General features: G+C 72.9%; 55 protein-coding genes and 1 pseudogene (1 of these 56 cut by a window edge). 37 read left to right on the forward strand and 19 right to left on the reverse strand.

Annotated features, from left to right (window positions below; all coding sequences use genetic code 11):
• The 4 genes from BT341_RS30780 to BT341_RS30795 form a co-directional block, all read left to right on the forward strand.
• Positions 1–789, forward strand: partial view of a beta-N-acetylhexosaminidase gene (locus tag BT341_RS30780; protein WP_072479597.1) — the 3' portion only. The gene continues 705 nt to the left of window position 1, outside the view; the window shows 789 of its 1494 coding nt (coding positions 706–1494); the start codon falls outside the window, past its left edge; its stop codon occupies positions 787–789.
• Between the two features lie 68 nt (positions 790–857).
• Complete coding sequence (locus tag BT341_RS30785) at positions 858–1643, forward strand: GntR family transcriptional regulator (RefSeq protein WP_245805164.1); 786 nt, start codon at positions 858–860, stop codon at positions 1641–1643.
• A gap of 280 nt (positions 1644–1923) precedes the next feature.
• Positions 1924–4326, forward strand: a complete 2403-nt coding sequence (locus tag BT341_RS30790; protein WP_072479599.1) for a DUF7617 domain-containing protein — start codon at positions 1924–1926, stop codon at positions 4324–4326.
• 114 nt (positions 4327–4440) lie between these two features.
• Positions 4441–5709 carry a low temperature requirement protein A gene (locus BT341_RS30795; RefSeq protein ID WP_072479600.1) on the forward strand — a complete coding sequence of 423 codons (1269 nt, stop codon included), beginning with the start codon at positions 4441–4443 and terminating at the stop codon, positions 5707–5709.
• A gap of 9 nt (positions 5710–5718) precedes the next feature.
• Here BT341_RS30795 and BT341_RS30800 read toward each other — a convergent pair whose 3' ends face one another.
• The 4 genes from BT341_RS30800 to BT341_RS30815 form a co-directional block, all read right to left on the reverse strand.
• A complete protein-coding gene (locus tag BT341_RS30800) occupies positions 5719–6165 on the reverse strand; it encodes a DUF6098 family protein (RefSeq protein WP_072482274.1) in 447 nt (148 codons plus the stop codon).
• Positions 6166–6198: 33 nt separating this feature from the next.
• Positions 6199–6678 carry a hypothetical protein gene (locus BT341_RS30805; RefSeq protein WP_072479601.1) on the reverse strand — a complete coding sequence of 160 codons (480 nt, stop codon included), beginning with the start codon at positions 6676–6678 and terminating at the stop codon, positions 6199–6201.
• The gene (locus tag BT341_RS30810) at positions 6675–9062 is read right to left on the reverse strand and encodes a molybdopterin oxidoreductase family protein (protein WP_072479602.1); all 2388 of its coding nucleotides are present in this window, start codon (positions 9060–9062) and stop codon (positions 6675–6677) included. Before BT341_RS30810 ends, BT341_RS30805 begins: the two co-directional genes overlap by 4 nt.
• 69 nt (positions 9063–9131) lie before the next feature.
• The gene (locus BT341_RS30815; protein ID WP_245805367.1) at positions 9132–9599 is read right to left on the reverse strand and encodes a MarR family winged helix-turn-helix transcriptional regulator; all 468 of its coding nucleotides are present in this window, start codon (positions 9597–9599) and stop codon (positions 9132–9134) included.
• Between the two features lie 89 nt (positions 9600–9688).
• Here BT341_RS30815 and BT341_RS30820 point away from each other — a divergent pair, with 89 nt between their 5' ends.
• The 8 genes from BT341_RS30820 to BT341_RS30855 all read left to right on the forward strand — a co-directional run bounded on the left by BT341_RS30820 (position 9689) and on the right by BT341_RS30855 (position 20241).
• The gene (locus tag BT341_RS30820; RefSeq protein WP_072479604.1) at positions 9689–10057 is read left to right on the forward strand and encodes a DUF6292 family protein; all 369 of its coding nucleotides are present in this window, start codon (positions 9689–9691) and stop codon (positions 10055–10057) included.
• Positions 10058–10097: 40 nt separating this feature from the next.
• On the forward strand, positions 10098–11891 hold the full coding sequence (locus tag BT341_RS30825; protein ID WP_072479605.1) for a thiamine pyrophosphate-requiring protein: 1794 nt from the start codon (positions 10098–10100) through the stop codon (positions 11889–11891).
• Positions 11891–12991, forward strand: coding sequence for an enolase C-terminal domain-like protein (locus BT341_RS30830; RefSeq protein ID WP_072479606.1), 1101 nt, complete (start codon positions 11891–11893; stop codon positions 12989–12991). The genes BT341_RS30825 and BT341_RS30830 overlap by 1 nt, the downstream gene beginning before the upstream one ends.
• Before the next feature lie 12 nt (positions 12992–13003).
• The gene (locus BT341_RS30835) at positions 13004–16069 is read left to right on the forward strand and encodes an FAD-binding and (Fe-S)-binding domain-containing protein (protein WP_072479607.1); all 3066 of its coding nucleotides are present in this window, start codon (positions 13004–13006) and stop codon (positions 16067–16069) included.
• A 170-nt stretch (positions 16070–16239) separates the two neighbouring features.
• Positions 16240–16491 carry a hypothetical protein gene (locus tag BT341_RS30840; protein ID WP_143168681.1) on the forward strand — a complete coding sequence of 84 codons (252 nt, stop codon included), beginning with the start codon at positions 16240–16242 and terminating at the stop codon, positions 16489–16491.
• An 11-nt stretch (positions 16492–16502) separates the two neighbouring features.
• Positions 16503–17513: an SDR family oxidoreductase gene (locus tag BT341_RS30845; protein WP_072479609.1), complete on the forward strand. Its 1011-nt coding sequence runs from the start codon at positions 16503–16505 to the stop codon at positions 17511–17513.
• The gene (locus tag BT341_RS30850; protein ID WP_072482275.1) at positions 17510–19231 is read left to right on the forward strand and encodes a glycoside hydrolase family 15 protein; all 1722 of its coding nucleotides are present in this window, start codon (positions 17510–17512) and stop codon (positions 19229–19231) included. Before BT341_RS30845 ends, BT341_RS30850 begins: the two co-directional genes overlap by 4 nt.
• Positions 19232–19311: 80 nt before the next feature.
• A complete protein-coding gene (locus BT341_RS30855) occupies positions 19312–20241 on the forward strand; it encodes a sensor histidine kinase (protein ID WP_072479610.1) in 930 nt (309 codons plus the stop codon).
• A 178-nt stretch (positions 20242–20419) separates the two neighbouring features.
• Here the strand turns inward: BT341_RS30855 and BT341_RS30860 are convergent, their stop codons facing one another.
• A complete protein-coding gene (locus BT341_RS30860; RefSeq protein WP_084743039.1) occupies positions 20420–20962 on the reverse strand; it encodes a phosphatase PAP2 family protein in 543 nt (180 codons plus the stop codon).
• Between the two features lie 146 nt (positions 20963–21108).
• On the opposite strand from BT341_RS30860, the gene BT341_RS30865 reads away from it, so the two are divergent.
• From BT341_RS30865 to BT341_RS30880, 4 genes are read left to right on the forward strand one after another with little or no spacing between them, the layout of a single operon-like run.
• The gene (locus BT341_RS30865; RefSeq protein ID WP_245805165.1) at positions 21109–21483 is read left to right on the forward strand and encodes a hypothetical protein; all 375 of its coding nucleotides are present in this window, start codon (positions 21109–21111) and stop codon (positions 21481–21483) included.
• Positions 21480–22712 carry an NRAMP family divalent metal transporter gene (locus BT341_RS30870; protein ID WP_072479612.1) on the forward strand — a complete coding sequence of 411 codons (1233 nt, stop codon included), beginning with the start codon at positions 21480–21482 and terminating at the stop codon, positions 22710–22712. The genes BT341_RS30865 and BT341_RS30870 overlap by 4 nt, the downstream gene beginning before the upstream one ends.
• The gene (locus BT341_RS30875; protein WP_072479613.1) at positions 22709–23098 is read left to right on the forward strand and encodes a PRC-barrel domain-containing protein; all 390 of its coding nucleotides are present in this window, start codon (positions 22709–22711) and stop codon (positions 23096–23098) included. Before BT341_RS30870 ends, BT341_RS30875 begins: the two co-directional genes overlap by 4 nt.
• Positions 23085–23411 carry a hypothetical protein gene (locus tag BT341_RS30880; RefSeq protein WP_072479614.1) on the forward strand — a complete coding sequence of 109 codons (327 nt, stop codon included), beginning with the start codon at positions 23085–23087 and terminating at the stop codon, positions 23409–23411. The genes BT341_RS30875 and BT341_RS30880 overlap by 14 nt, the downstream gene beginning before the upstream one ends.
• Before the next feature lie 100 nt (positions 23412–23511).
• On the opposite strand, the gene BT341_RS30885 is transcribed toward BT341_RS30880, so the two are convergent.
• The gene (locus BT341_RS30885; RefSeq protein ID WP_072482276.1) at positions 23512–23934 is read right to left on the reverse strand and encodes an STAS domain-containing protein; all 423 of its coding nucleotides are present in this window, start codon (positions 23932–23934) and stop codon (positions 23512–23514) included.
• Positions 23935–24235: 301 nt separating this feature from the next.
• Between BT341_RS30885 and BT341_RS30890 the strand changes: the two genes are divergently transcribed.
• The 6 genes from BT341_RS30890 to BT341_RS30915 all read left to right on the forward strand — a co-directional run bounded on the left by BT341_RS30890 (position 24236) and on the right by BT341_RS30915 (position 30635).
• Positions 24236–25780 carry an acyl-CoA synthetase gene (locus BT341_RS30890; RefSeq protein WP_072479615.1) on the forward strand — a complete coding sequence of 515 codons (1545 nt, stop codon included), beginning with the start codon at positions 24236–24238 and terminating at the stop codon, positions 25778–25780.
• Positions 25777–26553: a crotonase/enoyl-CoA hydratase family protein gene (locus BT341_RS30895; RefSeq protein ID WP_072479616.1), complete on the forward strand. Its 777-nt coding sequence runs from the start codon at positions 25777–25779 to the stop codon at positions 26551–26553. Before BT341_RS30890 ends, BT341_RS30895 begins: the two co-directional genes overlap by 4 nt.
• Positions 26550–28538 (forward strand): acetoacetate--CoA ligase, encoded by a 1989-nt coding sequence (locus BT341_RS30900; RefSeq protein ID WP_072479617.1) that lies wholly within the window; start codon positions 26550–26552, stop codon positions 28536–28538. The genes BT341_RS30895 and BT341_RS30900 overlap by 4 nt, the downstream gene beginning before the upstream one ends.
• A complete protein-coding gene (locus BT341_RS30905; protein WP_072479618.1) occupies positions 28535–29467 on the forward strand; it encodes a 3-hydroxyacyl-CoA dehydrogenase NAD-binding domain-containing protein in 933 nt (310 codons plus the stop codon). The genes BT341_RS30900 and BT341_RS30905 overlap by 4 nt, the downstream gene beginning before the upstream one ends.
• Before the next feature lie 15 nt (positions 29468–29482).
• Entirely contained in the window at positions 29483–30349 is an 867-nt protein-coding gene (couO, locus tag BT341_RS30910) for a 4-hydroxyphenyl-beta-ketoacyl-CoA hydrolase (RefSeq protein ID WP_072479619.1), read from the forward strand.
• A 64-nt stretch (positions 30350–30413) separates the two neighbouring features.
• Positions 30414–30635 carry a DUF2188 domain-containing protein gene (locus BT341_RS30915; RefSeq protein ID WP_072479620.1) on the forward strand — a complete coding sequence of 74 codons (222 nt, stop codon included), beginning with the start codon at positions 30414–30416 and terminating at the stop codon, positions 30633–30635.
• Between the two features lie 15 nt (positions 30636–30650).
• On the opposite strand, the gene BT341_RS30920 is transcribed toward BT341_RS30915, so the two are convergent.
• Positions 30651–31388, reverse strand: coding sequence for an ATP-binding protein (locus tag BT341_RS30920; RefSeq protein WP_072482277.1), 738 nt, complete (start codon positions 31386–31388; stop codon positions 30651–30653).
• A gap of 121 nt (positions 31389–31509) precedes the next feature.
• Here BT341_RS30920 and BT341_RS30925 point away from each other — a divergent pair.
• Positions 31510–32298 (forward strand): annotated as a pseudogene (locus BT341_RS30925) (manganese catalase); the annotation flags it as partial.
• Positions 32299–32367: 69 nt separating this feature from the next.
• Entirely contained in the window at positions 32368–32541 is a 174-nt protein-coding gene (locus BT341_RS46805) for a DUF2188 domain-containing protein (RefSeq protein ID WP_245805368.1), read from the forward strand.
• A 5-nt stretch (positions 32542–32546) separates the two neighbouring features.
• Here the strand turns inward: BT341_RS46805 and BT341_RS45565 are convergent, their stop codons facing one another.
• Genes BT341_RS45565 through BT341_RS47445 form a run of 3 tightly spaced genes read right to left on the reverse strand, consistent with a single transcriptional unit; the run spans position 32547 to position 33639 of the window.
• Positions 32547–32705 (reverse strand): hypothetical protein, encoded by a 159-nt coding sequence (locus BT341_RS45565; RefSeq protein WP_177328929.1) that lies wholly within the window; start codon positions 32703–32705, stop codon positions 32547–32549.
• Positions 32706–32764: 59 nt separating this feature from the next.
• Complete coding sequence (locus BT341_RS30930; RefSeq protein ID WP_072479622.1) at positions 32765–33520, reverse strand: hypothetical protein; 756 nt, start codon at positions 33518–33520, stop codon at positions 32765–32767.
• Positions 33517–33639, reverse strand: coding sequence for a hypothetical protein (locus BT341_RS47445; protein ID WP_281256017.1), 123 nt, complete (start codon positions 33637–33639; stop codon positions 33517–33519). The genes BT341_RS30930 and BT341_RS47445 overlap by 4 nt, the downstream gene beginning before the upstream one ends.
• Positions 33640–33641: 2 nt before the next feature.
• Here BT341_RS47445 and BT341_RS30935 point away from each other — a divergent pair, with 2 nt between their 5' ends.
• A complete protein-coding gene (locus tag BT341_RS30935) occupies positions 33642–34394 on the forward strand; it encodes an HAD family hydrolase (protein ID WP_084743040.1) in 753 nt (250 codons plus the stop codon).
• A gap of 111 nt (positions 34395–34505) precedes the next feature.
• On the opposite strand, the gene BT341_RS30940 is transcribed toward BT341_RS30935, so the two are convergent.
• Together BT341_RS30940 and BT341_RS30945 are read right to left on the reverse strand one after the other, a co-directional pair.
• On the reverse strand, positions 34506–35123 hold the full coding sequence (locus BT341_RS30940) for a class I SAM-dependent methyltransferase (protein WP_072479623.1): 618 nt from the start codon (positions 35121–35123) through the stop codon (positions 34506–34508).
• Between the two features lie 57 nt (positions 35124–35180).
• Positions 35181–35885 carry an alpha/beta fold hydrolase gene (locus BT341_RS30945; protein WP_072479624.1) on the reverse strand — a complete coding sequence of 235 codons (705 nt, stop codon included), beginning with the start codon at positions 35883–35885 and terminating at the stop codon, positions 35181–35183.
• 122 nt (positions 35886–36007) lie between these two features.
• Between BT341_RS30945 and BT341_RS30950 the strand changes: the two genes are divergently transcribed.
• The 3 genes from BT341_RS30950 (at position 36008) to ligD (ending at position 40418) form a co-directional block, all read left to right on the forward strand.
• The gene (locus BT341_RS30950; protein ID WP_072479625.1) at positions 36008–36565 is read left to right on the forward strand and encodes a TetR/AcrR family transcriptional regulator; all 558 of its coding nucleotides are present in this window, start codon (positions 36008–36010) and stop codon (positions 36563–36565) included.
• Between the two features lie 235 nt (positions 36566–36800).
• On the forward strand, positions 36801–38390 hold the full coding sequence (locus tag BT341_RS47450; RefSeq protein WP_072482279.1) for an FUSC family protein: 1590 nt from the start codon (positions 36801–36803) through the stop codon (positions 38388–38390).
• Positions 38391–38438: 48 nt separating this feature from the next.
• A complete protein-coding gene (ligD, locus tag BT341_RS30960; RefSeq protein WP_084743041.1) occupies positions 38439–40418 on the forward strand; it encodes a DNA ligase D in 1980 nt (659 codons plus the stop codon).
• On the opposite strand, the gene BT341_RS45570 is transcribed toward ligD, so the two are convergent.
• Both BT341_RS45570 and BT341_RS30970 read right to left on the reverse strand, forming a co-directional pair.
• Positions 40415–41239, reverse strand: a complete 825-nt coding sequence (locus tag BT341_RS45570) for a hypothetical protein (protein WP_177328930.1) — start codon at positions 41237–41239, stop codon at positions 40415–40417. The genes ligD and BT341_RS45570 overlap by 4 nt on opposite strands.
• Before the next feature lie 376 nt (positions 41240–41615).
• Complete coding sequence (locus BT341_RS30970) at positions 41616–42557, reverse strand: glycoside hydrolase family 43 protein (RefSeq protein ID WP_072479627.1); 942 nt, start codon at positions 42555–42557, stop codon at positions 41616–41618.
• A 216-nt stretch (positions 42558–42773) separates the two neighbouring features.
• Between BT341_RS30970 and BT341_RS30975 the strand changes: the two genes are divergently transcribed.
• Entirely contained in the window at positions 42774–43784 is a 1011-nt protein-coding gene (locus tag BT341_RS30975) for an AI-2E family transporter (RefSeq protein ID WP_072482281.1), read from the forward strand.
• Positions 43785–43833: 49 nt separating this feature from the next.
• Here the strand turns inward: BT341_RS30975 and BT341_RS30980 are convergent, their stop codons facing one another.
• The 3 genes from BT341_RS30980 to BT341_RS30990 form a co-directional block, all read right to left on the reverse strand.
• Positions 43834–44184: a hypothetical protein gene (locus tag BT341_RS30980; protein WP_072479628.1), complete on the reverse strand. Its 351-nt coding sequence runs from the start codon at positions 44182–44184 to the stop codon at positions 43834–43836.
• Between the two features lie 324 nt (positions 44185–44508).
• Positions 44509–44868, reverse strand: a complete 360-nt coding sequence (locus BT341_RS30985) for a hypothetical protein (RefSeq protein ID WP_072479629.1) — start codon at positions 44866–44868, stop codon at positions 44509–44511.
• A 308-nt stretch (positions 44869–45176) separates the two neighbouring features.
• A complete protein-coding gene (locus BT341_RS30990) occupies positions 45177–45518 on the reverse strand; it encodes a hypothetical protein (RefSeq protein ID WP_072479630.1) in 342 nt (113 codons plus the stop codon).
• Between the two features lie 261 nt (positions 45519–45779).
• Between BT341_RS30990 and BT341_RS30995 the strand changes: the two genes are divergently transcribed.
• Together BT341_RS30995 and BT341_RS31000 are read left to right on the forward strand one after the other, a co-directional pair.
• Entirely contained in the window at positions 45780–46154 is a 375-nt protein-coding gene (locus BT341_RS30995; RefSeq protein ID WP_072479631.1) for a WGxxGxxG family protein, read from the forward strand.
• Positions 46155–47226: 1072 nt separating this feature from the next.
• Positions 47227–47697, forward strand: a complete 471-nt coding sequence (locus BT341_RS31000) for a hypothetical protein (protein WP_072479632.1) — start codon at positions 47227–47229, stop codon at positions 47695–47697.
• Between the two features lie 155 nt (positions 47698–47852).
• Here BT341_RS31000 and BT341_RS31005 read toward each other — a convergent pair whose 3' ends face one another.
• Positions 47853–48617, reverse strand: a complete 765-nt coding sequence (locus tag BT341_RS31005) for a hypothetical protein (RefSeq protein ID WP_245805166.1) — start codon at positions 48615–48617, stop codon at positions 47853–47855.
• Positions 48618–48982: 365 nt separating this feature from the next.
• On the opposite strand from BT341_RS31005, the gene BT341_RS31010 reads away from it, so the two are divergent.
• On the forward strand, positions 48983–49981 hold the full coding sequence (locus BT341_RS31010) for a polysaccharide deacetylase family protein (RefSeq protein WP_072479634.1): 999 nt from the start codon (positions 48983–48985) through the stop codon (positions 49979–49981).
• A 254-nt stretch (positions 49982–50235) separates the two neighbouring features.
• Here the strand turns inward: BT341_RS31010 and BT341_RS45575 are convergent, their stop codons facing one another.
• Entirely contained in the window at positions 50236–50394 is a 159-nt protein-coding gene (locus BT341_RS45575; protein WP_177328931.1) for a hypothetical protein, read from the reverse strand.
• 623 nt (positions 50395–51017) lie between these two features.
• On the opposite strand from BT341_RS45575, the gene BT341_RS31020 reads away from it, so the two are divergent.
• The 5 genes from BT341_RS31020 (at position 51018) to BT341_RS31040 (ending at position 56085) form a co-directional block, all read left to right on the forward strand.
• Positions 51018–51863: a DUF3152 domain-containing protein gene (locus BT341_RS31020; protein ID WP_084743043.1), complete on the forward strand. Its 846-nt coding sequence runs from the start codon at positions 51018–51020 to the stop codon at positions 51861–51863.
• A gap of 65 nt (positions 51864–51928) precedes the next feature.
• A complete protein-coding gene (locus BT341_RS31025; RefSeq protein ID WP_072479636.1) occupies positions 51929–53266 on the forward strand; it encodes an extracellular solute-binding protein in 1338 nt (445 codons plus the stop codon).
• Entirely contained in the window at positions 53263–54168 is a 906-nt protein-coding gene (locus tag BT341_RS31030; protein ID WP_072479637.1) for a carbohydrate ABC transporter permease, read from the forward strand. The genes BT341_RS31025 and BT341_RS31030 overlap by 4 nt, the downstream gene beginning before the upstream one ends.
• Before the next feature lie 23 nt (positions 54169–54191).
• Complete coding sequence (locus tag BT341_RS31035; RefSeq protein ID WP_245805167.1) at positions 54192–54989, forward strand: carbohydrate ABC transporter permease; 798 nt, start codon at positions 54192–54194, stop codon at positions 54987–54989.
• A gap of 244 nt (positions 54990–55233) precedes the next feature.
• Positions 55234–56085, forward strand: coding sequence for a geranyl diphosphate 2-C-methyltransferase (locus BT341_RS31040; RefSeq protein ID WP_072479639.1), 852 nt, complete (start codon positions 55234–55236; stop codon positions 56083–56085).
• The last annotated feature ends 15 nt before the right edge of the window (positions 56086–56100 follow it).

Here is a 56100-nt window from a genome sequence, read left to right on the forward strand (position 1 = left end):
CTGCCGGTGTGGACCGAATGGGGCATCAGCCCGGACATCCTCGGCGTCCACGACGAGGCGCTCGCGTTCTGCCGCGACGTCTTCACCCAGGTCGCGGACATCTTCCCGGCCCGGCACCTGCACATCGGCGGCGACGAATGCCCGGCCGCGCAGTGGGCGGCGAACCCGCTGGCGCGCGACAAGGCGGCGCGGCTCGGCCTGCGCGACACCGCCGAGCTGCACCCGTGGTTCCTCGGCGAGCTGCACCGCTTCCTGGCGGGCCTGGGACGTCAGGCCGTGTGCTGGGACGAAACCGGCCACGCCGCCGGCCGGCTGCCCCCGGACATGGTCGTCACGGCCTGGCGCGACGCCGCCCACGGCGCGCTCGCCGTCGCCCGCGGCCACCGGGTCGTCATGGCGCCGCACACGTCGACGTACTTCGACTACCGGCAGAGCGACGAACCCGGCGAGCCACCGCGCACGGACGTCACGACCCTGGAAGACGTCTACCGCTTCGACCCCCTCGAAGGCGGCTTGCCGGTCAGCGACGGCACCCGGCCCGGCGTCCTGGGCACCCAGGCCCAGCTGTGGACCGAGCACGCGCCGACCCCCGGCCACGTCCGGCGCCTGGCATTCCCCCGGCTGTGCGCGCTGGCCGAGCGCGCGTGGTCGCCACCGGGGCGCAGTTATGCTGACTTCCGGGAGCGCCTGACCGGTCACCTCGAGCGGCTGCGCGCCCTGGACGCCCTGCCGAAGGAGCGCATCCGGTTCGCCGGCGCGCTCGGAGTACCCGGGAAGACGGTGCCTTGACCCCTGTGACATCCGGGGCGTCGCCCCAGGCCGGGGGCTCCGCCACCCGGAACCCCCGAAAAGAAACAGTGACATCCGGGGCGTCACCCCAGCCCGGGGGCCCCGCCACCCGCAACCCCCGCAGCGAAGGCGACCCGGCCGACCGCCCGCCCACCGTGAAGCGCGACCGCGTCCGGCGGCACCTGCTCAAGGTGATCGAGAACGCCGGTCCCGGCACCGGGCTGGCCTCCGAACGGGACCTGGCCGCGGAGCTGGGCGTGTCCCGCCCGACCGTCCGGGCGGCCATCGACGAGCTGACCCGCACCGGGCTGCTGGTCCGCCAGCGCGGCCGCGGCACGTTCACCAGCCCGCAGAAAGTCACCCAGGAGCTGGCGACCGGGCTCGCCGTCCCGCCCGCGGAGGGCCACTGGACCAGCCGGGTCGTCGCGTTCGCGGTGTCGCCCGCCCCGCGGTCGCTGGCGGCCGAGCTGGAACGCGAGCCGGGAACGCCGGTGCTGCGCGTCACGCGGGTCCGGCACGTGGACGACGAGCCGATCGCGATCGAACGGCTCGCGCTGCCCGCCGCGCTCGTGCCCGGGCTGGCCCCCGCCGACCTGGAGGCGGGCAACTTCTACCGGCTGCTGCGCGAACGGTTCGGGATCGCCGTGCAGGACGCCGTGCAGACGATCGAGCCGTCCGTGACCAACCCCGAGCAGGCCGAGCTGCTGGACATCGCCGTCTACGCGCCGATCCTGCACATCGAGCGGCTGACCCGCGACACGACGGGCCAAGTCGTCGAACTGACCCGGTCGGTCTACCGCGGCGACCGGTACCGCATCACGTCGAAACTGCGTTTCGACGCCGAATCGGGCTGAGCGCGCTTTCGGAAACAGATCTTCACCGGCCCGGAAATGCGCTACCGGCCGCTACCCGAACGGGTGATAGCGGACGGCATCCGGGTGAGGATCCGACGTGAAAGCCCTTGTCCGGACAGGAACGACCGGGGCCGAGCCGGTCCGAAACTGCGCTGTTGGCGTCGCCTTTTCGGCGCCCGAGTGAGAGCACTTCAACCACACCGCCGGTTCGGCATACGATTTCTCTTCGGCCGGGAAACGATTCCCGGAATCCACCGTGTGAAAGAATCGAGGACCGTTCATGCGAAGACGCATGCTGGTAGCGGCCGTGCCGCTGGTGCTCGTCGCGGCCACCGCGGCCGCCCTGCCCGCGGCCGCCGATCCGGCGCCCGCCGTCGTCTCGGCGCTGACGAAGTCGGTGCAGGGCACCGGTTCCCCGGCGAGCCACGGCGCCACCGCCAACTGGGTCATCGGCTACGACGACCAGGCCACCGGCGCCGGCACCGCCACCATCACCGACCCCGTCGGCCCCGGCCAGGCCTTCCAGTCCGGCTCGCTGCACGCGCCACCCGGCTGGACGCCGTCGTGGTCCACCGACGGCAGCACCTTCGGCGGCGTCGAACCGGCGTCCGGCGTGACCGCCCTGCGGGCCACCGACCCCGACGCCGGCCCGGACGCGACGTCGTTGTCCGGCGCGCTCACCCCGCCCGTGCAGGCGGTGACGACCGCGACCGGCGGCGACGGCTTCAGCCCGATCCTGTACCGCACGCCGAACGGCACGCTGCAGGCCTGGAACATCTACCACCACCTCGGCGCCACTGCGCCGAAGGTGGTGTGCACCGATCTCGCCACCGGGCAGCGCTGCCCGGGCGGCTCCTGGCCGAAGGTCCTCAACACCACGCCGGGCCCGCTGGGCACCCTGGGGGCCGGGGACGTCGCCAGCACCATGGTGGAGCAGTACGTGCGCGACCCCGCCGCGCCGGCGCAGGTCTACTACCCCGCGGTCACCGCGGGGTCGGTGGGCGTCGGCTGTCTCGACCTGGCCGCCGCGGCCAATTGCGGGTACTGGCCGCTGGCCGCCACCGGCGGGTCGCCGTCGGTCAACAGCGTCACCGGGTTCGCGGAAAGCGCCGGGAACCTCTACGGCGTGGTCAGCAGCGGCGCGGTCGTCTGCTGGACCATCGCCACGAAGAGCGCCTGCGGCGGCCAGCCGTACGCGCCGATCCTGCCGGCCGCGAGCAACCAGCCGTACGTGTACGGCGCGCTGACCGTGGTGGCGGGCAAGGTCTTCGCGTCGACGTCGAACCCGAACACTGCGCAGCAGCCCGCGCTGGGCTGCTTCGACCCGGCGACGGCCACGGCGTGCGCGGGCTGGGCGTCGTCACGGCCGACGGCGCCCGCGGGCAATTACACCTACAACGCCTACACGGCGTTCAGCACGGCCGGCGCGCCGGTCGGCGCGTGTTCGACGACGACCGGCGGCACGGACGTCACGACGTGCTACGCGCTCGACGGGTCGGCCCTGCCGGCTCCGCCGATCACCGCGTCGCTGCCGTCCGGCGTGATCGCCTTCGACCCGGAAGTCGTCACCGACCCGAACGGCCACGTCCGCAGCTACCTGCCGATCTGGGGTGGCCCGTACGCGGGCGCGGCGCTGTGCCACGACTGGACGACGGCGGCCGCGTGCGCCGGATTGCCCGGCCCGGTCACGCACCCGTCGGCGAACGGCGGGGCCACGCGGGACTACGGCTACGCGTACGACCCGCCGTCGGGCTGCCTGATCGGGCTGGGTGACGCGGGCGTGCTGTTCTCGATGGACCCGGCGACGGGCTCGACGCCGTGCGTGCGCTCCGGCGGCCAGGTGACGCTGAAGCCGGCCGATTTCTACTGCGACGGCGGCACTTCGCACGTCCAGGGCTACACGGCGGCGCGGCTGACGGGCGTCGACCCGGCCAACGTCGACTTTGCCGCGTCGCGGGTCACGGTGGTGGACCAGGACGGCGCGGTGGTGCCGGCCCCGGGCTTCGCCCCGGACGGCTCGGTCGACCTCACCGGGGTGTCCGTGACCGCCCACCCGTCGATCACGGTGACCACGACGCTGGTCCTGCACAGCGGAGCCGGCTTCGGCGGCCGGCTGGTGGTCGGCTTCGCGGGCGACGCGCCGCAGCTGTGCTTCCGCACGACGATCGCGGCGGACTGCGCGGTGACGTCGGTGACGAACACGGCTTCGGGCACCGACTCGACGGGTTCGTTCACGTCGAACACGGTGACGCTCCCGGTCGCCCCCGGTGCGTCGTGCACCCCGAAGGTGAGCGTGGAGAAGGAGATCTGCACGTCCTCGTCGGCGGCGAAGTGCGGGCCGGGTAGCGCGGGCCCGTGGGCGAAACAGGCCGGCGTCGGGCTGCTGGGCCTGCTGAACGCGACGGCGTACTGGCGGATCACGGTGACGAACGCCGGTCCGGTCGGCATCACGTCCGCGCACGTCGTGGACAGCGTGGAGCCGTCCTGCCAGACGGATCCGTTCACTTTGGACGCCGGGCAGTCGAAGCAGGTCTACTGCTCGACGTACGCGTTGCTGAGCCTGTTCCCGATCACCAACCAGGCGAAGGTGAGCTACCTGCCGGTGAACGCGCCGCCGGGGACGCCGCCGTCCCACACGGCGTGGTCGTCGGCGAAGGCCTGTTCGCTGCTGTGCATCCTCTAGCGAGCTGACGTGACGGCCTGCGGGGAACGTTCCGGCGTTGCCCGCAGGCCGTCCGGCGGTTCCCGTGCCGTCCGGGCGGAGGCGCACCGGCCGGGAGACGGCAGAATCGGCGACGTGACCGATGCGGACAGCAGCAGCGAGCGGCGCGCGCCCGGCAAGCACGTCGGGTGGGTCGAGCTGTACTTCGACCTCGTCTTCGTGTTCGCGGTGGGCCAGGTGGCGCACGGCATGGTGGCCGACCCGCGCTGGGCGCGCGTCGCCGCGGCGCTCGGCCTGTTCGCGACACTGTGGTGGACGTGGATCGGCTTCGCCGTGCTCTACAACCGCCGCGGCGACGACAGCCGCGCCGCCGACCGGCTGTTCGTGCTGGCCGGCACCATTCCCTGCGCGATCGCCGCCACGCAGGCCCACCGCGTCTTCGACGGGCATCCGGCGGGCTTCGCGGCGGCCATGGCCGGGGTGCGCGTGATCCTGGCGGCCGCGCACCGCTGGCCGGCCCGCGCCGGGCTCGACCAGAGCCGCATCAGCTGGGGCTATGCGGTTTCGGCGGTCCTGTTCGGCGTTTCGGCGGTCGTCCCGCACGCGGGCGCCGTGTGGGCGCTCGCGCTGCTGCAGGAGGCGGGGTTCCTGCTGCTGGGCGACCGCCCGCCACGGCGCCGCGGCGAACGCCCGACGCGCGCGGCCCGGTGGCGGACGCTCCTGGCGCCGCCGCGCGACCCGAACCTCGCGGTCGACTCGGCGCACCTCGCCGAGCGGTTCGGGCTGTTCATGATCCTCCTGCTCGGCGAGCTGGTGATCACGGTCGGCACCGCGGCGCTGGCGCGCCCGGCCGACGACTTCGCCTACTGGGCGGCCCTGGCCGGCGGCCTGGTGATGGCGGGCGCGTTGTGGTGGCTGTACTTTTCGTCGGCGGCACGGTTCTCCGAGCGCATGCTCGGCCTCTCCGGCGGCAATCCGGCACTGGCGTATTCGCTGTACGCCGGCGGCCACCTGTTCCCCGCGTTCGCGCTGCTGCTGATCGCGGCAGGGCTGAACCTGTCGCTGCACGAATCCCCGCCGCAGGCGGCGGCGTGGTTCACGACCGCAGGCCTGACGCTGTACCTGGCGGGCACGCGGGTCTTCTCGACGGGCCCCGGGAAGCGCTGGTACGGCGGCGTGGCCCGCGTCGGGGCGCTCGCCGCGACGGTGTGCCTGGCGTTCCTGGGCCGCGTGCTGCCGGCCCCGGCGGTGGTCGTGGTGATCGCGGCGTGGGCGGTGGCGGTGGCGGCGACGGCGGTGGCGGCGGGCATCCGCCACCGCGCCCTGGAACGCCTGGGCGACGATCCGGTCGCGTTCCTGCGCACCCTCCAGGAAGACCGCGGTCCGGCACGCCGTCGTGAGTGACACACGGGCTCAGCGGTGCGCGCGCCGGTCCATCGGCCCCCACTCCCGGGATCCCTGCTCGTCGACCAGGCGGCGGGCTTCCCGCAGCACCTCGTCGGCCACCCAGGCCAGCGGCTCCGCGTCCACGACCAGCGGCTCGTTGTCCGGGCCGCGGGCGATCTCGCGGCCGCGCAGGACCCACGGGCGGACGCCCGGGCCACGCAGGTCGCGCAGGTGCTCGTAGTCGTACAGCCGCCGCGCCAGCCACAGCCGCAGGGAACGATCGCCCCACCACGGCTCGCGGCGCAGGGAGTTCGCCGACAGGCCCGGCAGCGCGATGCCCGTCAGCCCGTCGCGGCTCGACGCCGAATCCGCCAGATCGACATCCGGTCCCCGCGACCAGCGGACGTACACGTCGTCGCCTTCGGCCTCGAACAACTGGACCAGGTCCGCCAGGTCCTTCACCGTGGGCAGCATGATCACGCAGTACCCCGGCCGCGGCCGGCTAACCTAGCTGGTCAGGATCTGCGGCGAAAGCACCTTCAGCATCGCGTTCGCCCACTTGAGCTGCCGTAGCGTCTGCGGGTGACACCGGCTCGCCAGCTCCAGCAGCTCCGTGTCCTTCGCGGCCTGCGCGCCCTGGGCGAGCAGTTCCCAGTCGAGCGACACCCCGGCCGCCCGGCGGTGCAGGCGGCGCAGGTCGGCCAGCAGCAGGACTCCCGGTTCCGGGCGGCGGCCGGCCAGGTCGGCCAGCGCCGTCCGCAGCGGGGCCAGCGGACCCGGCCCCGGGACGTCCTCGCCGAGGTCCAGGCCGTGGGCCCGGCCGGCACGGGCGATCTCGCGGACGTGCACCACCGACCAGGCCGCCAGGTCGCGGGCGAGGTGGTGGATCTCGTGCTCCGCGTGGTGGCGGTCGGCGGTGTGCAGCAGGTCCTTCGCCATCGCCGTCTCGGCGCGGTGCAGCTCGCGCAGGACGAGATCCAGCTTCATCGGACGACCTCCTCCTCGACCGGCGCGGGCAGCGGCGCGGATTCGGGTGCCGGCGCCGCGCCGGCCTTGCGCAGCGCGGCCGCCGCCGTCTTGAACAGCGGCTGCTTCGACACCGGGTCCCAGTCGGTGCAGGTCAGCTCGTTCGCCGCGCGGTCGCCGTCCTTGCCCGCCGGGTGGTCGACGTCCCAGTAGCCGTAGTGGAACGGCAGGAACAGCACGCCGTCGCGGACGCCGCCGACGCGGACGCGCGCGTGGACCCGGCCGCGCGGGGTCGAGACCTCCGCCAGGTCCCCTTCGGCGAGCCCGGCGGCGGCCGCGTCCCGTTCGGACACCTGCAGCCACACCTCCGGCGCGGCCGCCTGCAGCTCCGGCGCCCGGCCGGTCTTGGTGCGCGTGTGGAAGTGGTGGATCGTCCGGCCGTTGATCAGGTGGAACGGGTGGTCGTCGCCGGGCACCTCGTGCGGCGGGACGAACTCGGCGGCCTTGAGCATCGCCTTCCCGCCGGGGTTCATCGCGCGGTACTCCACCGGTTCCAGCGGCGCGCCGGTGACGAGGTCACGGCCGTAGCTCTCGCAGTAGTCGGGCTGCGCGAAGAACTCCCCGTCGGTGTACAGCCGCTCGGTCCCGTCCGGGCTCTCGGCGGTGCACGGCCACTGGATGCCGCTCACCTCGCGCAGCTTGGCGTAGCTCAGCCCGCTGTAGTCGCACGGCCGCCCGGCCGACGCGCGTTTCCAGGCCTCGAACGCCGTTTCGGCGTCGTGCCACTGCGGGAACGGCTCGCCGTCGTTGCCGCGGAAGTTCATCCGCCGCGCGTAGTCGAGGAAGATGTCGAGGTCCGCGCGGGCCTGGCCGGGCGGCTCGACGGCCTTCTCCGACAGGTGCACCGTGCGGTCGGCGTTGGTGAACGTGCCGGTCTTCTCCCCCCACATCGCCGCGGGCAGCACGACGTCGGCCAGTTCGGCGGTCTCCGTGCGGAACGCGTCCTGCACCACCAGGAACAGCCGCGGGGAGTCCAGGATGGACCGGATCCGGTGCAGTTCCGGCAGCGAGACGGCCGGGTTGGTGGCCGAGACCCAGAGGAACCGCAGGGTGCCGGTCTCGGCGTAGCGCAGCATCTGCATGAGGTGCGTCGGCGGCCCGTAGTGCGGGATCTTGCTCACGTCGACGTTCCACAGCGAAGCGAGTTCTTCGACGTGCGAGTCGTTGGCCCAGTTGCGGAAGCCGGTCAGGTCGCCGTCGGCGCCGCATTCGCGGGTGTTCTCCGCCGTCGGCTGGCCGTTCATCTGCAGGACGCCGGCCCCGGGCTTGCCGAGCATGCCGCGCAGCAGGACGAGGTTGTTGACCTGCACGGCGGCCGCCGTGGCCTGGTGGGACTGGTAGAAGCCCTGCAGGACCGTGCAGAGCAGCCGCTCGGCGGACCCCAGCAGCCGCGCGGCCTCGCGGATCTGCCCGGCGTCGAGGCCGCAGATCTCCGCGGCGCGCTCGGGCGGGTAGGCCGCGACCATCGCCGCGAGGTCGTCGTAGCCGACCGTGCAGCGCTCGACGTACTCGCGGTCGACCCAGCCGTGCTCGACGATCTCGTGCAGGAGGCCGTTCATCAGGGCGACGTTGGTCCCGGGCAGCGGCGCCAGGTGCAGCGTCGCGGCCCGGGCGACCGGGGTTTCGCGCGGGTCGACGCACAGCAGCGCCGGCGGGTTCGGCCCGGCGAGCCGGTCGAGCATGCGCGACCACAGCACGGCCTGCGTCTCGGCGACGTTGTGCCCGAAGAGCGCGATGACGTCGGCGTGGTCGACGTCGGTGTAGGACGACGGCTGGCCGTCGCAGCCGAAGGACTCCTTGAGGGCGGCGGCCGCGGTCGCCGTGCAGAGCCGCGTGTTGCCGTCGAGGTGGTGGGTGCCGAGGCCGCCGCGCGCGATCGCGGCGAGCGTGTAGTACTCCTCGGCGAACAGCTGGCCGCTGGTGTAGAAGCCGAGCGCGCCGGGCCCCTGCTCGCCGAGCAGCTCCTCGCTGCGCCGGACGATCAGGTCCATCGCCTCGTCCCAGCTCGCCTCGGCCAGCTCGCCGTGCCGGCGCACCAGCGGCGTCGTCAGCCGGTCCGGCGCGGAGTTGGCCTGCCAGCCGAACAGGTCCTTCGGATCGAGGCGCCCGTGGTTGACACGGTCGTCGGCGCGGCCGCGGACGCCGGCGATCCGGCCGTCCTTCACCGCGATGTCGAGCCCGTCGCCGTTGGAGTGCAGCACGGCGGCGCTGCGGACCCAGCGGTCGACGTCGCCGGGACGCAGGCCCTCGGCCAGCCGGGTGTCCACGCGTACCGGCCACGGATCCCCGCGTCCGTAGGGTGTCCTCGTCCCCCACGGTTCGGTGATGCCGTCGCGCTGTGCCACCGCAGACCTCCTGGAACTCGGCTGCGGCCGGGATACCCTCGGACCGGGGGCGCAAACGCCGGACGCTCGTTAGTTTGCGTCACGCAACAGTGCGCCGGAATCCGCTTCGTACGCTTTGACCGCTCCGGCGAACCGCTCGAAAGCGGCGATCGCGGCATCACGGGCGGCCGGGGCGAGCTGGGCCAGCACCGCCGCCAGCACGGCCCGCCGGTCGTGGTCGACCCGCTCGACGAGCTGACGGCCCGCCGCGGTCGGCGCGAGCAGCGTCTCCCGCCGGTTCAGCGGGTTGGGGGCCTTTTCCAGCAGATTCAGCCCGACCAGCCGATCACACGCCCGGGTGACCGACGACGGGTTCAGCGCCAGTTCGCGCGCCACCTTGCCCATGGTGACCGGCGTCCGGTCGGCCACCACCCGCAGCGCGCGGAACTGGGTGAGAGTCAGCTGCTCGGTGTTCCGGCCGACGGTCGAGTCGGCGATCGTCACCATCGCCCGGAGGACGGACAGGGCCGCGTCGGTCCCGTCGTCCGCCTGCCACATTTGCGTCACGCAAGTATGGTAGGGGCGGAAAGCGGGTACAGCGAATTCGTGGGCGCCGCCGGCGACCACGGAAGGAGGCATCCGCACCGGTGAAACCGGATCCCGGGCACGCCGACACCGCCGCCCTGCGCGACTACGTCGAGGCCGTCGCCGAACTGCTGCGCGTCGAACCGGCCGCTTCGTGGAGCGAGCACGGCAGTCCGTCGACCGCCTACATCGCGCTGGCCGACCGGTCGCCGCGGCACGCGGGCCGGCTCCTGATGCTGCAGTGGGCCGCCGACGCGGGATGGTGCCTGGCGCTGGAGCCCGAGGCGGCGGAAGAACCGACGGTGCTGGTCCGCTGGCCGGAACCGCGGCGGCCGCGGCCCGCCGTCGTGGCCCGGCGGGTCCGCGCGGCGCTCACCGAACTGGCACGGCCCGAGAAGAACACCGCGCGGTGCGGCCACCCGTCCGGGTGAAGCCCGCCGCGGAGGTTCCGGAACGGCAAAGGGAGTACTCATGGCTCAGACGGTCGGCGACTACCTGCTCCAGCGCTTGCGCGAGTGGGGGGTCGAGCAGGTCTTCGCCTACCCGGGCGACGGGATCAACGGCATCGTCGCCTCGTTCGGCAAGGCGGACAACCAGCCGCGGTTCGTGCAAGCGCGGCACGAGGAGATGGCCGCCTTTTCGGCGGTCGGCTACGCGAAGTTCAGCGGCAAGGTCGGCGTCTGCATGGCCACCTCCGGCCCGGGCGCGATCCACCTGCTCAACGGGCTCTACGACGCGAAGCTCGACCACGTCCCGGTGGTGGCGATCGTCGGGCAGACCGCGCGCAGCGCGATGGGCGGCAGCTACCAGCAGGAAATCGACCTGCAGGCGCTCTACAAGGACGTCGCGAGCGAATACCTCGTCGAGGTCAACGTCGCCGAGCAGCTGCCGAACGCGCTCGACCGCGCCATCCGCACGGCCGAGTCCTCCCGCTGCCCGACCGCGCTGATCATCCCCGCCGACCTGCAGGAGGAGCCGTATTCGGCACCCCAGCACGCGTTCAAGCAGGTGCCCTCGAGCAAGCCGAGCACGTCGTGGCCGAACCCGGTCCCGCCCGAGCCGGACCTCGACGCGGCGGCCGAGGTGCTCAACGCCGGCGAGAAGGTCGCCATCCTGGTCGGCCAGGGCGCGCGCGGCGCCGCCGAAGAGGTCCGGCAGGTCGCCGAGGTCACCGGCGCCGGCGTCGCGAAGGCGCTGCTCGGCAAGGACGTCCTGTCCGACGAGCTGCCGTACGTCACCGGCGCGATCGGGCTGCTCGGGACGCGTCCCAGCTACGAGCTGATGCGCGACTGCGACACGCTGCTCATCGTCGGGTCGAACTTCCCGTACAGCCAGTTCCTGCCGGACTTCGGCCAGGCGCGGGCGGTGCAGATCGACCTGGACGGCAAGTTCATCGGGATGCGCTACCCCACCGAGGTCAACCTCGTCGGGGACAGCGCGGCCACGCTGCGCGCGCTGCTGCCGCGGCTGACGAGCAAGCCGGACCGCTCCTGGCGCGAGACGATCGAGAAGAACGTCGCGTCGTGGTGGGAGACCGTCGACAAGGAAGCCGCCGTCGACGCCGATCCGGTGAACCCGATGGCCGTCGTGTCCGAGCTGTCCAAGCGGATCCCGGAAAACGCCATCGTCACCGCGGACTCGGGGTCCTCGACCAACTGGTACGCCCGCAACCTGCGCATCCGCGGCGAGATCCGCGGGTCGCTGTCGGGCACGCTGGCGACCATGGGCCCGGGCGTGCCGTACGCGATCGGCGCCAAGTTCGCCCACCCCGACCGGCCGGTGATCGCCCTGGTCGGCGACGGCGCCATGCAGATGAACGGCCTCGCCGAGCTGATCACCGTCGCCCGCTACCACACGCTGTGGAGCGACCCGCGCTGCGTGATCTGCGTGTTCCACAACAACGACCTGAACCAGGTCACGTGGGAGCTGCGCGCGATGGGCGGCGCGCCGAAGTTCGAAGAGTCCCAGAGCCTGCCCGACGTCGACTACGCCGGCTTCGCGCTTTCGCTCGGGCTCACCGCGGTCACCGTCGACAAGCCCGGCCAGCTCGCCGCGGCGTGGGACACCGCGCTCACCGCGGGCAAGCCGGCCGTGCTCGACGTCCGCTGCGACCCGGAGGTGCCGCCGATCCCGCCGCACGCGACGTTCGAGCAGGTCAAGTCGGCGACCGAGGCCGTGCTCAAGGGCGACCCCGACGCGCTGCACCTCGTCGCCCAGGGCGTGAAGACGAAGATCCAGGAGTTCCTGCCGGGCGGGAAGAGCTGATGACGAGACAGCCGCCGCTCGTCGAGCGGGTCGGCGCCCGGGCCTACCGGGTGCCGACCCCGGGACCCGAGGCCGACGGGACCCTGGCCTGGGACGCGACCACGATCGTCGTGGTGCGGGCCGACGCGGGCGAGGTCTCCGGCCTGGGCTGGACGTACGCCGACGAGGCGTGCGTCCCGCTGATCGAGGGCAAGCTCGCCGAGGTCGTCCGGGGGCGGCCGCTGTGCGACGTCCCGGCGGCGTGGACGGCGATGCAGCGGGCGATCCGGAACCTGGGCCGGGCGGGGCTGGTGTCGTGCGCGCTGTCGGCCGTCGACGTCGCGCTGTGGGACGCCGCGGCGCGGTGGCTGGACCTGCCGGTCAGCCGCCTGCTCGGGCGCGTACACGAAAGTGTGGACGTCTACGGCAGCGGCGGGTTCACGACGTTGTCCGAAGGCGAGCTGGCCGCCCAGCTCGACCACTGGGTGCGCCGGCAGCGCCTGCCGCGGGTGAAGATCAAGATCGGCGAGTCGTGGGGCACCCGTGTGGAGCGCGACCTCGAGCGCGTGCGGCTGACCCGCGACAAGGTCGGCGACGACGTCGAGGTGTTCGTCGACGCGAACGGCGCCTACTCGGCCGGCCAGGCCCGGCGGGTCGCCGAGCGGCTGCTGGAGTGGGGCGTCACCTGGTTCGAGGAACCGGTGTCCAGCGACGACCTGGCCGGGCTGGCGGGGGCCCGCTTCCCCGGCGGCCCGGACATCGCGGCCGGCGAGTACGGCTACGACCTGCCCGCGTTCGCGCGCCTGCTCCCGGTGGTGGACTGCCTGCAGGTGGACGTCACCCGCTGCGGCGGCTTCACGGAGTGGCGGCGGGCGGCCGCACTGGCGGCGGCGGCCGGCCGGGACGTCTCGGCGCACTGCGCCCCGAACCTGTCGGCGCACGCGGCGGTGGCGACGCCGAACTTCCGCCACATCGAGTGGTTCGCCGACCACGACCGCATCGAGCGCCGCTTCTTCGACGGCTGCCTCGACCCGGCGGGCGGAACGGTGACCCCGTCGCTGGCCCAGCCGGGCCACGGCCTGACCTTCCGCGCCGGCGCCGCGGCCGAGTACGCACTCTGAAGGAGGATCGCGATGGGAACCGTCCAGCTCCCCGACCCCGTGGTGCACCATCCCGCCCACGAAGACCTCGACGTCGGCGCCCTCGCCGCCGCCCTCCGGGAGCGCGTCCGCGGTGAAGTGCGCTTCGACCGCGGGACGCGCGCCGCCTACTCGACCGACGCGTCCAACTTCCGGCAGCTGCCGATCGGGGTCGTCGTGCCCCGCACTCCGGACGACGCCGTCGCCGCCGTCGGCGTCGCGCGCGAGTTCGGGGCGCCGATCCTCTCGCGCGGGGGCGGGACCAGCCTCGCCGGGCAGTGCACCAACACCGCCGTCGTGCTCGACTTCTCCAAGTACTGCACCGAACTCGAGTCGGTCGACGCCGAGGCGCGCACCTGCGTCGTGCAGCCCGGGATCGTGCTCGACGAGCTGAACCGGCAGCTCGCCGACACCGGCCTGCGGTTCGGGCCGGAACCCGCGACGCACATGAACTGCACGCTCGGCGGGATGATCGGCAACAACTCCTGCGGCGCCACCGCCCAGCGCACCGGCAAGGTCGTCGACAACATCCGGCGGCTGGAGGTCGTCACCTACGACGGCACCCGGTTCTGGTGCGGGGAAACCACCGACGAGGAGTACGCCGAGATCGAACGCCACGGCGACAAGCGGGCGGCGATCTACCGGCAGCTGCGGCAGCTGCGCGACACCTACGCCGACGAGATCCGCCGCCGCTACCCGGACATCCCGCGGCGCGTGTCCGGCTACAACCTCGACTCCCTGCTGCCGGAGCACGACTTCGACGTCGCCGGGCTGCTCGTCGGCAGCGAGTCCACTTTGGTCACCGTGCTGCGGGCCGAGCTGGAGCTCGTCCCGGTGCTGCCCGAGCGGACGCTCGTGGTCCTCGGCTACCCCGACATCGCGAAGGCCGCCGACGCGGTGCCGTCGATCCTCCCGCACGAGCCGGTCGCCCTCGAAGGCGTCGACCACAAGCTGATCCGCGACCAGCAGATCAAGGCCATGAACCCGCAGGCGCTGCAGGAAATGCCCGAAGGCCGCGCGTTCCTGATGGTGCAGTTCGCCGCGAAGACGCACGACGAGGCCGAACGTCAGGCGCATAGGATGCTCGACGCTCTCCACGACACCGAGCACGAAGCCGACGTCGCGTTCCTCGACGATCCCGAGCGCGAGCACGAGCTGTGGCAGGTCCGCGAAGCCGGCCTCGGGGCCACCGCGCACCTGCCGGGACGGCGTGACACGTTCGAAGGCTGGGAGGACTCCGCCGTCGCGCCCGAGCGGCTCGGCGAGTACCTGCGGAAACTGTCGAAGCTGTACGAAGAATTCGGCTACGCCAGCGACACCGGCCCGAGCCTTTACGGCCACTTCGGCCAGGGCTGCGTGCACACGCGCATCCCGTTCGACCTGTACTCCGCCGACGGCGTCGCCACCTACCGCCGGTTCATGGAGCGCGCCGCCGACCTCGTCGCCGAGCTGGGTGGCTCCTTCTCCGGCGAGCACGGCGACGGGCAGTCCCGCGGCGAGCTGCTGCCGAAGATGTTCGGCGAGGACATCGTGACCGCGTTCGGCAGGCTCAAGGCCGTCTTCGACCCCGGGAACCGGATGAACCCGGGCAAGGTCGTCGCGCCCGCGCGGCTCGACGAGCACCTGCGCCTCGGCGCGGACTGGACGCCGGCCGACCCGCAGGGCCTGCACTTCCGGTTCCCCGACGACGGCGGCTCGTTCGCCCAGGCCGCCAACCGCTGCGTCGGCGTCGGCCGGTGCCGCCAGCACACCACCAGCGGCGGGCAGGTCATGTGCCCGTCGTACCAGGTGACCGGCGAGGAGGAGCACTCGACGCGCGGCCGGGCGCGGCTGCTGTTCGAGATGCTCGACGGCCACGGCGACAGCCCGGTCGGGGACGGCTGGCGCTCCACCGACGTGCGCGAGGCGCTGGACCTCTGCCTGGCCTGCAAGGGCTGCAAGACCGACTGCCCGGCCAATGTGGACATGGCGACCTACAAGGCGGAGTTCCTTTCCCACCACTACGAAGGCCGGCCGTGGCGGCGGCCGCGGTCGGACTTCACGATGGGCTGGCTCCCGGCGTTCGCCCAGGTCGTGGGCAGGCTGCGGGCCGGCCGCGTGGTCAACGCCCTCACGCACGCGCCCGGGTTGTCCCGGCTGGCCACGCGCGCGGCCGGCGTCGAAGACCGCGAGATCCCGATGTTCGCCGGGGAAACGCTGCAGCAGTGGTTCGCCCGCCGCGGGCCGGCCGGCACCGGGGCGCGCGGCACGGTGCTGCTGTGGCCGGACACGTTCACCAACACGTTCCACCCGCACATCGGGCAGGCCGCGGTCCGGCTGATGGAGGACGCCGGCTGGCGGGTGACGATGCCGGCGGGCCCGGTCTGCTGCGCGCTGACCTGGATCTCCACCGGCCAGCTGAAGCTCGCCAAGAACATCCTGGCGCGCACGGTCCGCGAGCTGGCCCCGCACCTGCACGAGGGCGGGCTGGTCGTCGGGCTGGAACCCAGCTGCACGGCGGTGTTCCGGTCGGACGCGTTCGAGCTGTTCCCGGGCGACCAGGACGTCCGGCGGCTGCGCGCGCAGACGGTCACCCTCGCGGAGCTGCTGACCGAGCACTCCCCCGGCTACCGGCCGCCGCGCCTGGACGCGAAGGCGATCGCCCAGGTGCACTGCCACCAGCACGCGGTCATGGGCTGGGACGCGGACCGCAAGCTGTTGCAGGCGGCGGGAGTGGACGCCGAGCGGCTGGACTCGGGGTGCTGCGGGCTGGCGGGCAACTTCGGGTTCGAGAAGGGACATCTGGAGGTTTCGAAGGCGTGCGCGGAGCGGGTGCTGCTGCCGCGCGTGCGATCGGCGCCGGCGGACACGGCGGTGCTGGCCGACGGGTTCAGCTGCCGAACCCAGCTGCACGAGCTGGACAGCGGCGGCCGCGAAGGCAAGCACCTGGCGGAACTGCTGGCGGCAGGGCTCGAGAGGCCGGAGGAAACGCCACGCCGCAGGCGACGGGCATTGGCCCCGGCCCTCGCGGTAGCCGCGGCGGCGGGACTGGTGTGGGCACGCCGGCGGGCCGGTCGATGACGCGCCGACGGAGAATTGAGCGCGGCCGCACCGCACGCCGCGCCGCCCAAGCCCGCCGAGCCGCCGCATCCGCCCGCGGCGCCAGCGAAGCAGCCCACGCGGCGAAACAGGTTGCCCGGGCCCGTCTGGTCTGGGCCGCCGGCTTGCTCGTTGCCGCGCGGTTCCTCCCCGTGCCGCGAAAAGTCGTTCTCCTCCTCGCCGGCCGCCATCTCCTGCAGGCCGCCGCCGCGCTGCGGTGGCCTGCGGGTCTTGTCGCCCGGTGGGGCTGGTCCGCCGATGCCGCCCACAGCGCCAGCATGCTCGCGCTGGCCGCCGTCTCCCGGCGGTGGCGGGCCGCGGCGCTGGCCAACGCCGCGGTCGCGGCGGCCTGGGCCCGGGCGGCCCGGCCTCGCGCGGGCGCATCCCCCAGTCCCGGCAGCTGATCGGAGGTTTCATGTCCAGCAACCAGAACCAGGTCGTCGTCGTGACCGGGGCCAGCGGCGGGATCGGGCGCGCCGTCGCGCGGGCTTTCGGCGCGCGGCATGCCCGTGTCGCCCTGCTCGCCCGCGGGGAACAGGGCCTCAGCGCCGCCGCCGCGGACATCACCCGTGCCGGCGGGACCGCGCTCGAAATCCCCACCGACGTCGCCGACTTCGCGCAGGTCGACGCCGCCGCCGAGCGGGCCGAGAAAGAGCTCGGGCCCATCGACGTCTGGGTCAACGTCGCCTTCACCTCGGTGTTCGCGCCGTTCATCGAGATCGAGCCGGACGAGTTCCGCCGCGTCACCGAGGTCAGCTACCTCGGCTACGTCCACGGCACGATGGCCGCGCTGCGGCGGATGAAGCCCCGCGACCGCGGCACGATCGTGCAGGTCGGCTCGGCCCTCGCCTACCGCGGGATTCCGCTGCAGAGCGCCTACTGCGGCGCCAAGCACGCCATCCAGGGCTTCAACGAGGCGCTGCGCTGCGAGCTGCTGCACGAGGGCAGCCACGTCCGGACGACGATGGTGCAGATGCCCGCCGTCAACACGCCGCAGTTCTCCTGGGTGCTGTCCAAGCTGCCGCGCCACGCGCAGCCGGTGCCGCCGATCTACCAGCCCGAGGTCGCCGCCCGCGCGGTCCTGTACGCCGCCGACCATCCGCGGCGGCGCGAGTACTGGGTCGGCGGCAGCACGGTCGGCACGCTCGTCGCGAACGCCGTCGCCCCCGGGATCCTGGACCGCTACCTCGCGCGGACCGGCTACAAGTCGCAGCAGACCGGCGAACCCAAGCCGCCCGCCCAGCCGGCGAACCTGTGGGCGCCCGCCGACCGCGATCGCGACTTCGGCGCGCACGGCGAGTTCGACGACCAGTCCACCCCGCGCAGCTTCCAGCTGTGGGCGAGCCGGCACCACGGCCTGCTCGCCGCCGGCGGCAGCGCGCTCGCCGCGACGGCGCTGGCGGTGTGGCGCCGAGCCCGGTCATGAGCGGCTTCGTCCCGCACGTCCTGCGCGAGTACGCCCTGCTGGCCGACGGCGAACGCGGCGCGTTGTGCGGCCCACGCGGTGACATCGCCTGGCTGTGCGCGCCGGGGTGGTCCGACAGCGCGGTGATGTCGTCGCTGATCGGCGGCACCGGCGGCTACACCGTCAGCCCGGTCGAGCCGTGCGTCTGGGGCGGCTACTACGAGCCCGGCACCCTCGTCTGGCGCAACCGCTGGGTGACGACGTCGACGGCGGTCGAATGCCGGGAAGCGCTGTCCTATCCCGGTGACCCGCACCGGGTCGTGCTGCTGCGCCGCGTCGAGGCGGTCGAGCGCGAGGTCCGGATGCAGGTCCGGCTGGAGCTGGGCGACGCCTTCGGCCGCCGGTCGCTGCGGGAGCTGCGGCGCGACGGCGACGGGACGTGGACGGGCCGCACCGGCGACCTGCGCGTGCGGTGGACCGGCGCCGGCGACGCGGTGGCCGGCGACGACGGCCTCGGCTTCGAGCTGACCGTGCCCGCCGGCGGCCGGCACGACCTGGTCCTCGAGATCAGCGACCGCCGCCTGCCCGGGCGGGTCGACCCCGGCTACCTGTGGCAGGCGACCGAACACGGCTGGCACACCGCGGTTCCCGAGCTGGGGCACACCGTCGCGCCGCGCGACGCACGTCACTCGTACGCGGTCCTCCGCGGCCTGACCACCAGTACCGGCGGGATGGTCGCCGCGGCCACGCTGGGCCTGCCGGAGCGGTCGGAGGCCGGCCGCAACTACGACTACCGGTACGTGTGGCTGCGCGACCAGTGCTACGCCGGGCTCGCCGCGGCGGTCGACGAGCCGCACCCGCTGCTGGACGACGCGCTGCGGTTCAGCACCGCCCGCGTGCTCGACCACGGCGACCGGATCCTGCCCGCCTACCGGACCGACGGCACCCCGCCGCCCGACGAGACGACGCTGAAGCTGCCCGGCTACCCCGGCGGGTCGGACGTCGTCGGCAACCACGTCGCCCACCAGTTCCAGCTGGACGCGCTCGGCGAGCTGCTGCAGCTGCACGCGGCCGCGGCCCGCCACGGCCACTTCGACGGCGACGTCCAGCGCGCGTCCGACGTGGTCGTCCGGCTGATCACCGAACGCTGGGACCAGCCGGAAGCGGGCGTCTGGGAGCTGGAAGACCAGTGGTGGACGCATTCCCGGCTGGCCTGCGTCGCCGGCCTGAACGCGCTGGCGCGGGAAGTGCCCGCGCACCGCGGGGCGGAGCTCTCCGGCCTCGCGGACAAGATCCTCGCGGAGACGACGTCCCGGTGCCTGGACGCGGGCGGGTTCTGGAAGCGCAGCCCGGTGCACCCGGGCACCGACGCGGCGTTGCTGCTGCCGCCGGTGCGCGGCGCCCTGCCCGCCGACGACCCCCGCACGCGCGCGACGCTCGTGGCGGTCCGGGAGCACCTCACCGAAGACGGCTACGTGTACCGCTTCGCCTCCGACGAGCTGCCGCTGGGCGAGGCCGAAGGAGCGTTCCTGCTGTGCGGGTTCACGATGGCGCTCGCGTGCTTCCACCAGGGCGACCGGGCCGGGGCGTTCCGCTGGTTCGAGCGCAACCGGGCGGCGTGCGGGCCGCCGGGGCTGTTCGCCGAGGAGTACGACGTCCGGCAGCGGCAGCTGCGCGGTAACCTGCCGCAGGCATTCGTGCACGCCATGCTGCTCGAGACGGCCCAGCGGCTCAGCTGACCAGCGGCGGAGGGGTTCCCCTGAACCGGTGAAGCGGTTCGCGCATACTGGAGGGCGTCCTCGGCCCTGGAGGAGACGAGTTGAGCGCACCCGCGGACCCGTTCGTGCACCCCGCGTTGTTCTACCGCGACGACGCCGAATACCTCGCCGGCACCGTGCCGTTCGTGTGGGGTGGGCTCGCCGCGGGCGAACCGGTCGCCGTCGCGGTCCCGGGCCCGAACCTCGAGCTGCTGCGGCGTGAGCTGGGCGCGGACGCCGCCCGCGTCCGGATGCTCGACATGACCGACGCCGGGCGCAACCCGGGACGGATCATCCCGCGGGTGCTGCGGGCGTTCGCGGACGCCCATCCGGGCGGCCCGGTGCGGATCATCGGCGAACCGATCTGGGCCGGGCGGTCCGAAACCGAGTACCCGGCGTGCGTGCAGCACGAAGCGCTGATCAACCTGGCGTTCACCGGGCGCGACGCGACGATCCTGTGCCCCTACGACGTCTCGCGGCTCGACCCGGCGGTGGTGTCGGACGCGGAAGCCACGCACCCGGTCCTGATCGACAGCACCGGACGGCGGCCCAGCACCGCGTATGCCCCGGACGATGTGATCGCCCGCTACAACCGGCCGCTGCCGGAGCGTCCCCCGGCGGGCGAGGTGACCGAGCTGGCGGACACGACGGACCTGGCCGCGGCCCGGGCACTGGCCCACGTCCGCGCGGCGGCGGCCGGGCTGACGGCGGACCAGGTGGCCGACGTCGAGGTGGTCGTGACGGAGCTGCTGTCGAACTGCGTGGAACACGGCAGCGGAACGGGCACGGTCCGCCTCTGGACGGCGGGTGGCGAGTTCGTGATCGAGGTCCACGACCACGGCACCCTGTCCGACCCCCTGGCGGGCCGCCACCCGGCGACGCCGGAACAGCCCCGCGGCCGCGGGCTGTTGCTGGTCAACTACCTGTCGGACTTGCTCCGCCTGCACACCGGCGACCACGGCACGACGTTCCGGGCGTACTTCCGGGTTTGACGACGCCGGGCGCCCTCCCACGGCGACCGCAGCCCTTCGCGCCCGAGCGCGCCCGGCCCCGCCGAGCCACCGAGCACCTGCCGAGCCCGCACCGACCGGCGACCGGCGACCCTCCTCAGCGGCGCGGTCGGGGCCCGCCGAGCCACCGCCGCGCCCGTCCCTCACGCACCGCGAGCCGCTACCCCGCCGACTTCACGCGCCTCCACAGCCAGCGCACCCAGCCGGGCCGGGCCACCGCGCACCCCACCGCCGCGCCGATCGCCGCTCCTCCGTACACGTCCGTCGGCCAGTGGGCCCGGGTGCGGAGCCTGCTGTAACACACCACCGCCGCCAGTGGGGTCACCGCCGCTCCCGCTGCCGGGGCCGTCAGCGCCACCGCTGCCGTGAACGCTGCCGCCGTCGTCGCGTGCGTCGACGGGAACGCCGGGGACTTCGGCTGTTCCGGCAGCGCCTTGCGGGCCGGTAGCCCGCCGTCCGGGGGGCGGGGGCGGCGCACCACCGCCTTGATCCCGTGCCCCACCGCCATCGCCGCCGCGCCCGCCGCCAGGCCGCGGCCCGCCGCCCGGCGCCAGCGGCCGGGGCGGCACGCCAACGCCGCCGCCACCACCATCCACAGGAGACCGCCGCGGGCCAGGACGCTGATCGCCGTCACCGGCCTCGCCGGACGGGTGACGGGCAGCGTGTTCGTGTCGAGCCCGTCAGGGGACATCGCGCTCGGCATGGCTCGCAGGTTCCCCGGACGGCGCCGGTTCAACCGCCGTCCATTCGCGACACTGCGACCGGATCTTGATGTTTGCTCGGCCGTCTTCCGGGTACTCCAGTGGAGTGAATGCGCCGCGACTCCGCGTATTCGCCGCACTCGCCGCCGTGGCGGTACTGGCGGCGGGCTGCGCCACGGACCCGCAGGCCGACACCGTGCACGCCGGCCGCGAAATCCGCGGCCAGCTCGAGCTGCTGCGGCTGGTCGTCACCGCCGATCGCGACTCCGTGCCGCCCGTGCCCAGCCTTTCGGTCACCGTCCGCGACGCCGCCGACGAACTCGGCTCCGCCGGCAAAGACGTCGGGCAGCTGACCGACGCCCGGGCCCGCGCCGCGCTCGCGTCGATCACCGACCGCGCCGTCGGGCTGGCCCACCAGCTCGACGACGGCCTCGGCGACGGCACCGACGCCGGGCTCGACCGGATCGACGCGCAGCTGCGGGGCCTGATCGGCGAGCTGGCCCGCTGGGGCGTGACGTCGTGAACAAGAAGCTCCTCGCCGTCACTCTCGGCATCCTCACCGCCGTCGGCGGTTTCGTCGACATCGGCGACCTCGTCGAGAGCGGCGTCGTCGGCGCCCGCTACGGGATGGCGCTGGTCTGGGTGACCGTGCTCGGCGTGCTCGGGATCTGCGTCTACGCCGACATGTCCGGGCGGATCGTCGCGGTGTCCGGGCGCCCGGTGTTCGACCTGATCCGCGAACGCCTCGGGCCGCGCATGGCGCTGCTGAACCTCGCCGGCTCGTTCCTGATCACGCTGCTGACCGTGAGCGCGGAGATCGGCGGCGTCGCCCTCGCCGTCGAGCTGGCCTCCGGCGTGGACCGGCTCGTCTGGGTCCTGCCGATCGGCGTGCTCGTGTGGCTGGTGGTCTGGCGGGTCGGCTTCGAGAAGATGGAAACGGCGTTCGGGCTCGCTGGGCTCGCCATCGCCGCGTTCGCCGTCGCGGTCTTCTTCCTGCACCCCGACTGGTCTTCGCTCGGCGCGCAGATCGCCGGGCTCGCGCCGCCGGCCGACCAGGCGCTGCCGACCTACGCCTACCACGCCGTCGCGTTGTTCGGGTCGGCGATGACGCCGTACGAGGTGTTCTTCTTCTCCTCCGGCGGCGTCGAGGAAGGCTGGACGGTCAAGGACCTGCCGGTCCAGCGCGTCAACGTGCTGCTCGGGTTCCCGCTCGGCGGCCTGCTCGCCCTGGGCGTGATGGCCTGCGCCGCGGTGGTGCTGTTCCCGGCGGGCGTCGACGTCGGCCAGCTCAGCCAGATCGTGCTGCCGGTGACCCTGGCGCTGGGCACCGCGGGCGTGGTGGTCGTGCTGATCGGCATCTTCGCCGCCACGTTCGGCGCGGCGCTGGAGACCGGCCTGTCGTCCGGGTACATGCTGGCGCAGTACTTCGGCTGGGAATGGGGCAAACGCCGCAAGCCGCGTGACGCCGCCCGGTTCCACGTCGCCGTGGCCGGTGGCCTGCTGCTGGCCGTGCTCGTGGTGCAGACGGGAATCGATCCGGTGGGGCTGACCGAGGTGTCGCTGATCTTCTCCGCCGTCGCGCTCCCGCTGACCTACCTGCCGGTGCTGATCGTCGCGAACGACCGCGAGTACCTCGGCGAGCACGCCAACAAGCGGTTCAGCAACATCCTCGGTTTCGCCATGCTCGTCGTCATCGCCGTCGCGGCGGTGGCGGCGATCCCGCTGATGATCTTCACCGGAGCCGGCCAATGAACCCGTGGGACGAAGAGCGCCCGATCGACCTGGCCGACGCGCTGCTGGACCGGCAGATCCTCGGCGAGGACGGCACTGTCGTCGGCAAGGTCGACGACCTGGACCTGCGGCCCGACGGCGACACGTTCGTCGTCGACGCGCTGCTCGTCGGCCCCGAGGCGCTCGCCGGGCGGCTCGGCGGCCCGGTCGGGAAGCTGCTGCACCGGATCGGCCGCGGGTTCCGCACCGGGCCGCCGCAGCGGATCCCGATGACCGCGATCCGCCGGGTGGAGCCGGCGATCGTGGTGACGACCGCGGTGGCCCAGGCGACGACCAGCCCGTCGCAGGAGTGGCTGCGGCGCCGGATCGTCGACCGGATCCCCGGAGCGGGCGATGCGAGCGGGTGAGCTGATCGGCCGTCCGGTCCGGGACGCGACGGGCCGCCGCATCGGGGCGGTCCGCGAAATCCGCACGGAGTCGACGCCGCGCGGCGACGGGATGCCGGAGCTGGTGGTGCGCGGGGTGGTCGTCGCCCGCACGCGCGTCCGGCTGTTCGGCTACCAGCGCCACGACCAGCGCGGGCCGGGGCCGTTGGTGGCGCTGATCCGGTGGCTGCACCGGCACACCCGGTACGTCGAGTGGGCGGACGTCGACCTGTCCGGGCCGGAGGTCCGGGTGCGCCGGCCGTTCGCCGAGCTGGCGCCGATCGTCCGGCCCTGAGCCGCGGCTGGTGGCACAGTGACGCACCCGGACGCCGGACCCGCGTTCCCGGGCGCGCGGCAGCGCCGGCCCGGTCCGGACCGGTGTGCGCCGCGGCGGCTCAGTTCGGGATCTCGGTGGCCCGTTCCCAGCCGGAGGGCAGCTGGCACACGTTGAGCGCGTGGTCGAGGCCGCTGCCGGCCAGTGCCCGGCGCACGACGCGGTTGTTGCCGGTGACGATCCGCAGGGTGGTGCTCTCGCGGACCGTCCTGGCGTGGATGCCGGCGAGGACGGAGAGCCCGGCCGAGTCCAGGAAGTCGACCTCGGACAGGTCGAGCACGAGGACGGGGAACCGGCGGTGGGCCCAGGTGCTGAGGACCGAGCCGAGCTCGGCGGCACTGTCCTCGTCGAGCGCGCCGCGGATCCGGACCATGACCGCGCCGAAGTACGGCCGGATCACCTTGATGTCGAACGGACTTCGTTCCGCACGGGGAGGCGGCGGCGCCATCGGGATCGCCGTCGCGGGGGGCTGCACGACCAACATCTTGAATACGCCTTCAGTCGCGATGGCGTGCCGAGCGGTGTCCACTGCCCGCTCGAACGCCGGCAAGTCGGGGGAGGGCGGCTGCTCCTGAACCGCACCCTCGCAGCCTAGCCCTTGATCCAAACGGCGCAACCCCGCCAACGGCCGAACCGGCGGCCTCTCCTCGTGCGCCGAAAGCCGTCTTCCCCGCGTCCGCACCGAAAACCGGGTGCCGGAGCCCGCGCGCTTGACAGCCCGTGCGGGTGACGTCCAGACTCGGTATCGTCTCAGGTTTCCTGATATACTCTCGGAGGTGCCCGGCGTGACCCGATCGCCGCTCGGCCCGGCCGACTTCGGCCTCGGCAGCTGGCCCGCGCGCCGGGCCCGGATCTCCCCCGGCCGCACCGCGCTGCACCAGGACGGCCGCACGCTCACCTACGCCGCCCTCGCCGGCCGCGTCGAACGGCTGGCCGGCGCGCTGACCCGGCTCGTCGTGCGCGCGGGCGACCGCGTCGCCTACCTCGGCGTCAACGACATCACGGTGTTCGAGACGCTCTTCGCCACGGCGAGGTGCGGCGCGGTCTTCGTCCCGCTCAACTACCGGCTCTCCGGCGCCGAGATCCGCTACATGCTCGACGACAGCGGCGCCTCGGTGCTCGTGCACAGCCCGGACACCGCCGATCTCGTCGAAACCGCCGGCAGGCTCCCGGACGGTGTCGTCATCACGACGGGCGAACACGGCGGCTTCGAAGCCGAGATCGCCGCGGCAGGGCCGCCACCGGAGACCGGCGTCCGGCTCGAGGACCCGTGCCTGCTGCTCTACACCTCCGGCACCACCGGGCGGCCGAAAGCGGCGGTCCTCACCCACGCGAACCTCACCTGGAACACCGTCAACCAGCTCGCCCACCTCGACGTGCTGGGCACCGACAAGGCGCTGTGCATCGCACCGCTGTTCCACTGCGTCGGGCTGGGCCAGATCACGCTGCCGACGCTGTTCAAGGGCGGCAGCGTGGAACCGGTGGCCCGGTTCGACCCGGGCACGATCCTGCGCCGGATCGGCGAGGCCGGGATCACGAGCTTCTCCGCGGTGCCGACGATGCTGGACATGCTGTGCCGCCACGAGTCCTGGGACCGCACGGACCTCAGCTCGCTGACCTGCGTGCTCTACGGCGGCTCGCCGGTGGCCGAGCGCGTCGCCCGCGCGTGGCTGGACCGTGGCGTGAAACTTCTTCAGGGTTACGGGATGACCGAAGCCGCTCCGGGCGTCTCGATGGCCACCCACGAGGGCACGCTCGACCATCCGGTCGCCGCGGGCGTCCCGCACTTCTTCACCGACGTCGCCGCGCTCGGTCCGGGCCTCACGCCCGCACCGCTCGGCGAGACGCCGGCGGAGCTGCTGGTGCGGGGCCCGCACGTCTTCGGCGGCTACTGGAACCGGCCCGAGGAGTCGAAGGCGAGCTTCGTCGACGGGTGGTTCCGCACCGGCGACGTCGTCAAGGTCGACGACGACGGCTGGGCCCACGTGGTGGACCGCGTCAAGGACATGATCATCTCCGGCGGTGAGAACGTGTACCCGGCCGAGATCGAGGCGGTCGCGGTCCGGCTCGACGACGTCGAAGCCTGCGCCGTGGTCGGCGTGCCGGACGAGCGCTGGGGCGAGGCCGGCGCCGCCTTCGTGGTCCGCCGTCCCGGCGCACGGCTCGACGAAGCCGCCTTCCGCGCCCACCTCGAACAGCACCTCGCCCGGTACAAGATCCCCAAGCACGTGCAGTTCCTCGAAACCCTGCCGGTGAACGCCACCGGCAAGATCCGCCGCGTCGAGCTGCGCGCACGAGCCGCCGAAACCTTCACGAACGGACCCGCATGACCACCCCTCTCCTGCCCCCTTCGCTGCGCCTGGAGCTGCTCGGCGACGTCGCCGTGCTGCGCCTGGCGCGTCCGGAGAAGCGCAACGCCCTCGACGACGCGACCGTGCTCGGTCTCGAAGCCTTCTTCGGCGCCCCGCCGCAGGGCGTCAAGGCCGTGGTGCTCGACGCCGTGGGCGAGCACTTCTCCGCCGGGCTCGACCTGTCGGAGCTGACCGAGCGGGACGCGTTCGAGGGCCTGGAGCACTCGATGATGTGGCACCGCGCGTTCGAGCGGCTCGAACGCGGCCGCGTCCCGGTGGTCGCCGTGCTCAAGGGCGCGGTCGTCGGCGGCGGCCTCGAGCTGGCCGCGGCGGCGCACATCCGCGTCGCCGAGCCTTCGGCGTTCTACGCGCTGCCGGAGGGCCAGCGCGGCCTGTTCGTCGGCGGCGGCGCGTCGGTGCGGGTGCCAAAGCTGATCGGCGCGTCCCGGATGACCGACATGATGCTCACCGGCCGCGTCCTCGACGCCGACGAGGGCCACGCCGCGGGGTTGTCGCACTACCGCGCCGACGACGGCTTCGAGCACGCGCTCGGCCTGGCCCGCAAGATCGCCGCGAACTCCGCGATCACGAACTTCGCCGTCCTGCAGGCGCTGCCGCGCATCGCCGAGGCGAACCCGGCCGAGGGCTACTTCATGGAGGCGCTGATGGCCGCGATCGCGGGCGGCAGCGCCGAAGCCAAGGAACGGATGCGGGCGTTCCTGGACAAGCGCGCCGGGAAGGTGGGCCGATGATCCTGCGCCCGGTCGCGCCGGACGTCCGCGAGACCACCGAGATCGGCCGGTACCTGACGTGGCTGGCCGCCCGCGGCCACGCGTTCGAGGACTACACGGCCCTGCACCGCTGGTCGGTGACCGACCTCGACGGCTTCTGGTCGTCGGTCAAGGACTTCTTCGGCGTCCGCTTCCGCTCCCCCGCCCGCGCGGTCGTGCCCGACCCGCGGATGCCCGGTACCGAATGGTTCCCGGGCGCGACCCTCAACTACGCCGAGCACGCCCTCGGCCACCGGCCCGACGGCGAAGTCGCGGTCATCGGCTACTCCCAGACCCGCGAGCGCGCCGAGCTGACCTGGGGGCAGCTGCGCGACCAGGTCGCCAGGGCCCGCGCCGGCCTGGCGCGGCTGGGCGTCGGCCGCGGCGACCGCGTCGTGGCCTACCTGCCGAACATCCCCGAAGCCGTGGTCGCGTACCTGGCGGTGGCCAGTCTCGGCGCGGTCTGGGCCTCCTGTGCCCCCGAATTCGGCGCCCGCTCGGTCGTCGACCGCTTCGGTCAGATCGAGCCGCGGGTGCTGCTGACGGTGGCCGGCTACCGCTACGGCGCCAAGGACGTCGACCGCCGCGCCGAGGTCGCCGGAATCCGGGCCGGCCTGCCCACCGTCGAGCACGTCGTGCACGTCCCGTACGGCGACGGCGAACTCCCGGACACCGTCGGATGGGGCGAGCTGCTCACCGAAAGCAGCGACATCCGGGCCTTCGGCCCGGGCCAGGGGCTTCGCCACCCGGACGTCTCGGAGGCGGGCGGCCCCGGATTCGAGCCGGTCGGCTTCGCGCACCCGCTGTGCGTGCTCTTCTCCTCCGGCACCACCGGCAAGCCCAAGGCGATCGTGCACGGCCACGGCGGGATCCTGCTGGAGCACCTCAAGAACCACGGCCTGAGCTGGGACCTGCGCCCCGGCGACCGGATCCTGTGGTTCTCCACCACCGCGTGGATGATGTGGAACGCGCTCGTGTCGGGGCTGCTCACCGGCGCGTCGATCGTGCTCGTCGACGGCAACCCGCTGCACCCGGACCTGGCGTGGCAGTGGCGGCTGGCCGCCGAGACCCGCGCGACGCTGATGGGCGCGAGCCCGGGCTTCCTGATGGCGTGCCGGAAGGCGGGCCTCGACCCGGCCGCCGAGTTCGACCTGTCGGCGATCCGGCAGATCGGCGCGGCGGGCAGCCCGCTGCCCGCCGAGGGCTACCACTGGGTGCGGGACGTCTTCGGCCCGGACGTCCTGCTCAACGTCGGCAGCGGCGGCACGGACGTCTGCAGCGGGATCGTCCAGGGCAGCCCGCTGCAGCCCGTGGTGGCCGGCGAAATCGCCGGGCCGTGCCTCGGGGTCGACGCGAAGGCGTTCGACGAGCGGGGCCGGGAGGTCGTCGGCGAGCTGGGCGAGCTGGTCATCACCGCGCCGATGCCGTCCATGCCGGTCGGCTTCTGGGGCGACGACACGGGCGCGCGCTACCGCGAGACGTACTTCTCGACCTACCCCGGTGTCTGGCGGCACGGCGACTGGATCCGGTTCACCCCCGAAGGCAGCTGTGTCATCGCCGGCCGTTCCGACGCCACCCTCAACCGCGGCGGCGTCCGGCTCGGTACCGCCGAGTTCTACGCCGTGGTCGAAGAGCTCCCGGAGGTCGACGACTCGCTCGTCGTGCACCTCGAAGACCCCGCGGGCGGGAACGGCGAGCTGCGGCTGTACGTCGTGCTGCACCCGGGAGCCGAACTCGGCGAGCCGCTGCGCCACAAGATCGCCGCGGCGCTGCGCGGAGCGCTCTCGCCGCGGCACGTGCCGGACGCGATCACCGCCGTCCCGGCGATCCCGCGCAACCGCACGGGGAAGAAACTGGAGCTGCCGGTGAAGAAGCTGCTGCGTGGCGCGCGGCTCGAGGACGTCGTCGGGCCCGACGTACTGGCCGACCCGGCGTCCCTCGACGCCTTCCTCGGGGAGCGCGCATGACGACCGTCGCGATCGTCGGCACCGGCGTGATCGGGGCCGGCTGGGCCGCGCACTTCCTCGGCCGCGGGTTCGACGTCGTCGCGACCGACCCGGCGCCCGGCGCCGAGGACCGCCTCCGCGCCGACGTCACCGCGCACTGGCCGACCGTGACGCGGCTCGGCCTCGCCGAAGGCGCGTCGCCGGACCGGCTGCGGTTCGTCGCCGACGCCGGCGAAGCGGCGTCCGTCGCGGACTTCGTGCAGGAGAACGGCCCTGAGCGCGAAGACGTCAAGCACGCGCTGTTCGGCGTGCTCGACGAAGCGGCGCGGCCCGGCGTGATCCTCGCCAGCAGCTCGTCCGGGCTGCTGCCGAGCGTCATCGCCCGTGGCTGCCCGCACCACCCGGAGCGGCTGGTGATCGGTCACCCGTTCAACCCGCCGCACGTCATCCCGCTCGTCGAGGTCGTCCCCGGCCGGGACACCGCGCCCGAGGTCGTCGACCGCGCGATGGCGTTCTACACCGCGGCGGGCAAGCGGCCGATCCGGCTGGCCCGTGAGGTGCCCGGCCACGTCGCGAACCGGCTGCAGGCCGCGCTGTGGCAGGAGGCGTACTCACTCGTGGAACGGGGCATCGCGACGGTGGCCGACATCGACGCCGCCATCGCGCACGGGCCCGGCCTGCGCTGGGCCGTGCTCGGCCCGTTCCTCAACCAGCACCTCTCCGGCGGCCCGGGCGGGCTGGCGCACGTCCTGGCCCACCTCGGGCCGCCCACCGAACAGTGGTGGCGCGACCTCGGCCGCGTCCACCTGACCCCGGAGCTGGCCGCCACGCTCGTCGCCGGTGTCGACGCCGAGCTGGCCGGCACCGATCAGCAGGCCCTCGTCGCCGCCCGCGACGCCGTCCTCGACCGGCTGCTGGCCGCCAAGGCCGCGCAACCCGACCTGCCCTGAACCCCAGGAGTACCCGTGGATGTTTCCTCGCTGACCGCCATCGACGTGCACACCCACGTCGAGCAGGACGGGCACGGCTGTTTCGCCCTCGACCAGGAGCTGCTCGACGCCTCGGCCAAGTACTTCCGCGCCGGCCAGGACCGCACCCCGACGGTGACCGCCATCGCCGAGCACTACCGGGCGCGCAACATGGCCGCCGTCGTCTTCACCGTCGAGGCGCCGGCCGCGACCGGGCACCCCGCGCTCTCGAGCGAAGAAATCGCCGACGCCGCCGCCGAGCACGCGGACGTGCTCATCCCGTTCGGGTCGGTCGACCCGCACGCCGGCAAGGCCGCCGTGCTGCGCGCGCGGCGGCTCGTCGCCGAGCACGGGGTCCGCGGCTTCAAGTTCCACCCGAGCCTGCAGGCGTTCGAGCCGAACGACGTCCGCTTCTACCCGCTGTACGAGGCGATCCAGGAGCTGGGCGTGCCGGCGCTGTTCCACACCGGCCAGACCGGGATCGGCGCGGGGCTGCCGGGCGGGCACGGCATCAAGCTGCGCTACTCGAACCCGATGCTGCTCGACGACGTCGCCGCCGACTTCCCGGGCCTGACGATCATCCTCGCGCACCCGTCGGTGCCGTGGCAGGACGAAGCGATCTCGGTCGCGACGCACAAGGCGAACGTGTACATCGACCTGTCCGGCTGGTCGCCGAAGTACTTCCCGCCGCAGCTGGTCCGCGCGGCGAACTCGCTGCTCAAGCGCAAGGTGCTGTTCGGCTCCGACTTCCCCGTGCTCACCCCCGACCGCTGGCTCGCCGACTTCGCCGCCCTCGACATCAAAGACGACGTGCGGCCGCTGATCCTCAAGGAAAACGCCATCCGGGTACTCGGGCTCGGCTGAACGTTTGTCCGCTCCGTCCCCGGGCATCCGCTTGGCCGATGCTCGGGAACGGGAGGCGGTCGTCGTGGCCGAGGGTGACGTGCACACCTACTTCGAGGACGGGCTGTGGAAGAACCGTGTCGAGGGCGGGAGCCGGGCTTCCAACACCTCGCCGCGGCGCACCGACGCCGTGCTGGCGGGCCGGCTGATCGCGAAGAAGCGGCACGTCGGGCACGTGGTGCACACGCCGGAGGGCGACATCGAGACCGAGCGCGACTACCGGCCGCGGCTCAAGCGTCCACAGTAGACGCCCCGGCGGGTCTCAGCGCCGCCGCAGCACCGCCCACACGGTCTTGCCGCCGGAGCGGCAGGGGCTGCTGCCCCACGTCTTGGCCACCTTGGCGACCATCCGCAGGCCCAGTCCCGCCTCGACGACGTCGAGCCCTTCCCGCAGCACGGCGGGACGCGGGCTGTCGTCGGCCACCTCGACGGCCAGCGCCCGGCGACGCAGCTCCAGCCGCAGCCGGGGCACGGAATCGGTGTGCCGCAAGGCGTTCTCCACGAATTCGGTGGCGACCAGCTCGGCGTCCTCGGCCAGCTCGGGCACGCACCACCCGGCGCAGGTCTCCCGGACGAACTCCCGGGCGCACGCCGAGGTGCGCGACGAGCGGCCCAGTATCCGCACGGCCCGCCGCCGGGCCGGCTGGCGCAGCGCGGCCCGGGCCGCGTTCGCGTCGGCGTAGACGGGCACCCGGCGGTCCACCGCGCTCGCGGCCAGCACCGCGCGCTGCTCGGGACGGCTCGTGACGAGGGCGAAGGGGACGGCCGGCCAGTCCCCGATCAGCAGCGCGACGAGCGGGAACACCTTGACCAGCGCGCGGTCCCGCAGCGCGAGGCGCTCGATGTCGACGAGGACGCCGTGCTGCGCTTCCGTCGCGAACTGGAGCAGCCCGTCGCGGAGTTTCGGATACGTCGTCCGGTCGAGCACGCCGACCACCGAAGCCGTCTCCGGTTCCCCGTGCCGGGGAACGAGCCACACCGAATTGTGCCGGGCGAGCACGCCGACCACCTCCTGCCGCGATCCGAAGATCGGATATCCGGAAGCGAAGTTCTCAAACGACGGGTTTCCCGGTTGACGCCGGCCGCGCGGGGAACCCCGGCGTACCGGAAAGGAGACGATCTTGTTCCGTCACACGAAGCTGCTGCAGTTCGAAGCCAAGCCGGAGAAGCCGGACCCCGTCTACGCGCACAAGCTCCAGGAACTCATCGGGGGCGCCTTCGGCGAGATGACGGTGACGATGCAGTACCTGTTCCAGGGCTGGAACTGCCGCATCGAAGGCAAGTACAAGGACCTCATCATGGACACCGCGACCGAGGAGATCGGGCACGTCGAAATGCTCGCCACCATGGTCGCCCGCCTCCTCGAAGGCGCACCGGCCACGGCCACGGCGGAAGCGGTGAAGGACCCGGTGATGGCGGCGGTGCTCGGCGGGATGGACCCGCAGCAGGCGATCGTCGGCGGCGGCGGGGCGCTGCCCGCGGACAGCAACGGCACCCCGTGGAACGGCAAGTACATCGTCGCCTCCGGCAACCTGCTCGCCGACTTCCGCGCCAACGCCGCCGCCGAGGCGCAAGGCCGCCTGCAGACCGCCCGGCTCTACAACATGACCGACGACCCGGGTGTCAAGGCGATGCTCAAGTTCAACCTCGCCCGCGACACCGTGCACCAGCGGCAGTGGCTCGCCGCGATCGAAGAACTCGAGGCCGACGGGCTCGAAGGGCCGATCGCGCCGAGCGCGTTGTTCGACGAAGAAGACCAGACGCACAACCGGACGATCTGGCACCTCTCCGACGGCCCGGACGGCGCCGAGGGCACCGCGTGGACCACCGGGCTCGAGTACCTCACGGACCCCGAACCGCTCGGCGGGCCGGCGACCGCGCCGGAACCCGACCCGGCGCTGTACGGGACGGCCGCCGATCGCGAAGCGCCCGGGCTCGAACCGGCGGACGGCGACGTCGAGACGTTCTACGACGGCGCGGTGTGGAAGAACAAGGTCGTCGGCAACGCGCGGGCGTCGGGCAGCGCCGAGACGAAGTCCGCGGCGGTCGCGGCGGGCCGCAAGCTGGCGATCAAGCGCGGCACGGCGCACTACATCCACACGAAGGACGGCCGCGTCGGCGAGCGGCGGAGCTACCCGCGCGCCCGCTCGTGACGCGTTCAGCCGGGCGGCATGCCGCCGTGGTCGGCGTCTTCTTCGTCGGTCGCGGCGGGCCGCGGCTCCTGGTCGCGGAACGTCGGCTCGGTGTGCTCGCCGCCGACGTCGGCGTCCTGCTCCATGCTCTCCGCGGTCACCGGGTCGATTTCGGGAGTGCTCATGGCGGTCCTCCGATCGGGCGAAACCGCGGCATACCCGCGGGCTGCCGGGTCAAACGCGGTCACGGCCGCCCGGCGCGGCTGCCCTCGTAAGCTCGCTCCCGCACCGCCGCGAGCCACTCCGGGGCCATGGTCAATCCCTCGGGCAGGTGCACCATCGGGTCGAACGCCGGCGCCGGACCACCCGCTTCCTCCAGCATGAGCACCGCGGTGTCACACCAGCGGCCGTCTTCCCGGCCGGTCCGCAGGACGAACCGCAGCGCACCCGCCTCCCGCACCGCCCGCAGCGACGCTTCGATCCGCGGCGACGTCTCCTCGGCCCACGCGCCCAGCCAGATCAGCCGGTCGGCACGCCGGTAAGGCACGAGGCTGGTGTACGCGCCGCGCGTCCAGGAGGTGGCCGGGCGGGGCAGCATCCGGCCGATGTGCCCGCTGCCCGCCGTGGTCAGGGTGATGTCCCAGGGGCCGCCGTCCCCGGCCCGGATGTCTTTCGGGGGTGGCGGAGCCCCCGGCCCGGGGCGAAGCCCCGGTTGTTCCCGATGCCTTTCGGGGGTCCGGGTGGCGGAGCCCCCGGCCCCGGGGTGGAGCCCCGGTTGCGGCAGCAGGCGGATCGCCAGGCCCAGCGCGTCCGGCAGCCGTCCCGGGGTGCCCGCGCCCTTGGACAGCCGCGCGACGACCGGCACCGGCCCCGGTGGCCACGGCAGGTCGTCGTCGAGCGGGCTCAGCTCGCCGCGCAGCACCAGCCCGGCGGGGTGGAACGCCCGGGCGTGCCGCAGCGCGGCGAGCCCGCGGAAGCCCGCCGCGACCAGGCCGGTCAACGGTCTTCGGTCGCTTCGCGCTCGGCCTCGTCGCGCTGGGCGTCCGGCTCCAGCCCGTCGGTGCCGCTGAGCTCGCGGTCCAGCTCGGTGGCGGCTTCGCGGTCGTCCGGCGTGGTCATGATTGCTTCCTCCCGATCCGGGGAACTCCGTTCTGTCCCCGGCGATACCCGCGCCGGGCACCGGGAAACGTGAGGAGACCACCATCGCCACCGCGGTCCTGTTCGACGTCGACGGCACGCTCGTCGACTCCAACTACCTCCACGTCCACGCCTGGCGGCGGGCGTTCCACGAGCTCGGCCGGAACGTCGACTCCTGGCGCGTGCACCGGGCCATCGGCAAGGGCTCGGGCAAGCTGCTGGCCACCCTGCTGGGCGACGAAGACGCCGGCCGCGTCGGCGACGAGGCGAAGGAGCTGCACAGCCGCTACTACCTCGAGACGGCGGAGCTGCTGCGGCCGTTCGACCAGGCGCCGCAGCTGGTGCGGGCGCTCGACGCGAAGGGCGTGCGGGTGGTCCTGGCGACGTCGGCGGGTCCGGACGAGCTGGACGTGCTGCGGCGCGTGCTCGGTGTGGACGACGTGATCAAGGAGATCGTCGCCGGTGCCGACGTCGAGGCGACGAAGCCGGATCCGGAGCCGGTGCAGGTCGCGCTGGAGAAGGCGGGCACGACCCCGGAGAACACGTTCTTCGTGGGCGACGCGGTCTGGGACGTCAAGGCCGCGACGAAGGCCGGCGTGCGCACGATCGCGGTGCTGTCGGGCGGGGTCGGCGAGGCGGAGCTGAAGGACGCGGGCGCGATCGCCGTGTACGAGGACGTCGCGGCCCTGCTCGCCGACCTGGAGGGCAGCCCGCTCAGCGAGCTGTTCGGCGGATGAGCGACAAGGCCGCCGAGTTGGCGGCGAAGGCGGAGCAGATCGCCGGGCAGGCCACCGGCAAGGAGGACTGGGTGGCTGAGGGCAAGGCGGGCCGGCGCGAGCCGGACGAGGTCAGCCGGCCTTCCGGGCCACCAGCCGCTCCACCAGACCGAGCTTGAACCGCTCCCGCCGTTCCACCGTCAGCCCGAGCGCCTCCACCAGCTCGAGCGGACGCCGCCGGAAGTGCTCGCCGGCCAGCGGGACGCTGGCCAGCTCCACCAGCCACTGCGCGGCCCGCACGAGCCGCGACGACCCGGCGACGTGGTCGACGAGGACGAGCCGCCCGCCGGGGCGCAGAACCCGCGCCATCTCGGCCACCGCCGCCGCGGGGTCCGGGATCGCGCAGAGGCCGAACGTGCAGACCACCGTGTCGAACGACGCGTCCGGGAACGGCAGTTCGTGCGCGCTGCCCTGCTGCAGCGTCACGTCGCGGCCGAGCTGCCGGGCCCGTTCGCGCGCGACGCCGAGCATGCCGGAGCTGAGGTCGAGCCCGGTGAGCGTCACGCCGGCGGGGTACCAGGGCAGGTTGAGCCCGGTCCCGACGGCGACCTCCAGCACGGCACCGGACGCCTGCCCGCACGCCCACTGCCGCGAGTCGCCGAAGAGGCGGCGGTCCCAGAAGCCCATCTCCGCGTCGTAGGTCGCCGACTTGCGGTCCCAGTACCGGGTCCACCGCTGCGCCTTCGTCATCGGCCCAGCCAACCACGAACCGGCCCGGGAGAACGGGCTCCCGGGCCGGTCACCGGCTCATTCGGTGCCGTCGGCCGCCGCGGCGATGACCTCGGCCACCACGTCCGGCCGCGACACGGCGACGGCGTGCGAAGCGTCCACGCGCCGGACCGTCGAGGACGCCCGCTCGGCCATGAACTCCTGCGCCGCGGCGGGGATGGCGTTGTCCTGGTTGGCGACGAGGGTCCACGACGGCAGCTTCGTCCAGGCGGGCGTGCCTTCGAACGGCGCCGCCAGCGCCTGCTGCGCGACCGGCCGCTGGGTGACGGCCATGACCGCGGCGGTGGCCGGCGGGACGTCGGCCGCGAAGACCTCGGCGAAGTTTTCCGGCTTGATCGACAGCTCCGCCTCGCCGTCGTGGACCAGGACGTTCGTGGTCTCCGGGCCGAGCTTCGCGCCCGGGTGGCGGCCGGACAGCTCGAACACGCTCTCCCCCGCCTCCGGCTGGAAGGCGGCGATGTAGACGAGTGCGCGGACGTTCGGCGTCTCGGTCGCGGCGCGGGTGATGAGCGCGCCGCCGTAGGAGTGGCCCGCCAGCACGACCGGGCCGGACACGGAGTTGACGACGGAAGCGACGTAGGCCGCGTCGGACTCGACGCCACGCAGCGGATTCGCCACCGCGACGACCGGGAAGCCCTGCTCCTGCAGCTTCGTGACGACGCCGGTCCAGCTCGACGAGTCGGCGAACGCGCCGTGGACCAGGACGATGGTGGGCTTGCTCATGGCTGGCTCCTTCAGAGAGAACGATCAGTCTTTCTGCCTCGTACTGTGGCGGTTCCGGGTCGCCGTGGCAATGTGACGAAGCCCGTCTGGCAGAACGATCAGTCTTTCTCTATGCTGGGCAGATGAAGTCTGCCGAGATGCACCCGAAGGACCGGTTGCTGGAGACCGCGTCCCGGCTGTTCTACGCGGAGGGCATCCACGCGGTCGGGGTCGAGCGCCTGGTGTCGGAGGCGGCCGTGACCAGGGCGACGTTCTACCGGCACTACCCCACGAAGGACGATTTGGTGGCGGCGTACCTGGCGGAGACGAGCCGCCGCATCCGCGTGGCGGTGGACGCGGCCCGCGCGGGCAAGCCACCGCGCGAGGCACTGGCGGCGGCGCTGGCGGTGGTGGGCGACGCGACGTGCGGCGAAGACTTCCGCGGCTGCCAGTTCCTCAACGCGGCCGCGGAGTACCCGGACCCGGACCACGGGGTCCGCCGGGTGATCGACGACCACCGCCGGTGGTTTTTCGAGGTGCTCAGAGCCGAGGCGGCGGCAGCGGGCCACGAGGACCCGGAGTACGTGGCAAGGGTCCTGGTCCTCCTCCGCGACGGCGCCCTCCACGGCGGCGAACTCGACGACGCGGAGACGGTCCGCACCACGCTGCGGCGCGCGGTGGAGGACTTCTTCCCCGCTTGACGGGCCGACCGGCCCGTCAAGCGGGGACCCAAGCCCCGATCCGGCGGCGAATCGACCGGCGCCGCCACATGGCTCGGCCCGCCGCGGGCCCCCGAGCGCCGGATCCGCCGCCACCTGCCCATCGCACTCCGCGGCGGCCGCGTGCCGAACTCGCGGCCCACCGTCTCGAAGCGACCGAGCTCACCCCCGCCGTTCCCCGCCCGAACCGCCGCCACCTGCCGTGCTGGAATGGGGCGTGCCGTCCGATGCCCGCGAAGAACCGCTCCCCCGCGTCGTCCGGCCGCGCTCTCTGCTCTTCGCCCTGCCCGCCGCCGGGCGGCGGTGGAGTGCCGGGCTCCGGGCCGCCGTCGCCGTCGCCCTTCCCGGGACCCTCGTCCTCCTCTCCGGCCACGCCGGCGCCGCCCTCTTCGTCACCTTCGGCTCCTTCGCCGTCCTCTACGGCGAAGGCCGCCCCTACCGGGTTCGCGCCCGGGTCGTCCTGACCGCCGGTGCCGCCCTCCTGCTCTCCGCCGGGCTCGGGACGGCCGTCGGCACCCTCGGGGCCGGCAAGCCGGCCGTCGTCCTCGTGGTCACCGTCGTCGCGGTCCTCGCCGTCTACACCGTCGACGCGCTGCGGCTCGGGCCGCCCGGCGCGCTGTTCTTCGCCCTCGCCTGCGGCGGTGCCCTGGTCGCCACCGAGGCCGGCGCCGATCCGCTGTCCCTGCTCGCCTGCACCGCGCTCGGCGCCGTCTCGTCGGCCGTCGTGTCGATGGCCGGCGTCGTCGCCGACCGGGACAAGCCCGAGCGCGTCGCCGTCCAGCGGGCGGTCCGCGCGGTCGACACCTTCCTCGGCCACGCCGGAACGGAGACCCGGCACGCGGCCAGCTCGGCACTCTCCGCGGCCTGGAACGCGGTCCACGACGCCGGCCGGAAACCGGGCTCGGAACCGGCGACCACGCTCATCGCCGCCCACCGGCGCTTCGTGGCCGCGGCCGGCGACGCGTCCCCGGGTGACGCCTTGCCCCTCCCCCGCCCCGGCGTCGGCTACCGGCTGCGACGGTCGGCGTCCCTCCGCTCGCACGCGATGGTGACCGCGCTGCGCGTGGGTGTCACGTGCGTGGCCGCCGGGTCGCTGAGCGCGTCGCTCGGGCTGACGCGTCCACATTGGGCGGTCCTCAGCGCGCTCGTGGTCCTGCAGCAGGGCACCGACCGGGTCCGCGCCAACGTCCGCGGGCTGCAACGGTTCGCCGGGACCGCCGTCGGGCTGGGGCTGTTCGCGGCGCTGTCCGCGTTTTCGCCGGCGGGCTTTGCGCTCGTCGCCGCGGTGGCCGCGCTGCAGTTCTGCATCGAGCTGTTCGTCCCGCGCAACTACGCCGTGGCCGTCGTGTTCATCACGCCGGTGGCGCTGCTCGCCGGCGGCGCCGCGGCGACCGGCGCGATCGGCCCGGTGATCCGCGACCGGCTCGCCGAGACGGCGGTCGGTGTCGCGCTCGCGTTCCTGTCGCTGTACCTGCTCGCGCCGCACGCCCACCGCCGGACGTTCCACTGGACCGAAGCCCGCGTCCGCGCCGCCGCCCGGCAGGTGCTCGTGAGTGCCCCGGCGATGGCCCCGCGCCGCGACCTGCAGTTCGAGCTCGAAGGCACGACCCGCGCGGCGGTCGACTCGGCGCACAACGACCTCGCCTGGACGCGGCGGCACTGGCCGGCCCACGCGGAGCTCGTCCACCTCGGCTACGACCTGCTCGCCGCCTGCTGGGCGACCGCGCCCGGTGACCGGCTCGCCGGCGCGCAGCGGTGGGAACAGGCGTTCCGCGCGCTTTCACCTGCGGAAACCCAGCAGAACTAGGCCGAACGGGTTACCTTCGAGAGGCACGGTAGGTGACGGAGGTCCGGCATGGCTGCTCACGACGCGTCCGGCGTCCCGGCGTGGGTGGAGCCGATGCTGGCCAAGGCCGACGGCGGACGGCTGCGCAGCGGCCCCGAGTGGGCGTACGAGTACAAACTGGACGGCTACCGCGCGGCCATGCGGATCGCCCCGGACGGCACCACCGTGCTCACCAGCCGCAACAACATCGACTTCACCGCCGAGTTCGCCGAGCTCGCCGGGGTGCTCGCGCCCGCGCTGGACGGCCGGGCCGCCTACCTCGACGGCGAGATCGTCACCTACGGCGAGGACGGCCGGATCGACTTCGAGCTCATGCAGGAACGCCGGGGCCGCTGGGTCCGGCACCAGAGCGGGCCGAAAGGGCGGAAGTTCACCGACGTCCCGGTCCGGTTCCTCGCCTTCGACCTGCTCCGGCTCGGCGACCGCAGCCTCCTGAGCACGCCGTACGACGAACGCCGCCGGCTGCTGACGGGCCTGCCGATGCCCGATCCGTACCGCGTCTCGGTGGTCCGCGCGGTCACGTTCGAAGAGCTCGCCGCCGACCGCCGCACGCCCGCAGACTTCCTCGCGCACGCCGCGTCGGCCGGCTACGAGGGTGTCGTCGCGAAGCTGCGCAGCTCGGCGTACGTGCCGGGACAGCGGCCGGACTCGTGGCTCAAGCACCCGCTGATCCGCACCCAGGAGGTCCTCGTCTGCGGCTGGCGGCCGGGCCAGCGCAGCTTCACCGGCACGCTCGGCGGCCTCCTGCTCGGCGCCCACGACCCGGACACCGGCGACCTCGTCTACATCGGCGACGTCGGCACGGGCTTCAGCCAGGCCGCCCGCGCCGACCTGATGGCCCAGCTCGAGCCGCTCGCCCGACGCACCCACCCGTTCGTGAAGACGCCGCCGCGTGAGGACACGGTCCGTGCCCGGTGGGTCGAGCCGCGTCTGGTCGGCGAGATCGTGTACCGGCAGTTCACCCGCGCGGGCCGCGTCCGCCACACGGCCTGGCGCGGCCTGCGCGCGGACAAGAAACCGGCGGACGTCGTGGCGCCACGCGCGGCACCACCGGAGCCGCCCGCACCGCCTCGCCCGGAGCCGTCCGGCGGCCGGATCACCGTGCAGGCCGGCGACCGGCGGCTCACGCTGTCCAATCTGGACAAGGTGCTCTATCCGGCGGACGGGTTCACGAAGGGCGAGGTGATCAACTACTACTCGCGGGTCGCGCCGGTCCTGCTGCCGCATCTGGCGGGCCGCCCGGTGACGTTCATCCGCTACCCCAACGGCGTCGGCGGCGAAAAGTGGTTCGAGAAGAACGTCCCGAACGGCGCCCCGCCGTGGCTGCGGACGGTCCGGCTGCCGAGCACCGGCTCCCGCGGCAGCGGCGACACGATCGACTACCCGCTCCTCGACGACCTGCCCGCTTTGGTGTGGGCGGCGAACATGGCGGCCCTGGAGCTGCACGTTCCACAGTGGACGGTCTCCGGCGCGACGCGGCAGCCCCCGGACCGCCTGGTGTTCGACCTGGACCCGGGCCCGGGCACGACGATCGTCGACTGCGCGCGCGTCGCCGAACGGCTGTACGACGTCCTGACTGCCGACGGCCTGACGCCGTACGCCAAGACATCGGGATCGAAGGGGATGCAGCTCTACTGTGGAATCGAAACGGACGACCCGGCGGCACCGTCGGCGTACGCGAAGCGGCTGGCGCAGCGACTGGCGCGGGAGACGCCCGCCTCGGTGACGGCGGTGATGGCGAAGGCGCAGCGTACGGGCCGGGTGTTCATCGACTGGAGCCAGAACAACCCGGCGAAGACGACGGTGGCCCCGTATTCGCTGCGCGGCCGCGACCACCCGACGGTGTCGACGCCCGTCACGTGGGAGGAGGTCCGCGCGTGCCGCCACGTGAACCACCTGACGTTCACGGCCGAGGAGGTCCTGGACCGCGTGGACGAGCACGGTGACCTCCTCGTGGGGCTGGCCGAGGAGCGCGCGCCGTTGCCCTAGTGTCGCTTGAGGACGCGCTTGGCCTTACCGGCGAGTCCTCGCAGCGCCGCGAGACGGCCTTGAGGTTTGGGTTCCTCTTCGCGGGAGGCCGATGTTTCCGGGGTTTCCGGGGTTTCCTCGGCCCGCTGGGCTCGGGGCGCGGGGATTTCCCCGGCGATGGAGCCGGAGGCCGGGTCCTCGGCAAGCGGTTCGGCACTCCGGACGGGCGCAGCGGCTTGGGTGGGCGCGGCGGCGGACCGGGTGGGCGCGGCGGCGGCCTGGGTCGGCGCGGCGGTAGGCCGGGCGGCGGTGCCCGCGGCGACGGGCGAGGGCGCCGGAGCCTGCCGTGGCTGGGGAGCGAACATCGGCTGGGTTTCGGGCTGTGACTGCGTTTCCGGCTGTGACTGGGTTTCGGGCCGCCGCTGGGTTTCGGGCTGTGAGGTTTCGGGCCGCGGCTGGGTTTCGGGCCGCGGCTGGGCTTGATGCTTGGGCTGGACTTCCGGTTGCGCCCGGTGCGCCGACTGCGGCGAGGTTTCCGGCTGGAGCTGGTGCCGAGACATGGCATCCGGCTCCGCCTGGCGCTCGTGTCGAGGCCGCATGCCCTGCTGAGCATCGGTCTCCGGCTGCGGCTCGGCCCCTGGCCGAAGCCGGGCGTCCGGCTGACCCTGTACCCCCGACCGAAGCCGGGCGTCCGGCTGAGCCTGAACCTCCGGCTGGCCCTGAACCTCGGGCTGCGTCTGGCTTTCCGATCCAACCTGAGCATCGTGCTGAGCCTGAGCCGCCGACCGAAGCCGCACATCCGGCCGCGTGTGAACCTCCGACTGGAACTGCCCTTCCGGCACCGACCGCACCCCAGGCTCCACCCGCGGCTCAGCCTCACCCCGCGGCCCGGACTCACCCCGCGACTCCCCCTCCCCCCGCGGCCCACCCTCCGGCCGCCCAGGTGTCCCCAGCATCCCCGGCGTGATCGCCGGTGTCATGAGCGGTGTGTGGGCCGCGTCGGCGTTGGGCCTGGCCGGCTCGCGCGCCACCGGGTACCGCTCCAGCGGATCCGTCTCCGCCGCTGTCCGGCTCCGCAGCAGGCCGCAGCATCCGAGCAGGCCGAGCAAGCCGACCAGACCCCAAAACACCGTCATGACCGTCCTCCCTTTCCGTGCTCCCCGTCGCGGGTAACCCGCGCCCGGCACGCCAACCGGAGCCTTACCCTTGTGGGTGACGTCAGCCCAGCCGCGGCGCGTCGTTCGGGAACGAGATCGGCAGCTCGTACAGCCCGCGCGCGGTGCGGCCGCCGCCGAGCCAGCCGTGGAAGTAGATGTGGCCGTCCACCACGTCCGCGCCGCCCGGGGCGTCCACCTTTCCGCCGAGCAGCTCCGTCGACAGGAACTGGGCGTCCGCCTTCACGTACGGGCCGGCCACCGTCGGCGCCGACGCGTAGCACGTGTGGTAACCCGAACTCTGGAACGTGTCCGCCGAGTAGAACAGCAGGTAGCGGTTCGCCGTCTTCACCACCGACGGCGCCTCGACGACCGACTTCTCCGCCGTGAGGTCCGCGCGGAGCAACTCCGTGCGCGCGCCCGCCGGCGTCCGGCCGTCGGCCTGCAGCTTCTGCAGCCAGATCGCCGCCGGCGGACCCGTCGCGGCGCCGTCGCTCTTGTAGAACAGGTAACGGGTTCCGTCCGCGTCGACGAACGTCTGCGGGTCGATGTCGCCGTGGTCCTCCGGGACGCAGATCAGCGGACGGTCGCCGACCGGCGTGTAGGGGCCTTCGGGCTTCGTGCCCGTCGCCGAGCCGATGCACATCTCCCCGCCCGCCGTCTGCGCCGCCGAAAAGTACAAGGCGAAGGTGCCGTCCGGCAGCTGCGTGACGTCCGGGGCCCAGAAACCGCCGTCCGGCTTGGCCCACGCGGGAACCGCGGCGAGGGCGTCGCCCGTGACGCGCCACGGTCCTTCCGGCGCGGCCGCGGTCGCGACCGGGATCCGCTGCGAGCCGGTACCGGTCGAAAACGCGAAGTAGCCGCCGGCGGTCTTCACGACGTCCGGATCGGGGAAGTCCTGGTTGATGAGCAGCCGCGGCTCGCTGGCGGCCGCCGCTTCCGGGCAGGCGGCGAAGGCGATCACGAGGGCGATGACGGGAGCGAGCACGAGTTTTTTGACGCTCATAGGCGATTCTGATGACACTTTCGCGTGGTCGGCAACGGGAGCCGGGCGTGGTCACCGGGAAGCGTGGACTTGCCCGCGCGCCCCGATCGGGTGGATTCGCCGCCGGGCCCGGCGGGTAGCCACCGGCGCATGCACGCAACGAATGGCCGCGGTGCGCACCGGGCGGGCCACGCCGTGGGGGAAGCCGAAGGCACGGCCCAGTGCCAGGAAAAACCGTTGGGAACACCGGGAAAGCCGCTCGACCGCCGGTCGCCGTTCTTCGCCGGGCTGACGGCCGCCGCCGGGGTCGTCGTCACGGTCGCGGTCGTCGAGGTCGTCCTCGCCGCGTCCGACGTGCTGCTGCTCATCGGGATCGCGTTCTTCATCGCGGTGGGCCTGGAACCGGTCACCGGGCGGCTCGCGCGCCGGATGCCGCGTGCCCTCGCCGCCGCCGTCGTCGTCACGGCCGGGCTGGCCGTGTTCGCCGCCGCGGTCGCCGGTGCCGCCGTCCCGCTCGGCGACCAGATCGGGCAGCTGCGGGACGGCGCGCCGCACTACCTGGCGCTGCTGCGCGACCCCGCCACTCTGCTGGGCCGGGCGAACCAGGCGTTCGACCTCGAGGCCACCGTCCGGGGCATCCACGTGGCCGACGTGGCCAAGTCGCTCGCCGGCGTGCTCGGTGACGCGGCCATCGTCGTCATCCTCAGCACCTACTTCGTCGCCGACTTCCCGCGGGTGCGCACGGCGCTGTACCGGCTGGCCCCGCGTTCGCGACGGCCGCGTGTGATCCTCATCGGCGACGCGGTCTTCCGGAAGGTGGGGGCCTACCTGGTCGGCAACGTCGTCGTGTCGCTGATCGCCGGGGTGCTGACGTTCGCCTGGCTCTCGGCCTTCGGCGTGCCGTACCCGCTCGTGCTCGCTCTGCTCGTCGCCGTGCTCGACCTCGTCCCGGTCGCCGGTTCGGTGGCGGCCGGGGTCGGCACCAGTCTGGTCGCGCTCACCGTCTCGGTGCCGGTGGGCCTGGCGACCGCCGGCTTCTTCGTCGCCTACCGCGTCGTCGAGGACTACCTGCTGCTGCCGAAGATCGTCGGCCGCGCGGTGCGGATCCCCGCGCTCGTCACCGTGGTCGCGGTGCTCCTCGGCTTCGAGCTGCTCGGCGTGGTCGGCGCGTTCGTGGCGGTGCCGGTCGCGGCGGCCGTGCTGCTGGTGGTCCGTGAAGTGGCGGTGCACCGGCTCGACCGGACGTGAAACCGCCGCGCGGGGGGCATCCGCGCGGCGGCTCCCGGTCACGGCCGGGTCAGTTGCCCTGCGCGGTCCCGCCGTCCGCGAGGGTCCCGGCGGCGCAGTTCTCGGGGGTCATGCCGTCGGCCTCGGACTCGCCCGGCGAGAGGACCGGCACGTCGACACCGTCGGCGACCTGGTGGATCGGCACCTGCACGCCGAGGACGTTGACCTCGTTGTCGCAGACCCCGCCGACCAGGTTCAGGTTGTGCACGGCGTCGAAGTTCGACACGTTGCCGAGCCCGACCTGGTCGGTGTTGTCGATCGGGTGACCGGCGACGGTGATGTCGGTCGCGGACGCGGAACCGCCGAACACCGCCATCCCGGCGGCGAGGGCGGTCGCGACGAAACCGAGCTGCTTGATCACGGAAAGAACTCCTTCAACAGACCCACCGGACCGTCCGGCGGGGGTTCGGGGAATGGAAGCGGGCCCGGCGCTTCGGTTCGCCGGGCCCGGGGAAGTCGGTTAAGGTGCGGTGCACGCCGGGTGGGACCGGCGCACTTCTCCAGTTCGTGGCCGGTCCCACCCGGGTCGGCGTCGATCGGCGTCGCGGCGTGCCCGGGACACGGAACCGGAGTGTGCAGCTCGCCCCGCGTTCCGGGCACGCGTCACGACGTCGACGCGGTCGCCGGATTTCCGCGCCGGGCGCCGGCTTCCGCACACACTGCGGGCGGCGCCGGCACGGAAAACTCAGTTGCCCTGGCTCGTGCCACCGTCGGCCAGGCCGCTCGCGGCGCAGTTGTACGGGTTCTCGCCGCTGGCCTCGGACTCGCCCGGCGACAGGATCGGGACGCCGATCCCGTTGAGCGAGTTGCGGACCGGGACCTGGACACCGAGGACGTTCACGTCGTTGCCGCACAGGCCGAGCGTGCCGTTGACGTTGTGGAGCACGTCGGTGTTGTTCAGGTTGACCAGGCCGACCTGGCCGAGGTGGTCGTAGCCACCGTGGTGGTGGTCGTGGCCGTCCGGGGTGCCGGCCGCGGCGACGCCACCGGCCAGGAACGCACCGGCCGCGACGGCGGCCGTGACGAACCCGATCTTCTTCAGCATGGGGGATTCTCCTCGGTTGACGATTGCGTCGGACGGGGCGGCAATGAAGGTGTGTCTCCGCACCCGTGTGAGGGAAACGTACTGATGGCCCGGGACCGTTTCCACTCGGTGCCACCATCGTGTGGGTGCCGCAAGCCTGTGACCGGCCCTGGTGTGGTCCGATCGGGTTACACGCTCCCCTTTTCCCGCAAAGAGTTCGGGTTCAGGATGCGCCGGTATCGGTTGCCCGGCAAGGGGTATTTCGGACACGACGAAGAGCCCTGCGCCGCCGTGGTGACGGCGACGCAGGGCGGCCGTGGAACGGTTTTCTAGCCGGGCCAGGCCTCCGCCTCGGCGGTGAGCGCGGTGGTCACGTCGATCTCGCCCGAGCGCACCCGCCACGCGAGCGATCCGGGGCGGGGCTCGAGGAGGTGCCAGCCGGTGACGTCTTCGTCGGTGTAGCAAGGGTTTTCGTCGTCGCCGATGCCGAGCGCGGCGAAGTACTGCCGGGCGGGCCAGGTTTCGGGGACCCAGGCACGGGCCCAGCGCACGACGATCCGGGCCAGGTCGTTGCGGCCGTCGGCCGGGTGGATCAGGCGGTCGCCGGTGGTGCAGATGAGGCGGGGCGTGAAGGTCGCGCCGAGCGGGGCGACCACGAGTTGACTGTTCATTCCTCCCCCAGTCCACGGCAATGGACGGTGTTTCCCGATACGGATGCGCACCTGCGCGAAAAAGGGAAGGACGGCGGCGGACGGGCGCGCACGGCACGTCCTTCCTGGGCTCCTGCTTGAACCGGTGGCCATCCTACAAAAGGCGCCGGGACACCGGAATCCGGGGCCACCGATCGCCCGTTTCCGTGACGCCGGGTGTGAACGCGGAGGCCGGGGGTACGCGGCCGGTGACCGGAATTCGCGACGGAAGGAAGATCCGAAATGAACCGGACGGCAAGGAACCTGCTGGCCGCCGCCACGGCGGCGGCCGCCATCGCACTGCCCGGCGCGGCGCCGGCCTCGGCCGCCCCCGCACCGGCGTCGCCGGTACCGGCGTGGCACCAGGCGGACAACGACGGCACGAACGACGGCACCACCCGCGACGACAACGGCGACAACGGGCTGTGGGGCCTGCTGGGGCTGCTGGGCTTGCTGGGGCTGGCGGGCCTGGTCAAGCGCGGGCCGAAGCGGGACGCGATGGCGGGGTACCCGGCGGGCGGGACTTCCCGGGGTCCGGCGTACCCGCCGGGTGAGGCAGCGCCGCCGGCGAACACGTACCCGCCGGCGGAACCGCGCCGCAACCCGCCGGGCGTCTGAGACCGGGCGCGCCGCACCGGAACGGACCGCCAAGCGCCCGCGGTGCGGCGCGCCCCGCTTTTCGGGCGCACATCGGAGTATTGGGCCGTTCGGGTGACGCCATCCGCCACTCGGGCCGCGGCGGGAGCTTGCGGGCCGGGGTCCCCCTTCGCCCGGAGACTTCTCGCCACGCGAGCCGGGACGGCACCCGCTGGCCATGACCGCCCAGAGGCCGGAAGGCCGCCCGCCGGCGGAGTTCCCGCCAGCCGCGCGGCACCGGCGATTCGAGAACCTCCGACCGCAGGACTTCCCGCGACCTGTGACCCAACATCGGCCCGACGGCCTCCCACCGCTGAACTTCTCGCTACCCACGCCCCACCGGCGCTGCGAGCGCCTCTCACCAGCGTGCTTCCCGCGACCGGCGACCCACCGGCGGTTCGAGAACCTCCCACCAGCCAAGTTCCCGCCACCCGGGTGCCACGGGGTGCGCGCGTCACGCTGGTACCCCGCACCCGGATCCCTCTCTCCCGCACAGAACGTCCCGGTGCCGCCTGGCACCGGGACGTTCCGCTTTTCGTACTCCCGAATGGCGCCTTCGTGTCAGGTCTCGGCACCGAGGAAGCCGTCGACCAGCCGGAAAAACCGGCCCTCGACGGCCGCCGCCCAGATTAACGACCCGCTCGGTGGGCAAGAAGTGGTTTCGCATCGTACCCTACTTAAGAGTGTCTTTTCCGACATCGGTAAACGGCATTGATTACCCGTTCATCTCCACCAGAAACCTCACGAACGAGTGAAAGTTGCGCGTGCCGCCGGAACCACTCCAGTCATACCTTCCGTGAGAAAAATCAGGCTGATTCAGCCGTCCATCGTAACGGACCCTCACTAAAGAGTGACGCAGTCACGGATCGTGGCACGGAGGGCGAATCGCCGCCGATCGGCTTCACGCGAACTTGATGTTTGTTCCGTGGATCTCCGGCGGCCGCGCACACTGCGGAATCGGCACTGCGGCCCAGGTCCGGGCATCCGCTCGCGGCGATCGCGTCCGGAGATCACCATGATCGGAGTCGGTATCGGAATTCCGGAGGAGTACGACATGAAAAGTGCACTGGCCCGGGCGGTCACGGTTTTCCTCACCGCGACGGCGGTGACCCTGACCGGCGTGGGTGTGGCCACGGCGGGCGGCCCCGGCGGCAGCGGGTCGTCGAGCACCACGAGCGCCGCGGCGAGCGTCCAGACGCTGCGCGACCAGCTGAAGTCCCGTGTGGACCACGGCGACGTGCCCGGCACGCAGGCGACCCTCGGCGAACTCGACCCGTTGCTCACGGATCTCGCGCAGGGCAAGCGGTACACGATCCAGGCGGAGGCCCGCGACACCGCGGCCACGGCCCAGCAGCAGAACACCGAGGCGCGCCAGGGCGTCGACAAGCTGGCCACGCAGCTGAAGGAACGCCAGTCCCTTCCGCCGGTGACCACCCTGCTGAACGCGCTGGTGCAACGGCTCCTGATCTCGCTGTCCGCGCTGGTGAACGACCTTCTCGGCGGGCTGCCCGTCCCGGTCGGCTAGGGCCCGACCGGACCCCCGGACGGACAAGCCGGCGATGGCCCGGTGCGGCGCACCTCCCCGCACCGGGCTTTCGTCGTCAATACGGACAGGTCAATACGGACAAGGAGAAAGGCCCGGTGCGGTGCTCCCGCCCCGGGCCTTTCTCGTGGGCTCGGTCATTCGTAGACGACGTAGGCGGGCACCGGGCTCAGGGCCATGACCTCCGCCGGGGTCATCAGGGCCGCGTCTCGGCGGGTGTCCTCGTCGAAGAACAGCTTGAACCCGGCGCGGACGTGCGCCGGCTTGGTCGTCATGAGCGTCTTCCAGGTGGCCTTCTTCGCCGTCGCCGAGCCGATCCCGTCGACGACCTTCACCGGCGAGACGCCGGGATGCGCGTGCAGGAGCTGTTCGTCCCGCACCACCGACGACGCCACCTGGTGGTACACCATGACTTTCGCGGGCAGCCGGTGCGCTTCGGCGAGGCCGCCGAGGTACCGCGCGACGCCGTCGAGCTCGTCGCCGGTCGTGCGGCCGAACTTCCGGCCCGGGATCACGCCCGGCTCGACGGCCCACTCGGGGTCGAGCGCGACCCCGACGTCCGGCTCGGTCAGCCACCGCTCGTACGCCTGCACCTCCGGCAGGAAGTCGGCCCGGCCTGGCTGGATGTTCAGCAGCAGCAAGCCGTTCAGCGCCCGGGCCGCGTCGAGGTAGTCCCGCACCGTCTCCTCCCCGCAGCGGCTGCGGTACATGCCGTCCTCGCCGGGCGAGCGGTGCACGGTGGTCGCGATGAGCTCGACGACCGGGGTGATCGGGCGGCCGGCCGGGAACGACCGGATCTGCTGCCGCAGTTCGCGGCTCGCCGCCGCGAGGTCGCCGGTCATGCGGCCGAGCGCCTTCGAGCCCGGCGCCCCGCAGAAGCCGACGAGAAGGCTTTTCTCCAACGGGTTCGGCGGTGGCGTCGGCGGCGCGGGTGACGCGGTGACCGGCACGGCGAGGGCTCTCGCCGGTCGTTGGGCACCGCACGCGCTCGCGGACAGACCCGCGAGAGCGGCGGTGAGGACCAGACGTCGATCGAGGGTTCGTTCGGCGGCGGACGCCGTTTTCGGGACCATCGCGGGGAAATACCCGCGGTGATCTTCGCGCAAACGCCGTTTCCGACGATCACCACATCGTGCCTTTCCCGGTTCCGGGCGCGGTGCCACTGCCTGCGGAAACACGGTTTCCCGGGTGGTGAAGCGGGGTTCGGCGCTCACCCGACCCGGTGTCTCGGCCCGCGCGCGGCCGGAGCCGGGCCCACACTTCCCGCATGCGTAGCCTTTTCCGGTTCGGCGCGGGGTGTGCCGTCGCCGTCGCCGTGGCCGCCTGCGGTGGTCCGGCTCCCGTGGCGCCGAAGACCGCGCCGCCGTCGCCCGCGACCGCCGCGCCGGCCCGCGTCACGCCCGCGCTGGCGCGTCAGGTCGGCGCCGACGAGCTCGGCCGGATCCCGATCCTCATGTACCACCGGATCGTGGCGCAGCCGCATTCGGTCTACGACCGGACGCCGGCGGACTTCACCGCCGAACTGCAGCGGCTGGCCGCGGAAGACTACGTGCCGATCACGACGGCCGAGCTGGTGGCGCGCCGCATCGACATCCCGGCGGGCGCGCACCCGGTGGTCCTGACGTTCGACGACGGCGACCCGAGCGTGTTCGCCCTGACGCCGCAGGGACAACCGGCGCCGGGCACGGCGATCCGGATCCTGCTGGACGTCGCGGCGGCGCACCCGCGGTTCCGGCCGGTGGCGAGCCTGTACGTCAACGAGCACCCGTTCGGCGCGGCGGACGGCGGCCCGGAGCTGCGCTGGCTGGCCGGCCACGGCTTCGAGATCGGCAACCACACGCGTCACCACACGAACCTCCGCACGGCGTCGGAGAGCGAGGTGACGGCGGCGATCACGGAGGAGGACACGGCACTCCGCGCGAACGGCTACCAGCCGACGACGCTGGCCCTGCCGTACGGCACCCACCCGCACCGTCCGGAGCTGGCGCTGCGCGGCCCGGGGTATTCGTACGGCGGCGCGCTGCTGGTGGGAGCCGGCCCGGCGCCTTCGCCGTGCGCACGCGAGTTCGAGCCGGGCTCCATCCCGCGGATCAGGTCCCAGTCGACGGGCAAGGAAGCGGAGTACGGCTCGGCGCACTGGCTCGACGAGCTGGCCAAGCCGGAGGGCCACCGCTACACGTCGGACGGCGACCCGGCAACGGTGGCGTATCCGCGTTCGGGCCCCGCCCCGGCCCCGGCCTGTGCGAGCGTGGGTCTTGCCTACTGAGGGAATGCCGGCGGCCCGGGTGGACTGGCTGCCCCAGCCACGGCCGCGGCCGCATGTCGTGCCGCCGGCGGAGGTTGCGGCGGAGCCGGTGCCGGCGCCGCGGCGGTGGCGGTTTCGGCGCCGGGGTGCGACTGGCGGGCGGGTAGTTCCGGCGGCGGCTTCCACGGTTCCGGACGGATCAGTGACTCCCGCGGCGCCAGTTACTCCGGCGGCGCCAGTTACTCCGGCGGCGCCAGTTACTCCGGCGGCGCCAGTTACTCCGGCGGCTCCGGCGGTTTCCGTTGCTCCGGCGGCATCGGCCGCTCCGGCACGCCACGCAGCTCCCAGCGCCTCGACGGCACCGGCCGCTCCGGCACGCCACGCGGCATCTTCAGCCCGCCCGGCGACTTTCGCAGGCTCGGGCGCTCCGGCACGCCACGCTGCTTCGGCTGGCCCCGCAGCCTCAGCAACACCGGTTGTTCCAGGCCGCCCGGCCGAGCCGGTCGAGCCATCGGCTCCGGCAACTCAAGCCGCACCGGTTGCGGCGGCTAACTCGGCTGCGCTCGCTACTCCGCCCGTGGCGACTCGCGCGGTTCCGACGGCTCGTCCAGCAGCTTCGGGAACCGCGCGGACCTCGACGGCGCCGAAGGCCTCGGCGACCGCGACCCCAGCGACTCCAACAGGCCCACTTGCGGCTTCCGCACCCGCGCCGACTTCAGCGACTCCAGCGGCTTCGGCGACCGCGACCCCAGCGGCTCCGACGAGCCCAGTCACGACTTCGGCACCCGCGCCGACTTCAGTGCCTCCAGAGGCCCGGGCGACCGCGACCACACCGGTTGCAACAAGCCCACTTGCGGCTTCCGCACCCGCGCCGACCTCAGCGACTCCAGCGGCCCCATCGGCTCCAGCCCGTCCACCGGCCGCACCGCGTGCGCCGAAGGTTCCGCGCCAGCGTTCGGTCCGCAGGACCAACCCACCCACCCCCTCCGGACCCACCGAACCGGCCTGGCCGACCGAGCCCGAAGCGGCCGCGGCCGAACCACTCACCATCACGACCATGCTCCTCGAAGTCCCGAAACCGAAAACCGAACCGGAGCACGAGCCAGAGCGGGAAACACCCGCCCAGCCCGTCCCGTGGTGGCCACCCGCAGTACTGGTCTTCGCCGTCGCTCTCGCCGTCACCCTGCTTCTCCTCCCCCGGGCCGCCGAGCCCCGGCGGCTCGCCGGTGCCGCTCAGCCGATGCCGCTCACCTCCGCGCCCACCACCACCGCCAAGAAACCCGCGCCCGCCGAACTGCCCGACGGCGGTCCCGTCACCCCCGCCGGTGCCGGGACCTGGCGCGTCCAGCCCGGTCCGCAGACCCTCGCCGGCACCGGTGGGAAGGAAGTCACCTACACCATCGAAGTCGAAGACGGCGTCGACGCTCCCGGATTCGCCGGCCAGGTCGACGCGATCCTCGCCGATCCGCGCGGGTGGATCGGCCGCGGGGAAGTCCGGTTCCGGCGGGAAACCTCGGCCGACGCCGAACCCCAGGTGCGGATCAGCCTCACCACCCCCGCCACCAGCCGCCGGCTCTGCGGGTTCGCCATTCCCTACGACTCGTCCTGCCACCTGACCCACCGGATCGTCGTCAACCTCGCCCGCTGGGTCCGCGGTGCCCACTCCTTCGACGGCGACCTGACCGGCTACCGCGCCTACGCCGTCAACCACGAGATGGGGCACGAACTCGGCTTCGGGCACGTCGGCTGCCCCGCACCCGGCGCGCCCGCGCCCGTGATGATGCAGCAGACCTTCGGCCTCTCCAACAGCTACCTCGCCGACCTCAACCGCGCCGAACCCGGTGCCGCGACCCGCGTCCCGGCGGACGGGGCCGTCTGCCGGCCCAACCCCTGGGTCGGCTGACCGTGGTTTGAACCGCCGCCCCGCCGGGTACCCACTCCGGGTTTCACTGCGGGGAAAGGGGCGGCATGGTGCGGAAACTTCTCGCCGGCGCGGGTGTGGTCCTGCTGCTCGCCGGGTGTGGCGGCGTCGGCTCCGGGAACGACGGCGGTGGCCCGGCCACCCTCACCACGATGGGGTTCGGGCTCGGCGACGAGATTGCCACGACCCGCGCCGACCTGGCCGGGAAGGCGATCGCCCCGGCGACGGTGAAGATCGGCGGCAGCGCCTTCGACGCCCAGCAGTTCCTGGCCGCCGTCGCGTCGCACACCCCACCCGACCTCGTCTACCTCGACCGGCAGCTGCTCGGCACCTACGCCGCTCGCGGCACGCTCGAGCCACTGACCGATTGCATCGCGAAGCAGCACATCGACGTCGGCCAGTACCGGCCCGCCGCGCTCCAGGAAGTCACTCTCGACGGAAAGGTCTACGGCCTGCCCGAGTTCTACGACAACCGGGTCCTGCTGGTCAACGACGCCGCCGTCGAAGCGGGCGGCCTGCGCCCGGGCGACGTCGACCCGGCCGACCGCGACAAGCTGGCCACCGCCGCCCGGACGCTGACCGCGCGCGCCGCGAACGGCGGGCTGTCGCGGATCGGGTTCGACCCGAAGATCCCCGAGTTCCTGCCGCTGTGGGCCAGGGCCGCCGGGGTGCAGATGCTGAGCGAAGACGGCCGGACCGCGCACCTCGACGACCCGCGGCTCGTCGGCGTCCTCGAATACACGAAGTCGCTGATCGACGCGCAGGGCGGCTGGGGCTCGGTGAAGGCCTTCCGCGACTCGTTCGACTTCTTCGGCGAGAAGAACCCCTTCAAGCAGGGCCAGCTGGCCTCGACCCTGATGGACGACTGGTACCTCAACGTCCTCGCCAACTACTCGCCGGACGTGCGGGTGTCCGCGGCGCCGTTCACCGACACCGCGGGCAAGCCGATCGACTGGGTCACCGGCAGCGCGTGGGTGATCCCGGCCGGCAGCACCCACAAGGACCAGGCCTGCGCGTGGATCAAGACGATGACCGACGCGCAGACGTGGATCGCCGCCGCGAAGGCCCGCGCGGAGAAGCGCCGCGCCGCCGGCAAGGCGTTCACCGGCGTCTACACCGGCAACCGCGTCGCGGACCAGGAGATCTTCGGCAGCCTCGTGCGGCTGAAGGACCGGCCGCAGTTCGACGCCGCCGTGCAGACCGTGCTGCACGCGCAGGAAAGCGCGTTCACGATGCCCGCGTCCCCAGCCGGCTCGGAGTTCAAGACGGCGTGGCAGAACGCCGTCAACCGGGTGCTGTCGGGCGAGCAGAAACCCGCCGACGCGCTGCGCCAAGCGCAACAGGAGGCCCAGCGAGCGCTCGACGCCGCGGTGGCCCACCGGTGAAGAGGCGCACGAAAGAAGCCTGGGCCGCCTACGCTTTCCTGTCGCCGTGGATGATCGGGTTCCTCATCTTCATGGCCGTCCCGATGGTCGCCAGCCTGGTCCTGTCCTTCACCGACTACGACGCGCTGCGGTCGCCGGACGCGGTCGGCTGGACGAACTACCGGCGGTTGTTCGACGACCCGGCCGTGCGCAAGAGCCTGGTCAACACGCTGGTGTACACGGTGTTGTCGGTGCCGTCCACCATGGCCGTCTCCCTCGCGCTGGCCTCGCTGCTCAGCCGCGCCGGACGGCGGTGGGCCGGGTTCTTCCGCACGGTGTTCTACCTGCCCGAGATCACCCCGAAGGTCGCTGTCGGCGTGCTGTTCCTCATCCTGTTCAACGGCCAGGCCGGCCTGGTCAACGCCGTGCTGGGGCTGGTCGGCATCGACGGTCCACAGTGGAGCACCGATCCGCTGTGGGTGAAACCCGGGCTCGTGCTCATGCACCTGTGGTCGGTGGGCAGCACGGTGGTGATCTACCTGGCCGCGCTGCAGGGCGTGCCGCGTGAACTGTACGAGGCCGCGGAACTGGACGGCGCGTCGGCGTGGCAGCGGTTCCGGCGGATCACCGTGCCGATGATCAGCGGCGCGCTGTTCTTCACCCTCATCGTCCAGACGATCGCGGCGCTGCAGTCGTTCGACGAGGCCTACACCGCCTTCTACGGCTCCGCGGCATCGGCGACCTACAGCAGCGATGCGGCGTTGTTCTACCTGATCTACCTGTTCCAGCAGGCGTTCGAGTTCCTGCATCTCGGCTACGCGTCGGCGATGGCGTGGCTGCTGTTCCTCGTCATCCTGGCGATCACGCTCGTGCAGGTGCGCCTCAGCCGGCGGTTCGTCCACTACGAAGGGGGCGACCGGTGACGGCCCGGCGTCTGCTCCGATGGGTGACCCTCACGGCGGCGACCGTCCTGTTCCTCTACCCGTTCGTGTGGTTGCTCAGCGCCTCGGTGAAACCGCGCCCGCAGGTGTTCGACAACGCGCTGATCCCGCGGAACTGGGCGTGGGGCAACTACGTCGAGATCTGGCACGCGGCTCCGGTGGCGGCGTGGTTCCTCAACAGCGTGGTGGTCTCGGTGACGGCGGCCGCCGCGGTCACGCTGACCAGCTCGCTGGTCGCGTTCGGGTTCGCGTACTTCCGCTTCCCCGGCCGCACCGCGCTGTTCGGCCTGGTGCTGGCGACGATGATGCTGCCCGCCGCGGTGACGATGATCCCGGTCTACCTGATCTGGAACAGCGTCGGCCTCGCGCACACGCAGGTCCCGCTGTGGGCGGGCAACCTGTTCGGCAGCGCGTTCTACATCTTCCTGCTGCGCCAGTTCTTCCTCGGCCTGCCGCGCGAAGTGTTCGAAGCGGCCCGGGTCGACGGCGCGAACCACTGGACGCTCTTCTGGCGCATCGCCGTGCCGCTCTGCCGTCCCGCCTTGATCGTCAGCTTCGTGTTCGAGCTCAAGGCCAGCTGGTCGGACCTGCTCAAGCCGCTGATCTACCTGCGCGACCCGGCGCTGTACACGCTTCCGCGCGGCCTGAAGGCGCTGTCCGACCAGTTCGGCCAGGCGGGTGAACAGCGCTGGGAGATCGTGCTGGCGGGCAGTGTCATCACGACCGTGCCGCTGCTGATCGTCTTCTTCCTCGCGCAACGCCACTTCCTGGCCGGGATCACCACCGACAGCCGGCGGGGCTGACGACCGAGGGTCGCCTCTCGTCATCCGGACGAGTCGCTCCCGGTCTCGAAAGGGTCGTCGGGCCCGGCCGCGGACAACACGGTGCAGGGGCGCCGCTGGGCCAGACGGGCAACACCGGCGCGACGGGAGTGAAGCTCCTTGTCGCCGCGATCGGATCCTCGCTAGCGTCGAAAGGGAGGGGACGGCTCCGGGCTGCCGGGAGCGTTTCCTTGTACCCCAAGGAAAAGCGAACGAGGAGTTCTCGATGACGGCTCTCGACCAGCCCGTGGCCCGCACCGCGTACCAGCAGTCGGTCGCCGACTACTGGAACGCGGAAAAGGACCCGGTGAACCTCCGGCTGGGGGACGTCGACGGTCTCTACCACCACCACTACGGCGTCGGCGACTACGACCCGGCGGTGCTCGACACGCCCGAAGACCGGCGCGACGAAGCGATCATCGCCGAGATGCACCGGCTCGAGACCGCGCAGGCCGACGTCCTGCTCGACCACCTCGGCCCGATCTCGCCGGGCGACCGGCTGCTCGACGCCGGCTGCGGGCGCGGCGGCACGAGCGTCATGGCCCACCTGCGGTTCGGCTGCCAGGTCGACGGGATCTCCATCTCCGAGCAGCAGGTGGCGTTCGCGAACGAGCACGTGCGGCAGCGCGGCATCGACGGCTCGGTGCGCTATCACCTGCGCAACATGCTCGACACGGGGTTCGAGTCCGGGATCTTCCAGGGCATCTGGAACAACGAGAGCACGATGTACGTCGACCTGCACGCGTTGTTCGCCGAGCACGCGCGGCAGCTCAAGCCGGGCGGGCGGTACGTGACGATCACCGGGTGCTACAACGACGTCACCGGCGGCCGGTCGCGGGCGGTGAGCCAGATCGACCAGCACTACATCTGCAACATCCACGCCCGCGGCGACTACTTCAAGGCGTTGTCGGACAACGGTTTCGTGCCGATCAACGTGGTCGACCTGACGGCGGCGACGATCCCGTACTGGGAGCTGCGGGCGAAGTCGTCGGTCGCCACCGGGATCGAGCAGCCGTTCCTGACCGCCTATCGCGAAGGCAGCTTCCACTACCTGCTCATCGCCGCCGACCGCGTCTGAGGCGGGCGGGTGACC

Origin of the sequence: Amycolatopsis australiensis, assembly GCF_900119165.1 — a bacterium.
GTDB classification, from domain to species: domain Bacteria; phylum Actinomycetota; class Actinomycetes; order Mycobacteriales; family Pseudonocardiaceae; genus Amycolatopsis; species Amycolatopsis australiensis.

What these genes read in the sequence shown, in the direction of transcription:
- BT341_RS45565 (WP_177328929.1), bottom strand. Translation starts at nt 32,705, where the DNA reads ATGAGCACTCCCGAAATCGACCCGGTGACCGCGGAGAGCATGGAGCAG.
- BT341_RS31025 (WP_072479636.1), top strand. Translation starts at nt 51,929, where the DNA reads ATGGTGCGGAAACTTCTCGCCGGCGCGGGTGTGGTCCTGCTGCTCGCC.
- BT341_RS30985 (WP_072479629.1), bottom strand. Translation starts at nt 44,868, where the DNA reads ATGCTGAAGAAGATCGGGTTCGTCACGGCCGCCGTCGCGGCCGGTGCG.
- BT341_RS30900 (WP_072479617.1), top strand. Translation starts at nt 26,550, where the DNA reads ATGATCCTGCGCCCGGTCGCGCCGGACGTCCGCGAGACCACCGAGATC.
- BT341_RS47445 (WP_281256017.1), bottom strand. Translation starts at nt 33,639, where the DNA reads ATGACCACGCCGGACGACCGCGAAGCCGCCACCGAGCTGGACCGCGAG.
- BT341_RS30970 (WP_072479627.1), bottom strand. Translation starts at nt 42,557, where the DNA reads ATGAGCGTCAAAAAACTCGTGCTCGCTCCCGTCATCGCCCTCGTGATC.
- BT341_RS30995 (WP_072479631.1), top strand. Translation starts at nt 45,780, where the DNA reads ATGAACCGGACGGCAAGGAACCTGCTGGCCGCCGCCACGGCGGCGGCC.
- BT341_RS30835 (WP_072479607.1), top strand. Translation starts at nt 13,004, where the DNA reads ATGGGAACCGTCCAGCTCCCCGACCCCGTGGTGCACCATCCCGCCCAC.
- BT341_RS31020 (WP_084743043.1), top strand. Translation starts at nt 51,018, where the DNA reads ATGCTCCTCGAAGTCCCGAAACCGAAAACCGAACCGGAGCACGAGCCA.
- BT341_RS30815 (WP_245805367.1), bottom strand. Translation starts at nt 9,599, where the DNA reads ATGTGGCAGGCGGACGACGGGACCGACGCGGCCCTGTCCGTCCTCCGG.
- BT341_RS30945 (WP_072479624.1), bottom strand. Translation starts at nt 35,885, where the DNA reads ATGAGCAAGCCCACCATCGTCCTGGTCCACGGCGCGTTCGCCGACTCG.
- BT341_RS31010 (WP_072479634.1), top strand. Translation starts at nt 48,983, where the DNA reads ATGCGTAGCCTTTTCCGGTTCGGCGCGGGGTGTGCCGTCGCCGTCGCC.
- BT341_RS30990 (WP_072479630.1), bottom strand. Translation starts at nt 45,518, where the DNA reads ATGAACAGTCAACTCGTGGTCGCCCCGCTCGGCGCGACCTTCACGCCC.
- BT341_RS30830 (WP_072479606.1), top strand. Translation starts at nt 11,891, where the DNA reads ATGACGAGACAGCCGCCGCTCGTCGAGCGGGTCGGCGCCCGGGCCTAC.
- BT341_RS30905 (WP_072479618.1), top strand. Translation starts at nt 28,535, where the DNA reads ATGACGACCGTCGCGATCGTCGGCACCGGCGTGATCGGGGCCGGCTGG.
- BT341_RS30800 (WP_072482274.1), bottom strand. Translation starts at nt 6,165, where the DNA reads ATGCTGCCCACGGTGAAGGACCTGGCGGACCTGGTCCAGTTGTTCGAG.
- BT341_RS30805 (WP_072479601.1), bottom strand. Translation starts at nt 6,678, where the DNA reads ATGAAGCTGGATCTCGTCCTGCGCGAGCTGCACCGCGCCGAGACGGCG.
- BT341_RS30950 (WP_072479625.1), top strand. Translation starts at nt 36,008, where the DNA reads ATGAAGTCTGCCGAGATGCACCCGAAGGACCGGTTGCTGGAGACCGCG.
- BT341_RS30880 (WP_072479614.1), top strand. Translation starts at nt 23,085, where the DNA reads ATGCGAGCGGGTGAGCTGATCGGCCGTCCGGTCCGGGACGCGACGGGC.
- BT341_RS31040 (WP_072479639.1), top strand. Translation starts at nt 55,234, where the DNA reads ATGACGGCTCTCGACCAGCCCGTGGCCCGCACCGCGTACCAGCAGTCG.
- BT341_RS30895 (WP_072479616.1), top strand. Translation starts at nt 25,777, where the DNA reads ATGACCACCCCTCTCCTGCCCCCTTCGCTGCGCCTGGAGCTGCTCGGC.
- BT341_RS30885 (WP_072482276.1), bottom strand. Translation starts at nt 23,934, where the DNA reads ATGTTGGTCGTGCAGCCCCCCGCGACGGCGATCCCGATGGCGCCGCCG.
- BT341_RS30850 (WP_072482275.1), top strand. Translation starts at nt 17,510, where the DNA reads ATGAGCGGCTTCGTCCCGCACGTCCTGCGCGAGTACGCCCTGCTGGCC.
- ligD (WP_084743041.1), top strand. Translation starts at nt 38,439, where the DNA reads ATGGCTGCTCACGACGCGTCCGGCGTCCCGGCGTGGGTGGAGCCGATG.
- BT341_RS30825 (WP_072479605.1), top strand. Translation starts at nt 10,098, where the DNA reads ATGGCTCAGACGGTCGGCGACTACCTGCTCCAGCGCTTGCGCGAGTGG.
- BT341_RS30790 (WP_072479599.1), top strand. Translation starts at nt 1,924, where the DNA reads ATGCGAAGACGCATGCTGGTAGCGGCCGTGCCGCTGGTGCTCGTCGCG.
- BT341_RS30860 (WP_084743039.1), bottom strand. Translation starts at nt 20,962, where the DNA reads ATGCCGAGCGCGATGTCCCCTGACGGGCTCGACACGAACACGCTGCCC.
- BT341_RS30875 (WP_072479613.1), top strand. Translation starts at nt 22,709, where the DNA reads ATGAACCCGTGGGACGAAGAGCGCCCGATCGACCTGGCCGACGCGCTG.
- BT341_RS30845 (WP_072479609.1), top strand. Translation starts at nt 16,503, where the DNA reads ATGTCCAGCAACCAGAACCAGGTCGTCGTCGTGACCGGGGCCAGCGGC.
- BT341_RS31000 (WP_072479632.1), top strand. Translation starts at nt 47,227, where the DNA reads ATGAAAAGTGCACTGGCCCGGGCGGTCACGGTTTTCCTCACCGCGACG.
- BT341_RS30940 (WP_072479623.1), bottom strand. Translation starts at nt 35,123, where the DNA reads ATGACGAAGGCGCAGCGGTGGACCCGGTACTGGGACCGCAAGTCGGCG.